We start from the raw sequence: 55,546 nt of genomic DNA, 5'->3' as shown, positions 1-55,546 counted from the left end.
CGGCCAGCTCGCGGCGCTCCGCGAAGCGGTCGCGCTTGGGAAAGGCGTAGATGGTGGCCGTCGGCCGATGATCCGTTGCTGCCATGGAGGGTCTCCCGAAAGGCGCCTCGCGCTCTTCTTGCCTGCATCTCTTCTGCACTAAATATAGGCGAACTGCAAATTTTCTAGTCATCGGCGGGGCGATTGGGGCCGGCGCCAGCGCGGCTCGCCAGCCCCTAACGCCCAGCATGCGGGAAAAGCGTTGCGGCAAACTGACCCGCCAGCCGCCCATTTTTCTGAGCCCTTTGCCCTGTCGGCCCCGGGAGCACAGGCGGCACTCTAGCATCGCTCAGCCTGGCCCGCCCCGTCGGTCGAACGCGACCACGGCCCTTCCCGCGGGCCGAGGCATTTGGCACGCGGCATGCATGGGGAGTGACGACCGCGCGTGCCTGGCATCCTCACCGGAGGCCAGCGTACGGACCGGGGTTCACCGGATGCATCACCACTGACGAGAGTTTGCGATGACCAAGTACAAGCTGGAGTATATTTGGCTCGACGGGTACACGCCCGTTCCGAACCTGCGCGGCAAGACGCAGATCAAGGAATTCGACGCCTTCCCAGAACTGGAGCAGCTGCCGCTGTGGGGCTTTGACGGCTCGTCGACCATGCAGGCGGAAGGCAGCAATTCCGATTGCGTGCTGAAGCCCGTCGCCATCTTCCCGGACGCGGCCCGCACCAACGGCGCGCTGGTGATGTGCGAAGTGATGATGCCGGACGGCAAGACGCCGCATCCCTCGAACAGCCGCGCCACCATCCTCGACGACGAGGGCGCCTGGTTCGGCTTCGAGCAGGAATATTTCTTCTATCAGGACGGCCGTCCGCTCGGCTTCCCCGAGAGCGGCTATCCCGCCCCGCAGGGCCCCTACTACACCGGCGTCGGCTACAAGAATGTCGGCGCGATCGCCCGCGAGATCGTCGAGGAGCATCTCGACCTGTGCCTCGCCGCCGGCATCAACCACGAGGGCATCAACGCGGAAGTCGCCAAGGGCCAGTGGGAATTCCAGATCTTCGGCAAGGGCTCCAAGCGCGCCGCCGACGAAATGTGGATCGCCCGTTACCTCTTGCAGCGCCTGACCGAGCAGTACGGCATCGACATCGAGTACCACTGCAAGCCGCTCGGCGACACCGACTGGAACGGCTCGGGCATGCACGCCAACTTCTCCACCGCCTTCATGCGCGAGACCGGCGGCAAGGATTATTTCGAGGCCCTGATGAAGGCCTTCGACGAGAACTTGGAAGACCACATCGCGGTCTATGGCCCGGACAACCATCTGCGTCTCACCGGCAAGCACGAGACCGCGCCGTGGAACAAGTTCAGCTACGGCATCGCCGATCGCGGCGCCTCGATCCGCGTGCCGCACTCCTTCATCAAGAACGACTACAAGGGCTATCTGGAAGATCGCCGGCCGAACTCGCAGGGCTGCCCCTACCAGATCGCCTCGCAGATCCTGAAGACCATCGCCCTGGTGCCGACCAGCGCCGAAGCCCGCGTCTCCGCCGCGGCCTGATCCCCAAAGCGGCGCCGACCTTCCCGGCCGGCGCCGCCCCTCCATCGACAGATCATCGCCGGGCCGCATCCCGCGGGGCGATCCGGTGGCGGTCGGGACTGTATCGGAGATTTGCAGGGTCGATCTTGCGAAGCGCGACCTGGCGTTCCGGCGTCACGGAACTGATCCTGTCGCGGGACGAAGAACGTCACACACAGCACGACACGGAAAAGGCCCGCCTCGATCACGAGACGGGCCTTTTGCATGTCGGACGGATTATGCCGGTCGATCAGCCGCCGAAGAGCGTCTCCAGAATGTTCTGACCCGAGGCGGCCAGGCCCGCCTCGCGGTAGATGCGGTCGCGGCCCCGACCGTCCGGACCGATGACGATGACCTTGGTGCCGGTGCCGGTCTTGGCGTAGAGCGCCTGCACGTCCTCGTTCATCATCCGGATGCAGCCCGACGACATGTTCTGGCCGATGGTCCAGGGCTGGTTGGTGCCGTGGATGCGGAAGATCGAATCGCGGCCGTTGCGATAGAGATAGAGTGCCGCCGCGCCGAGCGGATTGTTCGGACCGCCTTCCATGTAGGGGGGAATGATGCGGCCAGCCGCCTTTTCCCGCGCGATCATCTCCTTCGGCGGCGTCCAGCCCGGCCATTCCGCCTTGCGCCCGACCTTCATGTCGCCCGACCAGCCAAAGCCTTCGCGGCCGACGCCGACGCCGTAGCGGGTCGCTCGGCCCCGGCCCTCGACATGGTAGAGGAACTTGCGCTGGCTATCGACGATGATGGTGCCCGGCGCCTCGTTCGTGTCGATGGAGACGGAGGTGCGCATGAACTGACGCGCGGGTTTGCGCATCGATTGCGACATGCGCCGCGACGGCGCGGCCGAGGCATCGCGCCAGCTGTTGCTGGCGTGGTCGTAGTAGCGCTGCTCGGCGTGCGCCGGATCGGGCGTGAGGCCGGCCGCGCCGACCAGCGCGGCAGCGGCGATCAAGGCGATGCGCATGTTTCTCTGCATGAGGCGATCCTTCCAGGGACGATGCGGCATCGCGGCGCGCCCCGGCGGCAGGCGGGGCAGGCAAACACCAAGCTCTCGAATTCATTGCGGACGGGGCCGACCCTGGCAAGCCCGCGGGCCGCCGGGTCGGCGTGGCCTCCGCGAGCTGTGATCGCGGAGAAATCTTTATCGGACCGGTGTGGCCGTCAGAGCACGATCACCCGCGTGCCGACCGGGACGCGGCCGTAAAGGTCGGTCACGTCCTCGTTGCGCATGCGGATGCAGCCGGAGGACATGGCCTTGCCGATGGTCCAGGGCTGGTTGGTGCCGTGGATGCGGTAGAGCGTCGAGCCGAGATACATGGCGCGGGCGCCGAGCGGGTTCTGCGGTCCGCCCGCCATCTGCGCCGGCAGGATCTTGCCCTTGGCGCGTTCGCGGGCCCGCATCTGCGAGGGCGGCGTCCAGGTCGGCCATTCCTTCTTCTGGGTGACCTTGTGCACGCCGGCCCATTCGAAGCCGGGCTTGCCGACGCCGACGCCGTAGCGGTGCGCCTTGCCGCCCTGATCGACCAGATAGAGAAACTTCGCCGTGGTATCGATGACGATCGTGCCGGGCTTCTCCTTCGTCGGGTAGTCGACGACCTGGGGCAGGAAGACGGGATCGACCTCCCGCTTGTTCATCGCCCGGGGGACGGCAGTGGAGGCGCCGGCGCGCACGGAACCGGTGTAGCCGTCATAGCCGGGCTCGCGGGAACGGTCGACGGCGATCGGCGCACGCCCTGCCGGGGCGCGGCCTTCGAGAACGACGCCGTCATAGGCACGCGCCGGACGGGCCAGATTCGGGCGGTGGTAGCCGGGCACGACGCCGCTGCCGGGCGAAAGCTGCAGCAGCCATTCGTTGGCAAGGTCCGGCGCGACGCGGACGGCGGGCTGGCCGCGATCGCGCGCGACGGCCGGCGCGGCGAGGCAGAGGCCCGCGAGCGCTGCGGCCAAGACGAAGCGGCCGCCATGCGGCCGCGGAGAACGCAAGAACATCCTGTTCGACACCGATCGATCCTTCGTCGCGAGACAATACCGATGGCCCTGATCTTTCGCCCAGCGCCTGGTTCACGACGAACTCTCGTTGAAAATGGCAAGCGAAAGATGAATGCGGCGGCAATCAGGCGGCCGCCGGCCGGTTCCATTTCGTTATGCTTAACGCTTAACGATGAATCGTGGTTAACGCGACGCTAACGGACGCGGCGACGGGTGCTGCGCGCGATCTCCGGCAACAGCGCGCGCGCCGCCTCGAGGTTCATCCCGGGCGACAGCCGGCCGTCATACAGCATGTTCAGCATGATCTTGTCGTAGCGGGTGAACACCGTCAGGTCGGACCCATCGTTGAACACGCTGTCCGGGGCGGCGGGATTGTCGTCGAGCGGCCCGAGCCCCTGCAGCACTTCCTCGATCAGGCAGCGCTGGAACAGTCCCTCCCCCTCGTCCGACACGATCAGCGCATCGGACCGGACGATGCCGCTGCGGCCGAACTGCACCCGCACCACGCATTCGCCGGGCACGCGGGCGAAGGGGCTGCCATAGATCCGCCGGCCGACGGCCTGGTAGTCGGCCCGATCGACGACATGGACGAAAAAATTGGCGTCGCGCTCACGACGGGCAAAGCCCGTCTTCAGGCCGGCGATTTCCCGGCCGAGCGACCGGATGAAGCGGCGCACGGCCGGAATGCGCGGCTTGCTGGCCCTGTCCTCGATGTAAAAGCGCACCGGCTCGCTGAACTTGCGGACATAGCGTCCACTGCCGAAGAAGCCGCCGATCTCCGTGCCGAAGACGATGGTCTCGAAACCCGCAATCAGCGCAGCATCATCCGGCAGGGGCCGCGCGGCGGCCGGGTGCAGGGCCAGCATTCCCAGGACCAGACCAGCCAGGGCATTCGTCGGGAACCGGGATGGCGACATGGCGGCGTGTCCAGAACAGGGGCTTCACCACTGTGGCGGGCGGGACCGGCTGCCGGCAACCCGCCGGGATCGGTAAAGCCATGCTGCGGCAGCGAAGCCACACTCAGAAAGCATCACACAGATTTTATTGTGCACCGCAACATCGCCGTGTTTTCCTGAGGAACGGACGAAGGGAAGATGACGATACCATCGCCCCGCTCCGGGCAAGACGGGCATAGCGGCCTTCGATGTAATTCCTATGGCAGTCGAACTATAGCGCCGCCAGCTCGGCGCGATCTTCAGCATCTATCGTAACAGCAGACATCCGGGCAGGCGGGAGACCTGTCTGATTTCTTGACATGGGGAGGAATCGACGCCGCGACGGCGCGGCCAGCAACGGCTGGCGCCGCGATGGGCTGGACTTCACCGCCGCCAGGATTGCGCGGCCCGACGGAGACACTGCCATGATCGCCCTGACACTCTATGTCTGCCTGCACACTCTCCCGAATCACTGCCGCCCGGAAAACGTGTCCTTCGAGGGCTCGCTGATGAGCTGCACCCTGTTCGGCCAGGCCGTCGCCGCCGACTGGATCGCCACGCACCCTAAATACCGGCTGCAGAAATTCACCTGCGACCCGCGGCCCCTGCCCGAAGCCTGATGTCTCGACCATCGCCGACATCCGCCCCACCGGACTCCTTGCTCCTTCCGGCCGGGTTGGGCATGAAGAGGCATGGAAAAAGATGCGACGGATAGCGCGACGGGCCTGACCGATCGCCCCGACGGCCAGCACCGCTGCCGCTGGCATGGCGGCGTGCCGGAATATCTGCGCTATCACGACGAGGAATGGGGCCGCCCGGTCGGCGACGACGCCAGGCTCTACGAAAAGCTCTGCCTCGAAGGCTTTCAGGCGGGCCTTTCCTGGCTGACCATCCTGCGCAAGCGGCCGGCCTTTCGCGCGGGCTTTGCCGGCTTCGCCATCGATCGCGTCGCCGCCTTCGACGAGGGCGATGTCGAGCGCCTGGTCCTCGACGCCGGCATCGTGCGCCACCGCGCCAAAATCCTCTCCGCCATCAACAATGCCCGGCGCGTCCAGGCGATGCGGGATGAGGGCGAGTCGTTCGCCGCCTTCCTGTGGTCCTTCGAGCCGCCGGAAAGCGAGCGGCCGCCGCGGGTCGACGCGGCCTATCTCGGCGCCAACCCGGTGACGCCGGCCTCGACCCGCCTGTCCAAGGCGCTGAAGGCCCGGGGCTTCAGCTTCGTCGGGCCGATCACGGTCTACGCCTTCATGCAGTCGATGGGCTTCGTCAACGACCACATGGAAGGCTGCATCTGCCGTGACGCTTGCGAGACCGAGCGCCGGGCGTTCCGCCGTCCCGCCTGACGCCGCGGCGCTGTGGTCCCGGACCGCCGGCGCGCGCGGCGCCCTTGTCCGCGCCGCGCAAATCCATCACACCGGGGCATGCACAGAGACGTCGCCTCGCCCGGTTCCGGACGGCGACTCGACAGCCGAGGAGCCGCCTTGCCCGATCACGACTTCAAAAGCCCGCGCCTCTTCGTCGAGCCGGATCTGGCCGAGGGCGTCGGCATCGAGGCCGATGCCGACCAGCTCAACTATCTCGTCAACGTCCTGCGCATCGGCGAGGCCGGCACCGTACTCCTGTTCAATGGCCGCGACGGCGAGTGGCGGGCCCGCCTGCAGCGCCTATCGAAGAAGCGGCTCGTGCTGGTGCCCGAGCGCTGCCTGCGCGCGCAGACGGCGGCCGGGGCGCTGCACTATCTGTTCGCGCCGCTGAAGTCGGCCCGGCTCGACTACATGGTGCAGAAGGCGGTGGAGATGGGCGCCGGCGTGCTGCAGCCGGTGATGACGCAGCACGTCCAGGCGCCGAGGCTGAACCTCGCCCGGATGCGCGCCAACGCCGTCGAGGCCGCCGAGCAGTGCGGCATTCTGACCCTTCCCGAGTGCCGCGAGATGATCCGGCTTTCCGACCTCCTTGCCGGCTTCGACCCGGCGCGGCGGCTGGTCTTCTGCGATGAGCGCCAGAACGCCGCCAGCCCGATCGAGGTGCTGCGGGCCGATCCTTCGCGCCCGGTCTCGCTGCTGATCGGCCCGGAAGGCGGCTTTTCCGCCGACGAGCGGGCCTCCCTCATGGAATGCGCCTTCGTCACGCCGATCTCGCTCGGGCCGCGGATCCTGCGCGCCGACACGGCGGCGGTGGCGGCGATGGCGGTGGTGCAGGCAGCCGTCGGCGACTGGTGAGAGAGGGCGGGGCGGCGACCGTCGCGCGCCGGCCGCGTCGCTGTTCAACGGATTTGTCTTGCGCGAGGCGGCGAAAGATTTCAGGAAGCGCCGGAAAGAACCATTCGAACCGATCGGTCGGAAATTGCGACCGCCAGGCACATGCAGGGACGCACCATGGCGCGCGACACCACCGATCTGACCCCGATCGCCTCCATGGACGATCTCGTCGGCCATCTCCGGAGCGGCGAGAAGCCGGAAGAAGCCTTCCGCATCGGGACCGAGCACGAGAAGTTCGGCTTCTACCCGGAAGATCTGTCGCCGGTGCCCTATGAGGGCGAGCGCGGGATCCTTGCGCTCCTCGACGGCATGCAGAAACTGTCCGGCTGGGAGCCGATCATCGACGACGGCAAGCTGATTGGCCTCGCGGGCAGCAATGGCAGCGGCGCGATCTCGCTGGAGCCCGGCGGCCAGTTCGAGCTGTCCGGCGCGCCGCTGAAGACCATCCACGACACCTGCCGCGAATCGAACAAGCATCTGGCCGACGTCCGCCAGGTGGCCAAGGGCCTCGGCATCGAATTCCTCGGCCTCGGCTCGAGCCCGATCTGGACGCTGGCCGAAACGCCGGTGATGCCGAAATCGCGATACGACATCATGCGCGCCTACATGCCGAAGGTCGGCACGCGCGGCCTCGACATGATGTACCGCACCACGACCATCCAGGTGAATCTCGACTTCTCCTCGGAGAGAGACATGCGCCGCAAGATGCAGGTCGGCATGCGCCTGCAGCCGATCGCCTCGGCGCTGTTCGCCAACTCCCCCTTCACCGAGGGCAAGCCGAACGGCCTCGTCTCCTGGCGCTGCGACGTCTGGTCGGATGTCGACAACCAGCGCTCGGGCCTTCTGCCCTTCGTCTTCGAGCCCGGCTTCACCTATGCCGACTATGCCGAATGGGCGCTCGACGTGCCGATGTATTTCGTCATGCGCGACGGCCGCTACAACGACGCCACCGACGTCACCTTCCGCCAGTTCCTCGACGGCGCCTTCAAGGACCGGGTGTCCGACCCCGAGCCGAACATGGGCGACTGGACGAACCATCTCTCGACGCTGTTTCCGGACGTCCGGCTCAAAACCTTCCTGGAAATGCGCGGTGCCGACGGCGGCCCCTGGCGGCGGATCTGTGCCCTCCCGGCCTATTGGGTGGGCCTGCTCTACGACGCAGAGGCGCTCGACGCGGCCGAGACACTCACCGCCGACTGGAGCTTCGAGGAGGTCTCCAAGCTCCGCGCGGAAGTGCCGAAGAGCGGTTTTGCCACGCCCTTCCGCGGTGGCACGGTGCTCGACCTCGCCCGCGAGAGCCTCGCCATCGCCAAGGGCGGGCTGAAGCGCCGCAACCGTCTCAACGACGAGGGCAATGACGAAAGCGTCTTCCTCGCCCCGCTCGAGGAGGTCACCGCGCGCGGCACGACCTCGGCCGAGGAACTCCTGCGGCTCTACCAGACGGAATGGCAGGAAGACATGGCGCGCGTGTTCAAGCACCTGACCTACTGACTCCCTGTCCGGCGGCGCCCCCGGAGCGGCGGGCGCCGCTTGGCAGCGGCGCCAAAGCCGTTCATGCTGACCGTTCGCGCCGGCGGGATCAGTCCTTCGCCAGGGCGCGAAGGGAGAGCGGGATGGCAAGCTTCGATGACTGGCTGACGGCGAGCGACCCGAAACTCTTCGCCGAAAGCCTCGCCGCCCAGTTCCGCCTGACCCAGACGGAGCTTGAGAAGGCACAGGAGGCAATGCAGCCCGCCTTCGCGCTCGGCCTGCAGCGTGCTCTGGCCAATCCCGCCGCCTGGGGGGACCTCGCAAAGACCTATGCCGCGATGATGCCGGCCGGTGCGGCTTTCGGCCTGCCGCAGGCCCAACCCGCCGAGGCCTTCATGCAGGCCATGTTCGGCTCCGATGCGCTGACCGGCGCGATCGCGCGGCAGGCCTCGACCTTTGCCGGCATCGCCCCGGCGACGATGCAGCAGATGATGCCGGGACTGGCGATGCTGACCATGGAGACGCTGGTGCGCTCGACGCTGGCCGGCCTCGCCCGCAACCAGCCCCCTGGCCTTGCCACCGGCGACTATGGCAGCGCGACCGCGGAGATGATGCGACGCGGCGCCAATGCTGTGGAAGCCCTGACGCATCCCTCCGACCAGGGTGCCGCGCGGCGCGGGACGAGTTTCGATCCCTGGTCGCCTTCCGCCTATTCCCAGACCTTCGCCGAGGCGGTGAAGGCCGGACAGGCCTGGATGCCGCCGGCGCCCAGCCCGCCCCGCCCGGCCGCCGCTGCCGACATGCCGAAGCCCTTCGATCCGATCCAGGCCTTCGCGGCCCTCTTCGACGCCTTCAGCAAGGGGATGGGCGCGCCGACCGAAGCCGCCCCGACGCCGCCGGCCCCTGCGCCAGCCGCGGCAACGCCCCCGCCCCCGGAACCAGCCGGAGATGTCGACGCGCCACCGACGGAGACGCTCGTCGACGATCTTTTCCGTTCGGGGCAGAAATTTCAGGCGGAGTATGCCAAGGAGATGGCCAACCTGTTCGAACGCTATCAGGGGACGGCGAAGGCGGGCTGACGTCCCTTGCCGCTCGCCCTCGAGCGGGCGTCGCCGCAACTGGCGGGGGCGTTGCGGACGCAAACAGAGGCGGCGTGAGCTGCAATGTCGGCTGCAGCGGTTGGCTTGCGGCGACAGAGTCCTATCTCGAACGATGTGAAACGCCGGGAACGGCAGGAGACCGGTGTCGAAATGCTTCTGATCAACGCGTTGATCATCCTCTTCCTGATCCTTCTCAACGGATTTTTCGCGATGTCGGAGCTGGCGATGGTCTCCGCCAAGCGCTCCCGGCTTCAACAACTGGCAGACGACGGCAGCCGCAGCGCCGCCCGGGCGCTCCGTCTGGTCGAGGATCCGACCGGCTTTCTCTCCACCGTTCAGGTCGGCATCACCCTCGTCGGCATTTTTGCCGGCGCCTACGGCGGGTCGGTCTTTGCCGAGCCTTTGGCCGACATCCTCGAGCCCACGCTCGGCTCCTCCGCCGACACCACGGCCTTCGTCATCGTCGTCGTCATCATCACCTATCTCTCGCTGATCTTCGGCGAACTGGTGCCCAAGCGCTTCGCCCTGACCCGGGCGGAATCGATCGCGGTGGCCGTCGCCCCGGTGATGCAGGGCCTCGCCACCGTCGGCGCCCCGATCGTCTGGCTCCTGCGCATGTCGACCATGGCCGTCTCGAAGCTTGTCGGCGCGAGCGCCGAGGATTCCAGCATGGTGACGGAAGAGGACGTCAAGGCGATGATCGCCGAGGGCACGCAGACCGGCGTGTTCGAGGAGAAGGAGCGCGAGATGCTGGAGGGGGTCCTTCGGATCGCCGACCGCTCGGTGCGCTCGATCATGGTCCCGCGCCCGGACACCGTCTGGCTCTCGGTCTCCGACAGCCCGGCTGAGATCCTCGACGAGATCCATTCCTCCGGCCACTCGCGCTTTCCGGTGATGGGCAGCGACGCCGAGGACATCATCGGCGTCGTCCAGGCCAAGGACCTCCTGGAACAGCAGCGCGACGGCGGCGTCCTCGACATCGCCAAGGCCGTGCGCGATCCGCTCTTCGTCAACGAGACCATGCCGGTCCTGAAACTGCTCGACCGGTTCCGGGCGGTGAATCTGCACATGGCCATCGTGCTCGACGAGTACGGGTCCTTCGAGGGCATTGTGACCCCGACCGACATTCTCGTCGCCATTGCCGGATCGCTGCCCGAGGGCCAGCATGACGAATACAGCGTGGTGAAACGCGGCGACGGCTCCTGGCTGCTCGACGGCGGCATGCCGATCGACGACGTGGAGCGCGCGATCAGCTGGCTGAAACTGCCGAAGGACCGCGACTACGAGACGCTGGCCGGTTTCGTGCTGGAGGAATTCGGGCACATCCCGAATGTCGGGGAAAGCTTCGATTGGGGCGATTGGCGCTTCGAGGTCGTCGATCTCGACGGCCGCCGCATCGACAAGGTGCTGGCCATGCGGATCGACCAGGTGGTCGACGAAGGCGAGGGCACGTCGTTCTGACTTCCGCCGTGACGGACACGCTGCGTTATCCCCAAAATGCAAACGGCCCGCACATCGCGGGCCGTTCAGTGTCGAGAGGGGAAAGCAGGTCGTCTCATAGGCCGCGACGGCGCCTCGATGCCTTGATGGCGAGCTGGAAGGTCGGGTCTTCCTGCCAGCCGCGGTTCAGCGCCTCATGCACGTCGTCGCGCCGAAGGCCGATGTCGTTCAGCAGGTAGTCGGGCAGTTCGGCGAGCCGGTAGGCGGCGCGGCGGTTACGCAGGCCGCGGAGCATCGCGGCAGCGCCGGCGAAAACGATGCGGGGCGAAGGGATGCGCGTGCGCCAGCCGCCCGCAAGCGGGGTGCGCGGAAAGGTCGTCATGGCCATGTCTCCAATGTTCAGCCGTTGCAGGCGTCGGACAAGGCGTTGCCGTTCCCGCCAAGGCATGGGCCTTGCGGGTTGGCTGGGTCGCCGGTTCTGTCTGACAAGAGCGTTATAACCAAGCACCATTGATCAAACCAACGAATGTTGGTTATATGAAGCATCAGTCCCGATGATGGATAAAGCCATGGCCTCTCCTCTCGACCTGGACCAGTTGCGCACCTTCGTCGCCATCGTCGATTCCGGCAGCTTCACCCGCGCCGCCGACGAGGTGTTCAAGACCCAGTCGGCCGTCTCGATGCAGATGCGGCGGCTGGAGGAACGCCTCGGTGTGACCTTGTTCGAACGCGCGGGACGGGCGACCAAGCTCAGCGACGACGGCGCGCGGCTTCTCACCTATGCCCGCCAGATGCTCGCGCTCAGCCAGGAGACGCTCTCGGCCTTCGACGAGGATTCGATCGAGGGTTTCGTGCGCATCGGCCTGCCGGACGATTACGCCGAGCGGCTGCTGCCGGAGATCATGGCGCGCTTCTCGCGCTCCAATCCCCGCGTCGAATTGCAGATCGCCTGCGAGACGACGACGAGCCTGATCGAGCATATCGAGAAGGGCCAGCTCGACGTCGCCCTCGTCTGCCCGACGCGCACCCTGCAGTCCGAGACGATCCGGCGCGAACCGCTGCACTTCGTCACCTCCGCCTCGCATTCGGTGCATCTCGAGCCAGTGCTGCCGCTGGCGATCGGCCGCAACGACTGCCACTGGCGCAAGCTCTGCATCGACGGGCTGAACGCAATCGAGCGCCCCTACCGCATCCTCTTCACCTCCTGGTCGGCGACGATCGTCTCTTCGGCCGTGCTCGCGGGGCTCGCCGTCAGCGTCCTGCCGGAATGCGCGCTGCGCTCGGGCATGCGGGTGCTCGGCGAGGCCGACGGATTTCCGCATCTGGAGGATGCCGAGATCAGCATCATGCGGGCGAAGAATTCCGACCGGCCGGTGGTCAACGCCCTCATCGCCCATATCCGCGACAGCCTGCAGAACCGGACGCCGTCGGCCAACGACGCCGCGCTCGTCCGGCTGCCGGAGAGCCGCGCCGTGCGCGCGCCGAAATCCATGCCCGGCATCGTCGCCGCCGGCTGGTAGAGGCAAGCGGCCGGGGCCGCATGGCTTGACCCGGCGCCGCGGGTCGTCAGAGTGGACCGCATGAGCATCGCCGACGAATCCGCTGCCTCCAATCTCGCCGAATACTCCGTCTCGGAAATTTCCGGAGCGCTGAAGCGCACGGTCGAGGAGGCCTTCGACCATGTCCGGGTGCGCGGCGAGATTTCCGGCTATCGCGGCCCGCACTCCTCGGGACACGCCTATTTCAGCCTGAAGGACGACCGGGCCCGGCTGGAAGCGGTGATCTGGCGCACCGCCTTCACCAAGCTCGCCTTCAAGCCGGAGGAAGGGCTGGAGGTCATCGCGACGGGCAAGCTCACCACCTTCCCCGGCTCGTCGAAATACCAGATCGTCATCGAGCAGATCGAACCGGCGGGCGCCGGCGCGCTGATGGCGCTCTTGAACGAGCGGCGGCTGCGGCTGGAGGCCGAAGGCCTGTTCGTCGCCGCGCGCAAGCGGCCTTTGCCCTACATGCCCCGTGTCATCGGCGTCGTGACGTCACCCACCGGCGCCGTCATCCGCGACATCCGCCACCGCATCGCCGACCGCTTTCCCGTGCATGTGATCGTCTGGCCGGTGCGGGTGCAGGGCGAGACCTCGGCCGCCGAGGTTGCGGCCGGCATCGCCGGGCTGAACGCCCTCGACGGCTCCAACGGCCTGCCGCGGCCGGACGTGATCATCGTCGCGCGCGGCGGCGGCAGCCTGGAGGATTTCTGGAGCTTCAACGACGAGGCGGTGGTGCGGGCCGCGGCGGCCTCGGCCATTCCGCTGATTTCGGCCGTCGGCCACGAGACCGACTGGTCGCTGCTCGACCATGTCGCCGATGTCAGGGCGCCGACGCCGACGGGCGCGGCCGAAATGGCAGTGCCGGTGCGCGCGGACCTCGTCGCGACGCTGGCCGCCCTCCACGCCCGCCATGGCAATGCCGTGTCGCGCCGGCTCGGCGAAAGCCGCCGCCATGTCGCCGCCTCGGCCAGAGCGCTGCCGACGCCGGACATGCTTCTCGCTCTGCCGCGGCGCCGGCTCGACGAGGCCGCGACGGCCATCCGCCGCTGCCTTTCCATGGCCGTCGGCGAAAAGCGCCGGGCCTATGGCGACGTTGGATCGAAACTGTCGCCGGGGAGCCTCGAATCGCTCCTGCGCGAGAAGCGCGCCGATCTGCGCCATGCCGACAGCGCTGCCGCGCACGCCTTCGAAGGCCTCGTCGGCCGCCGTCGGCAGCGGTTCGAGCGCCTGCAGTCGGACCTGCGCCCGCATGTCGTCGCCGCGCACAGCCTGCAGGCGCGCCACCGCCTTGACGGCCTCGCCGCGCGCTTCGAACAGGCGTTCGGCGCCCGCCAGGACCGGCGCCGGCAAGCGCTGTCGGCCGCGATCCGCGTCGCCGCCAGCCTCGACCCGCGAAAAATCCTGCAGCGTGGCTATGCCATCATCCGCGGCGCGGACGACGTGCCGATCACCCGCGCCGAGGGGCTGCTTCCCGGCATGGCTTTTGCGGTGGAATTTGCCGGCAACGAGCGGCGCGATGCGGTGGCGGTCGAGGGGGCGCCGGGGGAATTCAAAACGTCCCTCCGCCCGAAGCGCGCGGCGCGGGCCAAGATCGTCGTCGAGGGGCAGGGAAAGCTCTTTTGACGAGACACTTCCGCGACGTAGCGCGACGCTAAGCGGGCGGCCTGTTGGGCGGACGGCACTTCCTGCCAGCCCGCCCCCGCTCCCGTCGTTCCGCTTAGGCGGCGGCGATCGCCTTCTGGATGTCGTCGCTTGTGTGGCCGGTCAGGTCCTTCGACAGTTCGCCGACGAGGACGTCCTTCAGCTTCTGGTGATAGTGCTTGCGCAGCTCGCCCAGCGCCCGCGGCGCGGCGACCACGATGAGATCCTTCAGCTTGCCCTCGATGGCCCGCTTGTTCAGCACGTCGGCGATCCCGGCGGTAAAACCGTCCTCGTCCTGCTGGCTGTCGGCGGGATTGGCCGAACTGCTGGGATGCCCGACGCCGCCACTCTTGTTGTCGGTGTCGATCGCGGGGGTAGGCGCGGCCGTCAGCGAGGGGTTGGCTTCGTCGCCCGTGTTGTGGAACAGGCTGAGCTTCTGGCCGTCGAGAACGGCAACGGTGGCTCCCTTGGGGATCTGCATGATGTTTCTCCGGAAATGCACGACCATGAATGGCCAATCAATCGCACGGGGCCCCGACGGGCCCGTCACGTTTGCTAACGCCCGCCCGGGGGATTGGATGCATCCGGGCGCAAGGGCGTCCCTGTGGATCGGCGTCCTGACGCGGCTCGATCGTCTTCCCGCGATCAGGGGCATTGCCCGAGCATCATGGAAATCCCAGGCCAGCCGTTGAGGCTTCGACGGCGACAAGCCGCGGCTCCCCTGCCGTGGGAGGCTGGTCCCGCCCCGCGCCAGGTGAGCGCCATGGCCATTTGAACGGATGGCGCCGAGCGGCGTTGTCGGGTGCCGTGCCAGGATGGGCGGCGCACCCGGGAGAACACGATGACCGAGCCGATGATGAAGCAGTGGGAGGCCGAGGCGACGCATATGCGGGGCCGCGATCTGACGAAAGAGGAAAAGGCGGCGATCGGCGAGGAGATCCTGAAGGGCCACCTGCAACCGACCTTGGCCAAACGCCCCCGGAAAAACGCCATCCGCCGCGCCATCGACAGCGTCCGCCCGGGCCCATCTGGCCGCCAGAACTAGGTCAGCGGCAGCAGGACGTCACCGTGGCGGCCTCATCCGCGCTGCGGCGTTCAGCTCTTGATTTTACTCTGAAATCGAATGGTACGGTTGGGCGGGTTCGAACCGCCGACCTCTGGAGCCACAATCCAACGCTCTAACCAACTGAGCTACAACCGCATGCAGGGCACATCGAGGCGCCCAGGCGAGGCAATAAATTCTTTCGGCCTCCGGCGCAAGGGCAAACCGTGGCGCAGGCGATACGAGCCGCGCGGGATGGCCGCTTCGGCTCCAAACAAAATCCCGGACCGCGCGGTGTGGCGCGGCCCGGGATAAAAGGGAGGCGTCCTAGCCCCGCCGTCAGGATCAGTGCTTGGCGGCGTCGGCGGCCTTCTGGAAGGCCTCGCGGCCCGGCTTCATCATTTCCTGAGCGACCTGCTGCGACAGCGCCTGCATGTCCTTGGACTGGTCGGTCGCGGTCTCGATCTGCTTGCGCACGTAGCCGGTCTGCATCTCGATGACCTCGGCGAAGGATTTGGCGCCCATCAGCTTCTCCAGGTGCGAGAAGGCCTGCTCGGCATTCGAGCGCATGGCTTCGATCGCCTTCTTGGAAAGCGAGAGCGAACCCTGGTGGGCGTGCTCCATCGTCGATTCCAGGGCGCGCGTCGCCTCGTCGGCGGCCGTCTTCATCCGGGAATAGGCTTCCTTCGACTGCTCCATCGACTTCTGCGTCAGGGCGCGAAAGGTCTCGGTCGCTTTCGACGGATCCATGCCCATCATCGACTGCGCGCTGTTCATCATGTCCTGGGTGGCCTTCTGGGCGTTGTTCATCATGTCCTGAGCCGTCTTCTGACCGGCGGCCATCATGTCCTCGGTGGCGCCCTTGGCTTCCGCCGCGTTCGCCTTGGCCGATTCAGCCGCCTTGCTGCTGGTTGTATTGGACATTTCCTGTCTCCCTTGCGGTCTCGATTTCTTCTCCGTCGTCTCTCGAGTGGCGCTGGACCGCTCAGTCCGCCTGCCTCTTCTGTTAGCACATTCTATTGTGCAATGCAACATAAACACCCGGGTGGCGGGTGAAGGCAGGCTCCTGTTAACCCTCATTCGACTGCCACCCGCACGGGGAGACGAAGATTCTGGATATGTTCGCTGACGCCCTTTATTAAGGAGCTGTTAAGCACTCGCCATCCCGTAAATGGGCTGGCCCCTCTGTATCGGATCGGTCCCCTATGAGCACAGCGAGAGGATTCTCACCGCTCGACATCATGACGCTCGGGGATTTTCGTGGCGCCAACGAAGCCGGCGATGGGCTCGTCGTGCTGGCACCGGAACTCGACAGCGTCCTGTGGGCCAACCAGGCCGGGCGCGTTCTGCTCGGCCTTTCCGACGATCGCCCGAGTCTGTCGCCGACCTCCGGCCTCAGCCGCCAGATCAGGGCGACGGCGCGGCTGATCGAGACGCGCGGCGAGGCCCGGCTGCTGCTGCGGCCGGCCACGGGCCTCGCCGCCCAGCCGGTGGTGGCGGACCTTCGGCGCGTGGCGACGCGAGCAGGCGTTGAAGTGGTGATCCTCGCTGCCGCCGCCGTGCGCCCGGTGGCGGCCTCGCTCGGCGTGCTGGCCGACCGGCTGCTGCGGGAAAGCGGCCTGGAAGACGCGGCGATCTACGGCCGGGACGGCACGCGGATTTCGAGCGCCGCAGCCAATTCGGTCGACGACCTGCCGGCCGAGATCGCCGCGCTCCTCGACTCCGACCTGCCACAGCGGGTGGTCGACAGGGCCGATGCCCGGCTGACCCTCGCCCGGGTGGCGCGGGACCTGGTGCTCGTCTGGCAGGACCAGCCCGGCGCGCCCGAACCGGCTGCCGAGCGCTCCGATGCGCCCGTCGAAACACCGGTCGACGCGCCGGCACCCGGCCCTACCGCCGCTGCCGTTGCCGATGAAGGGGACCTGCCCAGCGAGCCGACGCCGAGCGCGCCAGCCTTGGAAAGCCTCGAGGCGACCAGCATGAGCGCGATCGTGCGCCGCTGGCACAGCCGCGGCACGCCGACCGGTCTGGCCCCCGCCTGGCGCCCGGCCGGAACGCCGGACTCGCCGGAAGCGGGCGCGGCCGGTGCGGACTCTTCCACCCCGGCGGAGGCCGGTGCGGACGCGGCGGAGGCAGGCACGGACGCAGCGGCTGACGTCCCTCGCTCGGACCTGCTGGCGTTCGAACAGACCGACACCGGGCCAGCGGACACGGTCGCGGCGGACTCCGGGCCGGCAGACGCCGGATGGATGAGCACCAGGCCGACGCCCCCCGAGCCATCGGCCGCTCTGCCGCAGGACGATGAGGTCCGGGAGGACGGAATAAGCGATGGGCCTCCCGAAGCCGTCCCGGCGCCGGCGGAGCCGACGCGCCAGCGCTCGATTTGGGCAGTTCCCGCCGCCGATGGCGACGCGGCGCTGGACCTCGGTGCCGATCCCTTCCCGGCTTCCGTCGAAACGGCGGAGCCGGAACCGGCTGGCGGCGAGGCGGAGCAGACGGATGCTGACGGACTCGCGCCGATCCTGGCGCAGGCCGAGGCGGACAAGGCGGACCGGCCGAGCCCGCCCGCCCCGATGCGCCCACTGCGCTCGGCCTGGGGCGCCCCTGTGGAGTCAGCCGCCCCGCCCCTCCCGGCAGCACCCGAAAGCGATGCTGGCGATCGCCCGCGGTCGGAGGACGACAGGCCGATGCCGGAGACCCTGGGCGACCGCGACCGGACGGTGCCGAACGACGCCCCGGTCTGGGGCGACGGCGAAAGCGCGCCCTCCGTCGAAAAGCCGATACCGGCCGTGCCCCCGGACACGGTCCCCGAGACGCCCGCCGATCTCGACGAGACGATCGACGAGGATTTGGAGGTACCGGCCGAGGAGGATCTCTGCCCGGGCGGCGAGGAGCGGAGCCGGCCGGAAGGGCTGGCGCCGACGACCATGCCGGAGGAAGCCTCTCCTGCAGCCATGATGCCCGTCGCCGCCCCCGAAGCCGTTCGGACAGCCGAAGAGCCCCGTCTGGATGAAGCGCACAGCGATGCCGCCGTGGCGACGGCGCCAGCGCCAACGACCGAGCCCCCCGCGGGGCGGCAGCCCTTTGTTCCGAGCTTTTCCGGCGCCCCCGTGCGCTTCGTCTGGCAGATCGACCGCGACGGGAAATTCCGCTCGCTGACGCCGGAGTTCTCGGCCGCTGTCGGCGCCAAGGCCGCCGACGTCGCCGGCCGCAGTTTCCGCGAGGTCGCCGACGTCTTCGGCTTCGACACCTCGGGCGAGATCTCGCGCCTTCTGGAGCGCCGCGACACCTGGTCGGGCCGGAGCATTCTCTGGCCGGTCGAGGCCAGCGACCGCAAGGTGCCGGTCGATCTGGCGGCCCTGCCGGTCTATGCCCGCGACCGCAGCTTCGACGGCTTCCGCGGCTTCGGCATCGTGCGCATGAACGAGTCGGTCCCCGATCCCGACGCGATCGGCATGATCCTGGCCGATTTCGGCGCCTTCACGCCGGACGTGTCCGATGCCCCTCTCGTGGAGATTTCGGAGACGCTCGCGCCGGACGCCGGGGCGCCAAACAACGGGACGCCGGAGGCCGGCGCGGCGCAGGCTCCAGGGTCCAACCTCCCAGAGGCCCCCGGTCGCCCGCTGCTGACCACATTCGAGGCAGCGACGCCGCCGGCATCCTTCGGCCGTCGGCCGGAGCCGCCGCTGGTGCCCGCCGCGTCCCCGGACGCGCGGCCGGACGAGGACGCCGGCGAACCGAAGGTCATCCGTCTGGAAGAACGGCGCAGGCCGCGGGACGCCGGACTTTCGCTTGCCGAAGAAGCCGCCTTCCGCGCCATCGGCGCGACGCTCGGCCGGGATCGGGCGAAGGCGCCCCGCGACGAGCGCGGCGGGCCCGCAGAGGAGCCGGCCGCCGAGGCGGCGGAAGCCCGTGCGGCCGGCGCTCCGGCGCAAGACGCCTCGCCGGCGACGGTCGAGGACATGCCGGCGCCCGCCCTCGGCGGGACCGAGAGCTTCGTGCCGTCGACGACCGAGCCGGCTGAGCCGGCCGAGCCCGCCAGGCCGGCCGACATGGTCGCCCTGCCCGCACCGGCGCAGCAGAACGACGTGCTGCCGGGCGTGGACGGCGGCCCGTCGCACGATGCAGAAGGATTTGGGGACGACGCGCTGACCGCCGGCGCGAAAGCGGATGCGGCAGGATCAAGCAACCCGACGCACGACGCGACGACGGTTTCGGCGCCGGCGTCAGAGACCGCGGTCGAAGAGACCGCGAGTACAGACTTCGGCGCGGACGAGACCGACGAAGCTGCGGAAGCTCCCAGCAGCCCGCTGCCGGCCGAAATCGCCGCCGAGATCGAGGCGATCTTCGCCACCCTGCCGCTGCCCATGCTCGTCCAGATGAACGAGAAGCTGATCTATGCCAATCGCGAGTTCCAGGATCTCAGCGGCTATGCGGACCTCGCCGCGCTGGAAGCGGCTGGGGGGCTCGACGCGCTGTTCGCCGAACCGGCCGACGGCGTTCGCCAGGGCGAGCTCGCCATCCGCCGCTCCAATGGCCAGATCGCCGACGTGCGCGTCCACATGCAGCGGGCGACCTTCGGCGGCCGCTCCTGCCTGATGATGTCGTTCTCGCCCTCGCCGCGCGAGATCGCCGCGGTGGCCGCAACCCCGTCCGAGCCCGGCGGGCCGGCCGTGGAAGCCGATCTGCGCCAGCAGGTCGAAGAGTTGCAGGCGGTGCTGGATACCGCCACGGACGGCATCGTCCTCCTGGATCCGGCCGGCATCATCCGCGCCATGAACGGCTCGGCCCATGCCCTCTTCGGCCTTGGCCCGGACGCCCACAGCGGCCTGCACCTCTCCAGCCTGTTCGCGCCCGAGAGCCAGCAGGCGACGCTGGACTATCTCGAAATGCTGCGCGAGGAGGGCCTCGCCGGCATTTTGAACGACGGCCGCGAGGTGATCGGCCAGGTCGCGCAGGGCGGCGCCATCCCGCTCTTCATCACCATCGGCCGACTCTCGGGCGAGCGTGGCTGGTGCGTCGTCATCCGCGACATCGCACACTGGAAGCGGATCGAGGAAGATCTCGTCAACGCCCGCCGCCAGGCGGAAGCGGCGAGCCTGCACAAGAGCCGGTTCCTCGCCAATATCAGCCACGAGCTGCGCACGCCGCTGAACGCCATCATCGGCTTCGCCGACGTCATGGCCTCGGAGTGCTTCGGGCCGATCGGCAACGAGCGCTACATCGAGTATCTCGGCGACATCAAGCGTTCCGGCCACCACGTGCTCGACCTCGTCAACGACCTCCTCGACATCTCCAAGATCGAGGCGGGCAAGCTCGATCTCGCCTTCGAGGCGGTGTCGCTGAACGAGGTGATCGCCGAGGTCGTGTCGCTGATGCAGCCGCAGGCCAACCGCGAGCGGGTGATCGTGCGCTCGAACCTGCCTTCCTCGGTGCCGCCGGTGGTGGCCGACCGACGGACCATGCGGCAGATCGCGCTGAACCTCATCGCCAACGCCATCCGCTTCACCCCGGCGGGCGGCCAGATCATCGCCTCGACCACCTATACCGCCGATGGCGAAGTGCTGCTGCGCTTCCGCGATTCGGGGATCGGCATGTCCGAGCGCGAGATCGACATCGCCCTCACGCCCTTCCAGCAGGTGCATCCGCCCGGCGCCACCCGCGGCGAGGGCACGGGGCTCGGCCTGCCTCTGACCAAGGCCATGGTCGAGGCGAACCGGGCGAATTTCGCCATCAGCTCGGCCCCCGGCGAAGGCACGCTGGTGGAGATTGCCTTCCCGTCTCAGCGCGTTCTCGCCGACTGAGCCACACGCCCGGCGCACCGCGCCGGCGCGGTGGGCGGCCGGTCCCAGGAAAAGGTCGAGCCCGGCGACGGGCCGCGCGTCTGCGGGACACTCCGCGGGCGCTTCGGCACCTGCAGGTTCAGGCTCGACCTTGCGTCACGAGCCGCGGGTCAGTTCGCGACGGCGACGAATGTCGGCGATCGCCTGCTTCACGGTCTCGATCTCGTCGCGGAGCGTCGCGACCGTCGGGTCGAGGGGCGGCGCCGCGGCGTCGCGTCGTTCGGCGTCTTTGGCATCGGCCGCGGCGATGGCCCGCACCCGGTCGCGCAGCGAAGCCCGCTGGCGGACCTCCGGGGCGCTGGTCCGGCCGGCATCGGCCAGCGTCAGGCCGGTGCCTTCGAGCCGATTCCCGGCATGGAAGGCCGACGCATAGTCGAGCGAGGGAGCGTCGGTGAGGCGGGAGGCCGGCAACTCCCGGCCCGGCGCTCCGGCATGGTCGCTGCGACGCGTCGCGGACTCGTCTGACGGGGTCGGTGCGGACGGAGCGATGGCATCGGCGATCCGGGGCTCCTCGACCCCGGCTGGGATCGGGTCGGCGACGTCCGCAGTGTCGGCCGGGCTGCGCGGTTCCGCGGCGTCGGCGCGCGTGCCGGGTACGACAGTCGTCGGCGGCATCACGGTCGTCGCCAGCCCGTCGGCGTGAATTGCGGCCGCAGGCATCGGGGCAGCGGCCGGAACCGGCACCGCGGCGACCGGCGTCTCGGAAGCGGGGATCACGGCAGCAGGCGTTGGGACAGCAGGCACCGGGGCAGCGGGCATCACGGCGGCGTTCACCGGGGCGGCGGGCACGGGGGCCCGCATCGCGGCGCCCGGCGCGTCGGTCCCTTCGCCCCAGCGCGACGTGCGCTGGCGGCGGCGGTCGGCGAACACTGCGCGCAGGAGCCGGAACATCGCGGCAAGACCGGCGATGCCGATCCCGGCGAGGAAACCCAGCAGGCCGCCGGCGACCACCACGGTCTTGCGCGACAGGCTGCTCGGCAGAAGCGGCGGGGTCGCTTCGGAGATGACGCGGACATTGGCGGTGTTCAGGCTCTCCTGCTCGCCGGTCTCGCGCGCCCTCAGGAGAAAGGCCTCGTAGACCGCGCGCGAGGCATCGACCTCGCGCTCCAGTTCCCGCAGCTTGACGAAGGCGCCGCTGGTGGTGACCTGCTTGTCCTTGAGTTCGTCGAGCTGGGCGGTCAGGTCGCGCTCGGTCGCCTCGGCCCGCGCCAGTTCCGTCTGGGCCGCCGCGACGATGCGCTGCAGTTCGCCGGCAATCGCCTGGCGCGAGGCGGTGAGCGCGCCCTCGCTGGCGATGCGCTGCGGATGCCGGGGACCAAGCTTGGTGCCGAGGACCGCCTGCTGCTGGGCGAGCTCGGCATAGGTCTGGCGCAGCCGCACCAGGGCTTCCGACGCCAGTTCCTCCGGCAGGGTGCCTCGTACCACGTCCTCGACGCTGGCCGAGCGCATCGAGTCGGCCTTGACGCGCAGCGCGGTGATGTCGCCGCGCGCCCGGGCGAGCCGGTCGTTGGTGCGGGTGATGTATTCGTCGTCGACCAGCCGGCCGCCGACGCCGATCAGCGCGTTCTGGCTCTTGTAGTCCTCGACGGCGCTCTCGGCCCGCACCACGCTCTGGCGTAGTTCGGCGAGGCGCGAGGACAGGGAGTCGGTGGCGCGGCGCGCGGTGTCGGACTGCACGCGGCCCTGCTCGGCGATGAAGACTTCCGAGGTAAGATTGGCGATGCGGGCCGCCTTTTCCGGATCCGTCGATTCGACCGAGAGGTTGATGACGAAGCTCTTGGCCTCGCGACTGACGGTCATCGCGCGCCGCAGCCGCTCGAGCGTCCGGTATTCGCGGTCGCCCTGCGCGGCGTCGGTGCCAGCGAACAGGCTCGTCAGCGCCGGCGGCAGCCATCCGGACAGGCCGCCGACCGAGGTGCCGTTGAATTCGGGATCGGCCTCGAGATCGGCCTTGGCGATGACCCGCGACAGGATGTTGCTCGACATGATCACCGCGGTCTGGCTCTCGACGAGGGCCAGCGTGCCTTCGGACGGCAGGCCGTTCGGCGTGATCTCGTTGGCGACGACCTTGAGGTCGCGCGGGTCCATCAGGATCTGCGTCGTCGCGGTGTAGCGCTTAGGGGTCGATATGGCGAGGGCGACGGCGAGGCCGAGGCCGAGGATCGTCGTGGCGACGATCAGGAGCTTGCTGTTCCAGACGGCCTTGGCGACGTAGACCGGATCGATCACCGGGCCGCGCGGGGATCGCCGGCGTTCCTCCCCGACAGCCATGGCAGGGCCCGGCGCCGGCAGCGCCTTCGCGCCCGCGGCATTCCCGGCCCTTGCTGATGTTTCGTCGGAATTGAACATGACACCGGACGGTAATAAGTTTCCAAGCATAATGCGGCCTGGATGGACAAGAAAGCATTAACGGCGATCCCGGGATCGCCGGCGACGTCGGGCCGCGCCCGGTCAGGCGAGCCGTCGGCGGATCAGGTCAAACCAGGGTTTGGGCCGGTAGTCGGCGTCGAGCGGCAGCGGCCGCGAGGGCTTGCCGTCGCGGCGCGGCATGACGTCGGGAATCCAGCTGTAGCGGTCGGTCATCCCCCAGGTGATGACGGCATCGGGACGGCCTGCGGCGAACACGCCTTCGAGCAGGTCGCCGACGACGACGAGGGCCGCCGCATCCTGCTCCTCGGGCCCGCCGTCGATGTTCCAGTCGATGACGTCGAGCTCGCTGATCTGCAGGAAGACGCCGAGCGACTTCAGTTCCCTGCCGAACCTTGCGAGCGCCGGGATGTCGATCGCCTGGTCGGCGTAGAGATGGCCCTGGATCCCGATGCCGTCGATGCGGATGCCGGCGTCCTGCAGCTGCCGCACGATGTCGAGCACGATGGCTCGACGGCGGTCGTAGCGGTCGCCGGCAAATTCCAGGTCGTAGTCGTTCAGGATCAGCCGCGCCGAGGGATCGGCCCGCGCCGCGGCGGCGAAGGCGATGGGAACGTGGCGCGCGCCGAGGACCCGCATCCAGTAGCTGTCGCGCAGCACGCCCTCGTTCGCCGGATCGTGCGCGATCACCTCGTTGACGACATCCCAGGTCTCCACCCGGCCGCGATAGCGGTCCATCACCGCCTCGATGTGCTCGGTGAGGACCCGTTCCGCTTCGTCCGCCGCCGAGATCCTCTCCACCCAACCCGGCAGGGCGTTCCACCAGACATGGGTATGGCCGTGCGACCGCCGGCCGTTTTTCTGCGCCAGGTCGACGAGCCGGTCCGCCGACGCGAAGTCGAAGGCGTCCCGCGTCGGCCGCAGGGCTTCCCATTTCAGCTCGTTCATCGGCACGATGATGTCGCAGTGGTCGAGAAAAGCCTGGGTATAGGCGGGATCGCTGTCGAGATATTCGATCTGGATGGCGGCACCGAAGGGAACGGCGCTGCCTGCCGCGCGGGCGGATCCGAAGGGGGAGGCTGCGGCCAGGGCCGCCGCGCCGCGCAGCAGCGAACGGCGCGTTAATCCCGCCTCGCCTATGCTGCCTGCCGACGGCGAGGATGTCGGGGACGCGACGGGCGACCCGCGGTCGCTGCTTCTGTTGGTCAGACCCATGTTCTTCTCGCTCGAGGACCGATGATGCTGCAGGCCGGAACGCTGATGGCCAAGCTTAAAGGCAATATCGGCCTTGTCACGGCCTATGCGCATCTGATGGGCGGGTCGCTCGGCCGGCTGGTCTTGTCGCTCGGCTATTTCGTCTGCGTCGCCAATGCCCTGTCGCTGGCGGACTTCGGCCGCTTCGCGACGGCTTCGGCGACCGGCGTCGTCCTGTCCCGGATCGCCGCCTTCGGCTTCGTCTCGCCGCTCTACCGGGTCGCGACCGGCCGGCCGAGGCTGGTCGGCGTCTATACCGCCGGCTTTCTGGCCGCGCTCCTCGCCTCCCTGCCCCTCGTCGCGCTCGTGGCCGCCGGCTTCTACGCGGTCTTCTTCCAGGGAGAGATGAGCATCCTGGCCTTTGCCGCCATCGTCGCGGCGGAAGTCCTGTGCTGGCGGGTCCTGGAAGTCGTCTGCATCGTCAACAACGGCCTCGGCCGTTTCGGCCGCGCCGCCATCCTGGCGATTTCAGGCTCCGCCGTCCGCACGCTGGCGGCCCTGGCCTTCGCCCTGTTCTCGGACCATTCGCTGATCGCCTGGGCCAGCGCCTATCTTCTCGCCAATGCGCTCGCCATGCTGGGGGCGATCCTCTTCTTCTATCCCCGGATCCGGCTGCGCTTTGCGCCGTCGCTCTATCTCGCGCGCTGGCGCGACAGCGTCTCCGTCGCCAGCGCCGAGATCATCTTCTATCTGCAGTCCGAACTCGACAAGCTCTTGGTGCTGTCGCTCGGCGGGCCGCACATCGCCGGCCTCTACGCCATCCTGATGCGCCTCGTCGACCTCACCGCAATTCCGGTGCGCGCCTTCAACACCATGCTCGTGCAGAAGCTGATGAAGGCGCCGCAGACGCTGGCCTCCTGGCGCCTTCGCGTCTCGCTGGAGGCCGGCATCGCGGCCGTGTCGATCGCGGGCCTCGCCTTCCTCGGCGGGTTCCTGGCGATCTTTCCGACCGCTCTCGGCGACAACGTCGCCGATGCCGCGCCGCTGGTCCTCCTGGCGCTGCTCGTCCCGGCCTTCCGCAATCTCGTGGAATTCCAAAGCGAGCTTCTCTACGCCCGCGGCAAGACGACGGTTCGGGCGCTGATCCTGGCTCTGGTCGGGGTGATCAAAGCGGGGCTCCTGGCGCTCCTGCTCGGCCATTTCGACGATCGCGGCACCGCCTGGATCGCGGGCATGAACGGCCTGTTCGCGGCGCTCTGGCTGGTTTCGGCCGTCGCCACCTACACCGCCTTCGACTGGCACGGACGGGGCCGCCCGGCCGCGCCGGTCACGCCAGCCCCGCAGCCCGGCGAATGAGCCCGATGCCGGTGCCGGTGAAGGACTGGATGCCGACCGCGACCTGATCCGGCGCCATGGTTTCGGCAAAGCCCTCGATCTCGGCCCCGCTCATCGCGCCGCCGCTCCAGTAGATCCGGCAGAGGCGGCGCTCGGAGGCGACATGCCGGTCCGGCCGCGCCTCGACCTCGTCGACGAAGCGGCCGTAGATCGTGCATTCCGACAGGAGCCGCGTGGCGGAAAGGCTCGCCACGGCCGGGCGCTCCCCGACCGCCTCGATGCGCGCCACCATCTCGCGCGCGGTATCGGTGCGCCAGGCGATCAGGGTGGCGATATAGCCGGTTTCATTGACCACGGTCCGGGGAAGGCCGAGCAGGTCGCCCGCCTTCCGCGACCAGGCGCGGTGTTCGCCGAGCGCCGGTTCGGGCAGATCTGAAAAGGCGTGGGCGATCCGGTGGAACTCGACGGCGCCGTCGTGCTGGAGGCTGCCGGCGTCGAAAGGCTTGAGGAAGACGACGTCGGAATCGCAGGAGATCAGCACGGCTTCCGGCATGGTCGCGGCCATGGCGATGCGCCGCAGCTGCTGCACGTGCCAGCCCCGCAGCGGCGGCCCTTTCGGAGACAGCCAGATGCGGCGGCGGCCCAGACTCATGGGATCGGGAAACGGCCGCAGCCAGAAGGGCAGAAGGTCGCGCTCGCAGACGATCTCGCGCCGCGGACCGGCCAAGGTCCCGAACAGCGCCATGTCGGCGGCCTCGACGAGGATGACGTGCCGGGTGATGCCGGTGACGCGGGCGTCGATGCTGTCGCACAAAAGCCGGCAGCGCTCGAAGTCGCCGCGATAGCTGGACGTGACGATGGCGGAGGGGAGGATCGCGCGTTCCAGGGGTCTTGTTCCGGCGGAGAGGGTCAGAGCGCGTCGGCTGCGGAACGCCGCCGCCTCTCGCGCAGGATATGGGTGAGGAATCTCGGATTGCCTAAGACATAGCGGCGCCAGAGACGGCGCGGCTCGGCGCAGAGCCGGAACAGCCATTCCGCGCGCAGATGCCGCACGACCGCCGGCGCCCGGGGGACTATTCCTGCCTTGAAGTCGAACAGGGCGCCGACGGCGATGGCCACGGTCGTCTCGGCAGCGGTCAGGTGCTGCGCGATGAAGAGTTCCTGGCGGGGCACGCCGAGCGCGACGAGGACGATATCGACCTCGGCGTCGCGGGTTCGGGCGAGCACCGCCTCGGTCTCCGCTCCCTCGGCATAGAAGCCGTCCGAGATCGGCAGGAAGTCATGCTGCGGCAAGTCCGCGGCGAACTTTGCCGCGGCGGCCTCGGCAACGCCCGGCCGCGCCCCGATCAGGCCGACCCGCGCCCCCCCGGGCAGCCGGCCGAGAAGAAAGGGGACGAAATCGGTGCCGTTGAGATTTTCCGGGAACGGCCTGCCGAAGAGCAGGCGCGAGGCGAGGTCGACGCCGACGCCGTCCGGCAGCACCGTGAAATCGGCCAGGGCGCGCCGGTACTCGCCCCGCTCATAGGCGAGGTTGATGCAATGCGCGTTGACGAAGGCGACCTTGGTGAAGGTCCCCGTCTTCAGCCGCCCGGCGATGTCGCGCGCGACGGCCTCGCCCCGGGCCGCCGTGACGCGAACGCCGCCGATCAGCCGGGTCTCCCCGGGAGCCGCCTCGGGCAAGGCGTTCGGCGCCAAAGCGCGGCGGGCGAGATCGGTCATCGACGCATCATCCCGGCCGGCACCGACCCGTCCGTGTCGGCCCCGACATCGTCCGTCCTGGCGGGCGGCAATGGCCGGCCGGCCGGTTCGAGCAAGGCGGTGAGGTCGGCCAGGCCGCGACGCACAGCGGCCGACAAGGCATGCCGCTGGCCGAGCATGAAGGCAAAGCCGTTGCCGCGCCGGACCGTTCCCGCCCGCGCGCCCGCCACCATCGCCACCAGCGCCGCGGCAAAGTCCTTTGCCTCGTCGGCGACGCGGACATTGTCGGGCGTGTGGTCGACGCCGCGCAGCGCGGCCCGCGTCGCCACGGCCGGCATCCCCTCCTCGAACGTCTCGATCGTCTTCAGCTGGACGCCGGTGCCGCCGCGCGTCGCCAATGCAACGACGTGCGAGGCCTTGATGAAGGCCTGCGCGTCCTCCACGCGGCCGACGAAGCGGACATTGGCGGGGGCCGGCGGCGGCGGACCGTCGAAGCGGCCGGCGATGGCGATCCGGAGATCGGCCGGCAGGAGCTTCACCACCTCCTCGACGAACCAGTCGAGGCCCCTTCGGTTCGGGGCCCAGCTCCAGGTGCCGATGAGACCGATGTCCTGGGTCCGGCGGCCGGTATCGGGCAAGGTCGACCGGCCGATCGAAAGGGCCAGGGGATGGCAGGCCGGATGCTGGCCGAGGCCCAGCAGGCGCTGGTCGTCACGGCTCAGCGGGTGAATGACCGCGGCCCGGCCGCAGATGCGGCGCTCGCTGATCGCCAAGAGCCGCGCCTCGCGCCGGTAGAGCAGGCGCGCAGCCCAAGAACGGGCATCGCGCGCGTTTTCCTCGGCGGAGAGATGCTCGACATTGTGCGCGATGAAGACCGAGGGCCGGTCGGCCAGGAGAAACGGATAGGCGATCGGCATCTGGACGGAATTCAAGACATAGCCGTCGAACGGCCCCGCCGCGGCCAGTCTCCGGCGCAGGATGCGCGGATCGAGGACGGCGAGCTTGGCCGCGGAGATGGGCAGGCCGGCCCAGAGGGCGTGCGCCAGCCAGGCGAGCTTCCGCCCGCGGCCGACGGCGGCGTTCTCGATCGCCAGTTCTCCCAGATCGATGTCGCCGGGCGCCGCCGCCGCCGATCCGGGTCGACGGAAGCCGGCCAGGGTCAGCCGCACCCCCTGTCGACGGTACTCCTCGACGATTGCGCGGTTGGCCAGCTCGAATCCCGACGCCGCATTGCCATCGGGCAGGAGGGAACTGATGAAAAGAAGGTGCATTCGCTCCGACCGACGCCGCTTCGACAGCCAGGAGCTTGGCAGAGACCGGTTTCAAATACGCTAAGCCGCCCATGAAAACGCGAGACGTCCAGCGGTTTTCGCCGCCCGTTCAGCCGCTCTTCATGATTATGCGGTGCAATGCGCGCGGGCAGAAGCAGGGCGCTTCGAGGCTGGGGCGGGCATGGACGATTCCATCACGATCGAAATCGTCTCTCCCGATCTCCTGCGGGATGGGGCGCCGGCGCACGAGATCGTGGTGACGCTGCCGACCTTCCGCCGGCCCGAACATCTCCTGAAGACCCTGGATTCGCTGGCGGCCCAGAAGACGGCGCGGCGCTTCGCGGTGATCGTCATGGAGAACGACGCGGCGGGGCGCGAGGGTCTTGGTGCCGCCGGGCCGCTGTTTTCAGCCGGGACGATAGAGGGCCTCGTCCTCGTCGCACACGAACGCGGCAACTGCGCCGCCTACAATGCCGGCTGGCAGACGGCCCTCGCCCGGTTTCCGGCCATGCAGCACCTTCTCGTGATCGACGACGACGAATGGGCAGGCGCGGACTGGATCGATCGCCTCGTCGCGACGGCGGAAAGGGAAGACGCCGATTTCGTCGGCGCGCCGCAATGCCCGGTGTTCGAGGCCGGCGCGACCGAGAGCGTCCGCCGCCATCCCGTCTTCACCGCGCCCTATACCCGAACCGGCCCCGTCCCGATCCTCTATTCCTCGGGCAATGTGCTGATCCGGCGCCGGGTGCTGGAGGCGATGGGGCCGCCCTTTCTCGACACCGCCTTCAACTTCATCGGCGGCGGCGACAGCGATTTCTACGCCCGCTGCCGGCGCCGCGGCTTCCGCTTCGCCTGGTGCCAGGAGGCCCCCGTCTGCGAGACGACGCCGGCGCGGCGCACCGAATTTTCCTGGCTGCAGGCGAGGAGCCTGCGCAATGGCGCGATTTCCGCGCTGATCGAGCGGCGCGCCGATGCGAGCCCGTCGGGCCGGCTGAAAATCCTCGCCAAAAGCCTCGGTCTTCTCGCTCTGTCGCCCTGGCGCTTTCTCAAACTCGCCGCCCGGACCCGTTCGCCGATGATCGGGCTCTATCCCATCCATGTCGCCATCGGACGCCTGATGGCCGAGTTCGGGAAGGTCAATGAACAGTATCGCCGCCCCGAACAGAACTGACGCCTCGCCGCAGGAGCAGGCCGTCCATGCCGTGCAGACGGCCCTGGCGGCGGGTATCTTCACGGCGCTCTTGGTCTCCTTCACGCCCTTCGTCTCGGAATCCGAGACGGCGGGCGGTACGGGAAACCTCGTCAATCAGCTCGGCTTCGGCAGCCTCGGCCTCTTGGCCCTCATCGGTCACGCCATGTTCTCCACGCAGCGCGTCGTCTTCGCCCTGCTGCGGCCGACCTGGCTGGTGATGGTCGCCTGGATGGTGTTTTCCGTCACCCAGTCGGCGACGCCGGACGCGGCCTTCCGCGCCGTGCTGTTCTCCCTGTTCGCCATGCTGGCGGCGACGGCTGTCGTGTCCTTCCCGCCGAGCGAGCGCGCCTTCCGCCAGGTGCTGACAATCGCGGCGCTGGCCGTCCTCGGCCTGTCCTATGTCGGCATCGTCCTTTGGCCGGATCTGGCCATCCACGGCGCGGGCGGCGACGAGCCGCAGCATGCAGGCCTCTGGCGCGGCATCTACGCGCACAAGAACATCGCCGGCCCGGTCATGGCCGCCCTGTTCTTCGGCGGCGTCTATCTCGTGCGCGGCGGCGATCGCTGGCGCGGCTGGCTGATCGCCATTCTCGCCGGTCTCTTCGTCTACAAGACCGGCTCGAAGACGACGGCGGCGCTGGTGCCGATGGTCGCCGTCCTCGTCATCGGCGCGCGCGTCTTCGGCGGCCGGGTGCTGCCGATCCTGATCCTGTCGATCACCATGGTCGCGATGGCTCTGCTGACCATCGGAACCGTTCTCTCGCCCTTTCTCGACGGCATCCTGCAGGCCGTCCTGCCGGGCACGACCTTCACCGGCCGCACCGACCTCTGGCGCTTCGCCCTCGATGAGATGCAGGCGCAGCAATGGACCGGCTGGGGCTTCGAATCCTTCTGGCTGAGCGACCATATCCTGCGGGCCGAAGCGCCGTTCGAACTCTCCTGGGATCCGCGCGGCATCGTAAACTCGCATTCGGGCTATCTCGACATCGCCATCGCCTTCGGTTGGCCGGCGCTGCTACCGGCGGTCGCGATGCTCATCGTCCTGCCGTTCAAGGACTATGTGAACAGCCGCCCCTCGCCGGAGAACGAGCGGCTGGCGGACTTCCTCCTGATGGTGCTGGCCTTCTGCCTCCTGACCTCCTTTCTCGAGAGCTTCCTGTTCAAGCGGGCCGATCCGGTTTGGATGATGACCTGGATCGCGATCGTCGGCTTGCGGCTGCTGGCGAAATTCCGCATCACGCCGTGACCGCGGCGGCAGGCGCCTTGGCAAGCGACGCCGGACGCCTAGTTCCGAGCCCACAACCCTCGCTGATCGGAAAGCTTCCCATGGACCTCCTGCGCCTCGACGCGGTCGACGCGGACGACCTCGCCATCCTCGCGGCGCACTGCCAGGACGCGGTCCTGCGCATCGACGATCTGCAATATCTGCCGGCGGAGCAGCGCTTCGTCCTGGCGATGAACCGCTTCGTCTGGGAAAAGGCCGGCGGCCATTCGCGTTTCAGCCTCTTCCGGCGCCAGGAATACGAGCGGCGACAGGCGGTTCTCAGCTTTGCCCGGGTCAGGGCCGTGCAGCGGCACGGCATCGATCCCGCCGCGACCGACCAGGTTCTCTCGCTGCTCACCATGCAGTTCGCGCCCGGCGATGCCCCCTCCGGCTGGATCGAGCTTGTGTTTGCCGGCGGGTCCGCGATAAGGCTCGACGTCGAATGCGTCGAGGCGCGTCTCGCCGACCTCGGCCCGGCCTGGTCGACCGCGGCACGCCCCGACCACGACAAGCCGGACAGGTGATCGTCCTCGCGCCGCCACGGCGCTGACGATCCGCCCGTATCAGGCCCATGCCGCGGGGAGAATGCAGGTGCCGGTCAGGCTGAATGTCGCCACAGGGGATTTCGAGGACCACTTCGAGGCGCTGCTGGCGGCCAAACGCGAAGTCTCGGCCGATGTCGATGCCGTCGTGCGCGACATCATCGACCAAGTTCGCCGGTCCGGAGACGAGGCGCTGGTCGCGCTGACGAACCGCTTCGATGGACTGGCGCTGACGCCGGAGACGCTGCGCGTCGGCACGGACGAGATCGAGGCCGCCTACCGGGCCACGGCGCGGCCGACGCTCGAGGCGCTGGAACTCGCTTACCGGCGCATCACCAGCCACCATGAGCGCCAGCGCCCCAGCGACGACCGCTACACCGACGCGATCGGCGTCGAGCTCGGCAGTCGCTGGACGGCGGTCGAATCGGTCGGCCTCTACGTTCCCGGTGGCGCGGCGAGCTACCCCTCCTCGGTGCTGATGAACGCCGTGCCGGCCAAGGTCGCCGGCGTCGAGCGCATCGCCATGGTGGTGCCGGCGCAGAAGGGCGAACTCAACCCGCTGGTGCTGGCCGCGGCACGCATCGCCGGCGTCGACGAGATCTACCGCGTCGGCGGCGCCCAGGCGATCGCGGCGCTGGCTTATGGCACCGCGACCATCCGGCCCGTGGCGAAAATCGTCGGGCCGGGCAATGCCTATGTCGCGGCGGCCAAGCGCCGGGTCTTCGGCACCGTCGGCATCGACATGATCGCCGGTCCCTCGGAAGTCCTCGTCATCGCAGACGGCGGCAACGATCCCGACTGGATCGCCGCCGACCTCCTGGCGCAGGCCGAGCACGACGCCGCGGCGCAGTCGATCCTGATCACCGACGATGCCGCCTTCGCCGATGCGGTGGAGCAAGCCGTCGAGCGCCAGCTGACCCGCCTGTCGCGGCGCGCGACGGCGGAGGCCAGCTGGCGCGATTTCGGCGCGGTGATCGTCGTCGGCGATCTCGCTCAGTCGGCCGCTCTGGCCGACCGCATCGCCGCCGAGCACCTGGAGCTCGCCGTCGAGGACCCCGAGGCGCTGTTCGCCGGGATCCGCAATGCCGGCGCGGTCTTCCTCGGCCGGCACACGCCGGAGGTCATCGGCGACTATGTCGGCGGCTCCAACCACGTGCTGCCGACGGCGCGCTCGGCGCGCTTCTCCTCGGGCCTGTCGGTGCTCGACTTCGTCAAGCGTACCTCGATCCTGAAGCTCGGGCCCGAGCAGTTGCGGGCGCTGGGCCCGGCGGCGATCGAGCTGGCCCGCGTCGAGGGCCTCGACGCGCACGGCCGCTCCGTCGCCATCCGCCTGAACCTGTGAGGGCGGCATGACGGAGACTCCGACCTCGCGGCTGATCGCCATCGATCTCGACGAGACCATCGGGCGGGCGACGCCCGATATCGAGCACGAGCGCGCGGTGGCGATCTTCGACCTCATCGAGGAGAACCGGTTCCAGCCAAGCGGCCTGCCCGAGGGACGCTTCCGACTGAAGCTGTCCCTGATCGACAAGCGCCTGGTCTTCGACATCCGCGACGAGGCGAATGCCGCCGTCGTCACGCACATCCTGTCGCTGACGCCGCTGAAGCGCATCATCCGCGACTATTTCCTGATCTGCGACAGCTATTACGAGGCCATCCGCTCGGCGACGCCCTCGCAGATCGAGGCGATCGACATGGGACGGCGCGGCATCCACAACGACGGCTCCGAAACCCTGCGCGACCGTCTCGCCGGCAAGATCGACCTCGATCTCGACACCGCCCGCCGGCTGTTCACCCTGATCTGCGTCCTGCACTGGCGGAACTGACGATGGACGGAGGTGCCGGTCCCCTTCCCCTCGAGGCGGCCGCCAGCCGGACGGCGTGCCTTGCCACGGGCCGCCCGGGATGAGCGGCGATCGCGCCCCGCCCGCCGATGGAACCGACAAGGCGCCGGTCACCTCGGTGCTGTTCGTCTGCGGCATGAATGCCATCCGCTCGCCGATGGCCGAGGCCATCGCCCGCTCGCTCCTGCCGCGCGGCACCTATATCGTCTCGGCCGGCGTTCGCACCGGCAACCGCGATCCCTTCGTCGACACGGTCCTCACCGAACGCCAGCTCAGCCTCGGCGACCGGCGGCCGCAGGGGTTTGCCGATCTCGCCGACAGCTATTTCGACCTGATCGTCACCATGGCGCCCGAGGCCCACCACACCGTCCTCGATGCCACGGGCTCGCAGGCGGTGGCCGTGGAATTCTGGCCGATGCCCGATCCGTCGGTGGTGACCGGCAGCCGCGAACAGATCCTCGACGCCTATCGCGACGTGCGCGAGCGCATCGAGGCGCGGATCCGGCAGCGGTTCCTGCCGGCGCCTGGATAGGCTCCGCGGGGCGTCTGGCACCAGGCCGAATGCCTGTCAGTGCGCCTCGACCTTGACGCCGGCGGCCGGCTTCTGGATGAAAACCGAGAGCAGAACGAGCGCGCCGAACAGCACCGTCAGGAACAGGAAGACGTCGGAAAACGACATCACCATGGCCTCGCGCCGGACGATCTGGGACATCTGGCTGACCGCCGTCAGGCTGCCGTCGAGGCCGTTGGCGTTCATCGAGGCGGCCATATTGGCCATCCGCTCCTCGACCACGCCGCGGCCCCAGCGCACCGATTCCGCCAACCGCTCGTAGTGCAATACCTCGCGGTTGGTGAGGAGCGTGTTGATGATGGCGAGGCCCACCGCGCCGCCGAGATTGCGCGTCAGGTTGTAGAGGCCCGACCCGCCCTTCATCTTCGCCGGCGAGAGCGTGCCGAGCGCGATGTTGTTGATCGGGATCATCGCCATCATCAGCCCGACGCCGCGCAGGATCTGCGGGATGAACAGGTTCCCAAAATCCCAGTCGTGCGTCAGCCCGGTCATCATGTAGGTGCCGAGGCCGAAGGCGGAAAAGCCGATCGCCATCATGATCCGCGGGTCCATCTTGCCCGACAGGATGCCCGAGACCGGCGCCATCAGGAACATGGCGAGGCCAGAGACGAACATGGTCTGGCCGATGGCGAGCGAATCATAGCCGCGGATGCGGGCGAGATAGACCGGGTAGAGATAGGTCAGGCCGTAGAGGCCGATGCCCATGACGAAGGAGAACAGCGAGCCGAAGGCAAAATTGCGGTTGGCGAAGGCCGAGAGGTCGACGATCGGCTCCTTGGCGGTGAAGGCGCGGTAGAAGAACAGCAGCGCGCCGACGACCATCACGAGGGTCGCGAGAGTGATCGAGGTATCCTCGTACCAGTCGTTCAGCGGTCCCTCTTCCAGCACGTATTCGAGCGAGCCGAGGAAGGAGGCCATGCCGGCGAGGCCCCACCAGTCGAACTTCGAGAACAGCGAATGGTCAGGCTCGTCGAAATCGACGAGGTTCCACACCGCGATGGCCACGATGATGCCGGGCGGCACGTTGACGAGGAACAGCCAGTGCCAGGAAAAGGCGTGACTGAGATAGCCGCCGACCGTCGGCCCGATCGTCGGGGCGAGCGTCGCCACGAGGCCGATCATCGGCGAGACGATCGAGCGCTTGGACGGCGGGAAGACGGTGAAGGCGGCGGCGAAGACGCTCGGGATCATGCCGCCGCCGATGAAACCCTGGATCGCCCGGTAGACGATCATCTGGTCGATGTTCGTCGCGGTGGCGCAGAGCGCCGAGGCCAGCGTGAAGCCGGCGGCCGACACGGTGAACAGCACGCGGGTCGACAGCATCCGCCCGAGAAAGCCCGACAGCGGGATCATGATCACTTCGGCGATCAGATAGGCCGTCTGCACCCAGGGAATCTCGTCCGACGAGGCGGACAGGCCGGCCTGGATCTCCGACAGCGAGGCCGAGACGATCTGGATGTCAAGGATCGCCATGAACATGCCGAAGACCATGGCGATGAAGGCCAGCATCTTGCGCAGGGGAATGGCGTCGCTGGCGGGCGCCGCGGGGGGAGTGGCTGAAGCGGTGGTGGACGACATGGCGCGGCTTTCGGCCTTTGACAGGGACGCGCCATTTACGGCGCGGTCGTCGCGGCTCTGTCGTCGCGGCGCGGTGGGCGGTGGATCAGTTCGAGTCGGTGGCGTCCGCGGTCTTCGTCGGCCCGGTGCGGATGTCGACCGAAACGACGGCCGACAGGCCCGGCCGGAACATGCCGGAAAACTCGGCAGTGTCGTCGAGGGAGATGCGCACCGGCACGCGTTGCACCACCTTGGTGAAATTGCCCGTGGCGTTGTCCGACGGCAGCAGCGAGAACACCGAGCCGGAGGCCGGCGACAGACTCGTCACCGTGCCCTCGAACTCCCGGCCGGGCGCGGCGTCGATCTCGATCCGGACCTTCTGGCCGGGGACGAGATCGCCGAGCTGGGTCTCCTTGAAGTTCGCGTCGATATAGACCTTGGTCATGGGCACGACGGCGGCGAGACGCTTGCCGGAGGAGACGAGATCCCCGGGCTCGACCGACAGATTGCCGACGACGCCGTCATAGGGGGCGTTGATGGTGGTGAAGGTCAGGTCCCGCGCTGCCTGGTCGCGGGCGATCTCGAGCTCGCGCACGGTGCGCTCGGCTTCCTGGCGCTGCGCGTCGAGCACGGCGACATTGGCCCGTGCCGCGGCGATCGAGGCATTGGCGCCGGCGATATTGGCCGCGGCCGAATCGCGGGCGCTCTGGGCGGTGTCGCGCCCGGCCTTGGTGCCGGCGCCCGACTTGACGAGATCGGACGCGCGCGACAGGTCGAGCTCGGCCTTGTCGAGCGCGACCGAAAGCCCTGCTTTGGCGGCATCGGCCTCGCCGAGCTGGGCCTCGGCGGCGTCGCGCTGGGCGGCGATGCGGTCGATCGAGGCGTGCTGGGTGGCGATCTTGGCCTCGGCCGTCTCCAGCGCCAGGCGGAAATCGCCGTCGTCGATGACGACCAGAGGCTGCCCGGCGACGACCTGCTGGTTTTCCTGCACCGGGACCGACTGCACGTAGCCGGTGATCTTCGGCGAGACGATCGACATGTCGGCACCGACATAGGCGTCGTCGGTGCTGACGAGAAAGCGCCCCTCGGTCCAGTAGGCGTGGCCGAAATAGCCGCCGGCGCCGATGGCGGCCAACAGCACCAGCGACAGGATGACCTTCTTCCGTCCGGATTTGGGCGGCTTGGCCACAACGGCGGCCTTCGCATCCTCTGTGGGAGCGACGGCTGTCGCCGGCGGAAGCGTGCCCGGCTTTTCGGCGACGCGTGCGATGGGCGCGGCGCCACTGTCCTGCCGGATTTCGGCATCGACCGTGCTTGCCTCGTCCCGACCCTTGCCTGCACTCTCCAACATCGCAGCCACCCTCAATCGAACCGAACCGTTCGGTTCGATGTTGACGTAGCGTCCTCTTTGACGCATTGCAAGATGGACAAACGAATTCCCTCCGCAATCGCTCCCGGTGCCGCCGATCGTGATGAACAACCCCTTCCCCCGCCCCGAGGACAAGGACCCTCTCGTCGCCGCGGGCACGGCAGCCCGGCAGGCCAAGCCGGCGACCGCGGAAGCCGGCGGCCGCAAGGGTGCCGGCGAGGATCCGCAGAAGCGCGAGCAGATCATGGCCGGCGCGCGCGAGGTTTTCGGTGCGCTCGGCTTCGACACCGCCAGCATGAGCGACGTGACGCGCGCCGCGGGCGTTTCCAAGAGCACGCTCTACGTCTATTTCCGCAGCAAGGAAGAGCTGTTCACGGCGCTCATCGCCGACGAGCGGGAGCGCTATTTCGCGCGGATCGAGAAGATCTTCAGCGACACGCTTCACCCCGAAGAGACACTGCGGACCTACGGCATCCTGCTGGCGACCAAGCTGACGTCGGAAAAGGTCGTGCGCGCCAGCCGCACGGTCATCGCCGTCGCCGACCGGATGCCCGATGTCGGGCGCGATTTCTACGAGGAGGGGCCGCAACGCGGCGTCCTTCTGCTGGCCCACTATCTCTCGGCAGCGCACGACGCAGGCACCCTCACCGTCGCCGATCCGCACCGGGCGGCCATCCAGTTCATCGAACTGTCCATGGCCGGTCTCTACCGGCCCCGGCTCTTCAACCATGTCGCGAGCGACCCGGTCCCGGCCGAGATCGAGGCCGTCGTGGACAGCGCCCTCGCTCTGTTCATGGCAGGCTACGGTCCGCGGGGCCGCTGACCGCCAAGAGCGGGCGCCGGTCCGAAGGCCGGCTCTCGAGCCAAGATGCTTGACGCTGGCAGCCGACTTCCGTCTAGCGGGTGCCGTCGGCGAAGAAGGTGATCGCCTGCTTCAGCTCGGAGAGGCCGAGGCCCTTTTCCGACGAGGTGGTGATGATCTCGGGGAAGGCCGCCGCGCGCTTGACGATCGCCTTGGCGGTGGCCTCGGCGAGCTTCGGCACGGCCTGCGGGCTGATCTTGTCCGACTTGGTGAGGACGATCTGGTAGGACACCGCCGCCTTGTCGAGGAGGCCCAGCACTTCCAGATCGTTCGCCTTCAGCCCGTGACGGGAATCGATGAGCAGGAACACCCGCTTCAGCGTCGCCCGTCCCCGGAGATAGTCGAAGACGAGCCGCGTCCAGGCGTCGACCTGTTCCTTCGGCGCCTCGGCATAGCCGTAGCCCGGCATGTCTACGAGGGCGAGCGGCGGCAGGTCGAGACCCTCGCCGGTATAGCCGCCGGGCACGAAATAGTTGAGCTCCTGCGTGCGCCCCGGCGTGTTGGACGTCCGGGCGAGCCCCTTCTGTCCCACCAGCGCGTTGATCAGCGACGACTTGCCGACATTCGAGCGGCCGGCGAAGGCGACCTCCGGCGGGCCTTCCGGCGGCAAAAACTTCATCGCCGGCACGCCGCGGATGAACACCCACGGCTTGGCGAAGAACAGCCGCGCCTCGTTTGCTGCGTCAAGGCCCGGTTCGGTCTCGGGGGTCTCATTCATCGGGCCGTCTCCAGTAGGTTTCGGCGCCGCGGATCGCACCCAAATTGCGTATTCTCCGCCGGGTCGCCGCCCAAGCCGTGCGCCACGCCTTGCGGCGCTGCGTCCTTGCCCTGGCGGAGGGCAAGTCGGCCCGCCCGCGAGCAGGATGCGCCAAAAGCGAAGAGCCGGAAAGCGAGGCTTCCGGCTCCTGGCAGTGCATGAAAGGCCTGGATCAGGCTTCCTTGTTCTTCCGCTTGAACATGTCGCGCAGATTGTCGAGCAGCTCGATCTTGGTGCCGTTGCGCTTCATGATCACCGACTGCTGGATGATCGACAGGAAGTTGTTCCAGGTCCAGTAGATGATCAGACCCGACGGGAAGGTGTGCATCATGTAGGTGAAGATCACCGGCATCCAGGTGAAGATCATCTTCTGCGTCGGATCCGGCGGCGTCGGATTGAGCTTCATCTGGATGAACATGGTGATGCCCATCAACAGCGGCCAGACGCCGATCGCGAGGTAGATCGGGACGTCGTAGGGCAGGAGGCCGAACAGGTTGAACAGGCTGGTCGGATCCGGCGCCGCCAGATCCTGGATCCAGCCGAAGAACGGCGCATGCCGCATTTCGATGGTGACGTACAGCACCTTGTAGAGCGCGAAGAACACCGGGATCTGCACCAGCATCGGCCAGCAGCCGGCGGCCGGGTTGATCTTCTCGGTCTTGTAGATCTCCATCATCGCCTGCTGCTGCTTCGCCTTGTCGTCGGCGTAGCGCTCGCGCATTTCGAGGATCTTGGGCTGGATGTCCTTCATCTTCGCCATCGACTTGTACGACTTGGAGGCGAGCGGGAAGAAGACGAGCTTCAGGGCGACGGTGACGATCAGGATCGCTGCGCCGAAATTGCCGGTGAAGTTGAACAGCCAGTCGATGACATGGAAGAGCGGCCGGGTGATGAAGAAGAACCAGCCCCAGTCGATCAGCTGGCCGAACTGCTGGATCCCGGCGTTCTCCTCATAGCCGTCGATCAGATCGACGACCTTCGGCCCGGCGAAGGTGCGCGAGACGATCTCGGTCGACTGGCCGGGCGCCACCGTCACGGCATCGCCGAGATAGGACGAGTGGTATTGCGGCCGGCCCGTCGCCTGGTAGAGGAATTCGGCCTGGAAGGGCTGGCCGGCCTGCGGCACCAGGGCCGTCGCCCAATACTTGTCGGTGATGCCGAGCCAGCCGCTGGAAGCCTTGACCGGCTGGATGCGGCCCTCGTCCTCGATCTTCGAGAAGGTCGCCTCGCTGACGCCCTCTTCGCCGAAGACGCCGAGGAGGCCCTCGAACACCACCCAGGCCGAGGCGATCTCCGGTTTGGTGAAGCGCACGACGCGGCCGTACGGCGCAACGGCCACCGGCGCCGTGCCGGCGTTCTCGACCGTGTCGGTCATGGTGAACATGTAGTTCTGATCGATCGCCACCTGGCGGCGGAACGTCACATTGCTGTCATTGGTATAGGTCAGCGTGACCGGTGTCGCCGGCGTCAGCGTGGCGCCGGTTTCGGCCTGCCAAACCGTGGTCGGTCCCGGCAGCGTGCCGGCATTCTGGCCGGCATAGCCGAATTCGGCATAATAGGCGGCGGCCGTGGCTTCCGGGGACAGGAGGACGATATCGGGCGAGGAATCGTCGACGGTCTCGTGATAGTTCTTGAAGCGGAGATCATCGAGCCGTGCGCCGCGCAGGCTGATCGAGCCGACGAGCGTCGGCGTGTCGATGGCGATGCGCGGGGTTTCGGCGAGCGCCGCTTCGCGCGTGGCGGTGCCGGGAAGCGCGGCATTGCCGGAGGGAACGAGGCTCTCGCGCCCCGACGGGATCGGCGCAGTGGTCTGGGCCGAGCCGGCCGGGACCTGGGGCGTCTGCAGGGAACCGGGGTTCTGGGCCTGCGCCGACTGCTGGGCTTCGATCTGCGCCTGTCGCTGGGCTTCCAGACGCGGACTGACCACGAGGAACTGCCAGCCCACCAGCACCGCGATCGACAGCGCCATGGCGATCAGGAAGTTCTTGTTCTTTTCCATCAATCCGTCCCCGATGGGTGTCCGTCGCCGCCGGGCTTCGGCCGATCCGGCCGCGCCCGCGCCAGGCGCCGGGAAAGCTCGCTCTTGAGCGTCGCAAAGGGGACGCCGAGCAGATCGCGGCGGGCGACGACGACGAAGTCGAACCCCTCGGCCATCGCGGCCCCGCATTCCAGCCGCACGGCTTCGCGCAGCCGCCGTCGGATGCGGTTGCGCTCGACGGCATTGCCGACCTTGCGCGTCACCGTCAGACCAAGGCGGGCCTCGGCACCATCCTGGCGATCCCGCGCCTCGATGAAAAAGAGCGGCCCGTTCAGCCGGCGGCCGCGGCGGGCCGCCAGAAACTCGGCACGAGTCCGCATGCGGCCCACAGGCCGCGCCTTTCCGTCATCCGCCGAGAGATCGCCGATGGCTCCGGCCGATCTTAGGCGGAGAGGCGCTTGCGGCCCTTGGCCCGGCGGGAGGCGATGACGCGGCGACCGCCGACCGTCTCCATGCGGGAGCGGAAGCCGTGGCGACGTTTGCGGACGAGCCGGCTCGGCTGATAAGTGCGCTTCATTGTTCAATCCCCGCAGCCATGCCGCAGGCCTCTATCGTGCAAGATGAAACCGAGAACTCGAATGAGCGTCGAGGCGCGCACGCGAAAAATCGCGCGAAATGCCGTCCGCTCGGATGGCGCTTCTTGAAACAGGCGCGGGCAAAAGTCAATCGCCGCGCGGCAGCCGGGCCTGGCGATCCCGCCAGAGGGCGGCCCCGCGCCTGCGGCCTCCCTGCCTGGCGGCGAGCGCGGCCGATCGTCATTGCGGCCCCGCCCCTCCCGGCGCGGTCCGACGGTAAAGTCAGAGCCGGCGCGGGAAATTGGCAAACCGGGCGCCGTCGTCTAATTTGCTCACTACGCCCAACGCCGATTCGTCCGTCGGCGAGGTGGAAGAAGCGGGCGCTTTCGGCCAGCGCTGCCGCCGCTTCCGTCGCAGACAAGAAATAGCATGAGGAACAAGGCGGGATTATCAGGTAATCTTAGCGCCGTGCCTCTAAAGGATGACTGTGCCTTCACGGATTTCTGCACTGGCCAAGCAGGCCCATCGAGAGACGGCTGCCGCTTCGGGTCCCGTCGCCTATCGGCACCGCTTGTCGGCGCGCCTGTGGCGGCTGACCATCCTGGCGGTGATGCTGGCCGAGGTGCTGATCTTCGTGCCGTCGATCGCCAACTACCGCAAGGAATGGCTGCGGCAGAAGATCGAAACGGCGGCCGTGGCCGGGCTGACGGCCGAACGCGCCGGCAGCAACGGCGAGGCCGTCCTCGGGCCGCAGGAACAGGCCAATCTCCTCAGGGCGCTCGATGCCCGGCTGATCGCGACCTCCAACGGCACCGTCTCGCGCCTCCTGGCCCGCGACGAAACGCTGGGCAGCGTCGACGCGCAGGTCGACATCGGCAATGACGACTGGCTGTCCCTGATCGCCGGCGCCTTCGACACGCTGCTCCTCGGCGAGGATCGCATGCTGCGCACCCGTGGCCCGGTCGGCGAGGCGGGCATGGTCGCCGAGGTGGTGATCGCGGAAAGCCAGCTGCGCCGGGCGATGCTGATCTATTCACGCAACATTTTCGTGCTGTCGCTGGTGATCGCCTTCTTCGCCGCGCTGCTGGTCTATCTCGCCATCAGCTATCTCCTCATCCGGCCGATCCTGGCGATGACGCGCTCGATGGTGCAGTTCGGCGAAAATCCCGCCGATTCGGAGCAGATCATCAGGCCGAGCGGCCGGCCGGACGAGATCGGGCTGGCCGAGCTGGAACTGGCCGCCATGCAGACGACCCTCTCCCAGACGCTGCGCGAGCAGCGCCACCTCGCCGATCTCGGCCTCGCCGTCTCGAAGATCAACCACGACCTGCGCAACGTGCTGGCCTCGGCGCAGATCGTCTCGGACCGGCTATCGGATCTGGAGGATCCGCGCGTCCAGCGCTTTGCGCCGCAGCTGATCCGCAGCCTCGACCGCGCCCTCGCCTACACCCAGTCGGTGCTGGCCTACGGCCGCGCCGTCGAGCGCGCGCCGGTGCGCCGCAAGGTCCGGCTGCACCGGCTTGTCGCGGAAGTGTTCGAAACCGCCGTCGTCAGCCCGCAGGTCGGAATCGAGCTGATCAACGATGTCGCCGAGGCCTGCGAGGTCGATGTCGACCCCGACCAGTTCTTCCGCGTTCTCAGCAATCTGTGCCGCAATGCCGTGCAGGCGCTGGAAAGCGAGGACAGCGAGGCGGTGGTCCGGCGGATCACCGTCAGCGCCCGGCGTCTCGCCGACGGCCAGGTGCTGATCGCCGTGGAGGATACCGGGCCCGGCCTGCCGATGCGGGCTCGTGAGCACCTGTTCGAGGCCTTTCGCGGCTCGACCCGGGCCGGCGGGACGGGACTGGGCCTGGCCATCGCCGCCGAGATCGTCGAGGCCCATGGCGGCCGGATCGCGCTCGGCCGCAATACCGCATCCGGCGCCCGGTTCGAAATCCACCTTCCGGCGCGGCCGTCCAACGACGCCCAGGTGCCCGCCCCCGGCGGCAACGAGAGCCGCGAACCCAACCCGCCGCCGCAAGGCTAGCCGCCGCCCGCCCAACCGCCGCCGCGCCGATGCGCCGCCGGCGACGAAGCAGCGGGAGCCGGGCCCGGAAACACGGACTGCCTCGTCCCTGGCGCCCCCCTTCCGGGCGCCCTCAGCTTTATCGCCGGAACCGCTTGCAATTCCCCCGTCCAGCCGTTAGTACCCCCTTCACCGCCAGACGAGGGGTCTCACCCCCCGCCGGCCGGATGCGCCCGTAGCTCAGCTGGATAGAGCACCAGACTACGAATCTGGGGGTCAGGGGTTCGAATCCCTTCGGGCGCACCATTTCATTTCTCAGCGCATCGGCGCTCAAAAAATCCAACGGATAGACTGTCGCGGGGCTCGAAATCCGTGCCCTCGGTCACGCGACAATCGTTGCGAAAAGGCGTGTTCCGCCTGCGTCAGCGTGCCGGTGCGCATGCAGCTTCCATCTTGCCCGCAGACCGCATCCGCCTGTCGGATCGAATGTCCAAGCCCCGGGACACGGTTTTGCCGACGGCAGGGGCTGGTCGCCCGCGGGAAACTTACCAGCGCAGGACTTTGCGGCCGAGCGACATGCCGGCGGCGACGAGCATGCTGGCGGCCAACGGGTACCAGGTGGCCACGAAGAGCGGCGAATCGTCGATGCAGTGGGCCGCGTAGAAGAAACCGGAGACGGCCGCGGCCGCGAGGCCGCAGAGCCCGCCCGCCAACAATGGCCTTGTCGTCGCGCCCCTGCGGAGCGCCCAGAGCAGGATGGCGAGCGGAACGGCGCCCATGGCCGGGATGGCGATGAGGCAGACGAGGTTGTTGGTGCCGACGAGCCGCGCGCCCCACAGGTTTCCCGGCACCGCGAGCAGTTCGCCGACCACCGCCAGGCCGAGAAGCGAAGCCGGCAGAGCGAGCCACGGCAGCCAGCGCCGCCCCGACAGCCCGGGATGGCGAAGGTCGCGCAAAGCGAGCAGCGCGGTGAGCGCCGTCAGGCCCGTCAGGATGAATTTCAGGTCGAACCGCAGGCTGGCCAGCGAGGCGACGAAACCCGGCCGCACGCCCAGCGCCGCGAACAGGGTGATGGCCGCAGCGCCGACGGCGAGGACCACCACCATCGGCCAGGGCGGCAAAGCGGGGCGCGGCGATCGGCGCGCGTCCGCCTCGAGGGTCTCGATCAGGGTTTCGGTCTGCATTCTACTGGCTCCCGAACCTTGCGGCGATCGCCGCCAGGCCGCGATGGAAGGCGACCCGGACGGCCCCTTCGGTGATTTTCAGCTTCTCGGCGGTCTCACCGATGGAGCGCCCCTCGACCGAGATCGACGCGACGACGGCGCGTTGACGCCCGTCGAGGCTGTCGACCGCCCGCGCCACGTCCTTCGGCGTCGGGACCGCCTCCGCCGCGGGAGAGGCGAGAATCTCGGCGAATTCGGCGATGTCGATCTCCAGCCGGCGTCCGTGGCGGCGATAGGCGTCGACGGCCTTGTGGCGCGCGATGGCGAAGAGCCAGGGCGCGACGGGCTCTTCCTGTCGCCAGGTATGGCGCTTGGCGTGGACGGCCATCAGGATTTCCTGCACGAGGTCTTCCGGGTCGAAACCGGGAGCCGCGGGCGCGCGACGGGCGGCGAACGCGCGCAGGGCTCTGGCGGCCTCCCGAAGGAAGGCCCCATAGGCCCTGTCGTCTCCCCGCAGGGCCGCTCGCAAGAGAGCGTCGAGCCCTTCGGGCGGAGGCGGGAAGGCAGGCATCATCTCCCCCTCTTCGGTGTGGGCGGGCCTTTTGTTACGGGACGCGGCGTCGGCCCCGGCGTCGAACAACACGTCCGGAAAAATCCCCGTGGGGAAGGTAACAGATTTTCGGGCGGGCTCGAATGAGGGAAAGCGAGGCCGATGACCGGCCCGCTTCCGCCGTCTCGAGGAGAACCACCATGGATCGACGTTCCTTCAGCCTCGCTCTCGCAGGCTCGCTCGCCGCTGCCCTCGCCACCGCCGCCACGCCCGCCTCGGCGGAGGATGCCAAGATGGAGAAGTGCTACGGCGTCGCCCTCGCCGGGCAGAACGACTGCGCCGCGGGCGCCGGCACCACCTGCGCCGGCACTTCCAAGGTCGACTACCAGGGCAATTCCTTCAAGGCCGTCCCGGCCGGCACCTGCACCACGATGAAGCTTCCCGGCGATCGTGTCGGCTCGCTCGAGCCGCTGACGCGCGACATCCCCTCCTGAGGGCTTCGGCCCTCCCCGGGAGCGGCGGGATCGTCGCTCCCGGTCCCTGCCCCGGCGCCAGCCCCAGCCCTTCGAGGGATCGATGCAACCAGCTCCGTCGACGACACCCGGCCTGCCCCCGTCGGCGGGCCTCGGGCTGAAGCCCGAGCACTATGGCGAAATCCTCAGAACGCGGCCCGCCCTCGGCTTCTTCGAGGTGCATGCCGAGAACTACATGGGCGACGGCGGCCCGCCGCACCGCTGGCTTGAGGCGATCCGAGAGGTCTACGCGCTGTCTCTGCACGGTGTCGGGCTGTCGATCGGTGGACCGGCGCCGCTCGACCGGGACCACCTGCACCGGCTCCGGCGGCTCGTCGACCGCTACCGCCCGGAAAGCTTCTCGGAGCACCTAGCCTGGTCGACGCATGCCGGCGCCTTCCACAGCGACCTTCTCCCTTTGCCCTACACGCCCGCCACCCTCGCGACGGTCGCGGACCATGTCGCCGAGACGCAGGACATGCTGGGGGTCCGCATGCTCCTGGAGAATCCCTCGACCTATGTCGTCTTCGCCGAGTCCACCATCGAAGAGACGGATTTCCTGCGCGAGGTCGTGCGGCGCACGGGCTGCGGTCTGCTCCTCGACGTCAACAATGTGATGGTCTCCGCCGTCAACCACGGCCAGGATCCCGGTGCCTATCTCGCCCGCTTCCCGGTCGAGAGCGTCGGCGAGATCCATCTCGGCGGCTATGACGAGACGCAAGACGACGACGGCGAGCGGCTGCTGATCGACGCGCACGGCTCCGCCGTGTCGCCGGACGTCTTCGCGCTCTACGAACGCACCCTGGCCCTGACGGGCCCCGTCCCCACGCTCGTCGAGTGGGACAACGACGTGCCGCCGCTCGCGACGCTCCTGGCAGAGGCCACGCGCGTCGAGGCCGCGCTGGCGGCCGCGCGCCCCCGCTCGCCCCGGGCCTTCGCGGGAAGAGCGGCATGAGCGCGTGCCCGGACACCGGGGCCGCCCCCGATTTCGCCATGAGTTTCGCGTCGGCGCTCGCCGGGTCCGGGGCGCCGGTGGGGCTCGGCAAACGCGGCGGTCGACCGGATGCCGGCCGCTTCCGGATCTACCGCAACAATGTCGGCGTGGCGCTTGCCGGCGCCCTCGCAAGCCGTTTCCCGGTGGTGCGCCGGCTGGTGGGCGAGACGTGCTTCGCCGCCCTGGCGAAAGCCTACGGCAGGGCGCGGCGGCCAACGTCCCCGGTGATGCATGGCTATGGCGACGATCTGCCTGCCTTCATCGAATGCGACGGATTTCCCCCGGTGTCGGGGCTCGACTATCTCGCTGACGTCGCCCGGCTCGAAGAGGCGATCTCGGCAGCCTATCACGCCGCCGAGGCGCCCGTCGCCGACCTTGCCGTGCTGGCCGCTCTCGCCACGCCCGCGCTCGACCGCGCCCGCCTCCACGCGCATCCGGCCGTGCGCGTGCTGGCCTCGGAGCACCCCATCGGCACCATCTGGTCCGTGCACCAGGCGCAGACCGTGTGCCCCGTCGTGAACTGGAGGGGCGAGACCGTCCTCGTGACGCGGCCGCAGGCCGAGGTCCGGCTGACGATCCTGCCGGCCGGGGATGCGCCCTTCGCCCTGGCCGTGCTGAACGCCGTCCCGATCGGCATCGCGGCCGAAACCCATCCAACGACGCCCGACATCGGCGCGGCGCTGGTCGCGCTCTTCCAGCTCGGCGCCGTCGAGACCGTGTCCCTTTCGGAGGCCCAGAAATGACACGTTTCCTTCGTCGCGCTGACGACCTCTTCGGTGCCGTCCCGCCCTCGATCCCGCTTCTGGCCCTCCGGCTCGCCCTTGCAGTCCCGTTCTACCGCTCGGGCCTGACGAAGTGGGACGGCTTTCTCCAGCTTTCCGGCGGCGCCCGATATCTCTTCACGACCGAATTCCAGCTCCATCTCTTCGGCGCAGCCTTCGCCTATCCCGCACCGATCCTCGCCGCCCATCTCGCCGGGATCGCCGAGATCGTGCTTCCCATCCTCCTCGTCCTCGGTCTTTGCACGCGCCTGTCCGCCCTCGGCCTCCTCGCCATGACGGCCGTGATCCAGATCACGATCCCCGACGGCTGGGCGAATTTCCATCTGGCCTGGGCCGCGATGGCGCTGACGCTCGTGACCTTCGGCGGCGGAAAAATCGCGCTGGATGCGTTTCTGTCCGCCCGTTCCGGAAGGCCGGGCCCGACGCGGTCGCCGGGGCCGACAGGGGCAGGCCCCACGCCCCGCGCCGATGCGCGCTGACGGCCGGCTTTCCGGATGCGGCTGCCTTCAGCCGGCGGATCCGGCGCGATCCCCGGCCTCCGGCAGGATGATCAGCCGGCGCAACGGGAAGGCCGGGAACGCCGGACGCGAAAAATCGGGGCCTGCCCTTGCGGAGCCGCCTGCGCTTTGCAAACAGTCTGGGATGGACCATCGATTGTCGTGCCCTCCTCCCTGTGCAAGACCGGCAAGGCCATGCCAGCCGTGACGGGCGTGCGGCAGAGTCTTCCTGCCCATCAGGACGATGAGTCCGGAGCCATGCCGGCGGCCGGCCGATGACGTCGGCAGGACGAGGCACCGTCGCGCATCGGAACGACGCCAGCTCTCCCGCACCGAGAACAGGAAAGCGCCCGTGACAGCACGGATCATCCCCATCATCATGGCCGGCGGGTCGGGAACGCGGCTCTGGCCGTTATCGCGCGACTCGCGGCCCAAACAGTTCATCTCGTTGCTCGGCAGCGGCCTCTCGACCTTTCAGGAGACGCTGCGCCGGGTCGCGGGCGCCACCTTCGACAGGCCGATCGTCGTCACCAGCCAGGATTTCCGCTTCGTCTGCGCCGAGCAGTTGCAGGCGCTGGGCATCGAGGCGGAGATCGTGCTCGAGCCGGAGCGCCGCGATTCGGCCGCGGCCGTCGCCGTGGGGACGCTGCTCGCCCGTCGCCGGAACGAGCAGGCCTTGTGTGTCGTGCTCGCCGCTGACCATGCGATCAGCAATGCCGACGCCTTCGTCGCGGACTGCCTGCGGGCGGCGCAGGCCGCTGCGGCCGGCATGATCATGACCCTCGGCATCCGGCCGACCGCGCCCTCCACGGCCTATGGCTATCTATCCGTCGGCAGCCAAGATCTCGGCCATGGCGCGCGCCGGCTCGCCGGCTTCGTCGAAAAGCCGGATGTCGAGACCGCCCGCCGCTATATCGAGGCCGGGCATCTCTGGAACAGCGGCAACTTCATCTTTTCCGCCGAGCGGATGCTGACCGAGTTGCGCAGCTTCGCACCGGAGGTCCTGGATGGCGCGACCGCGGCGCTCGACGGGGCGCTCCGCGATCTCGATTTCCTGCGCCTCGACGCCGACGCTTTCGCCCGGGTGCCCAAAATCTCCATCGACTATGCGGTCATGGAGCGCACGGGCCATGCCGGCGTCGTCGAGGCGAGCTTCGACTGGTCGGACATCGGTTCCTGGGACGCGGTGCACGAGTTGAAGGAGAAGGACGGGCAGGGCAATGTGCTCGAAGGCTCCGTCTCGGTGATCGACACCACGGACAGTCTGGTGATCAGCGACGAGGTGCTGACGACCGTCATCGGGCTCAGCGATGTCATCGTCGTCAGCACCCGCGACGCGGTTCTCGTCGCCGACAAAAGCGCCGCGCCGAAGGTGAAGGAGCTCGTTGCCCAGCTGACCCGCGACGGCCATGCCGAGGCGACGGCGCATCTCAGGATCTATCGCCCCTGGGGCTGGTACCAGCGGATCGACATCGGTCCGCGCTTCCAGGTCAAGCACATCTGCGTCAAGCCGGGTGGCCTGCTCAGCCTGCAGCGCCACCATCACCGGGCCGAGCACTGGGTGGTCGTGCACGGCACGGCGGAGGTGACGATCGACGACAAGGTCAGCCTGTTCCACGAGAACGAGGCGGCGTACCTGCCCATCGGCTGCACGCACCGCCTGCGCAATCCCGGCAAGATCGACCTGAAGATCATCGAGATCCAGGTCGGCAGCTATACCGGCGAGGACGACATCGTGCGCATCGAGGACGTCTATGCCCGTTCCTGAAGCGCCCGTCCTTCAGCCAACGCGCCTGCGCGGCCCGTCTTGAGGGACCATCGATGAGCGGGGCCGAGCGATACGATCTGTGCGTCGTCGGCGCGGGTTCGGCGGGACTGTCGGTCGCCGCCGGCGCCGCCCAGCTCGGGCTGCGGACGGTGCTGGTCGAGGCCGGGCGGATGGGCGGCGACTGCCTGAACACCGGCTGCGTGCCGTCGAAGGCGCTGCTGGCGGCCGCCAAGCTCATGCACGCCCACCGCCATCCGCATCTCGGCGGCGTTCCGCCGCACGAATTCGAGACGCGGCGCGGCGCCGTCAACGCGCATGTGCAGGCCACGATCGCGGCGCTTGCCCCGCACGATTCGGTCGCCCGCTTCGAGGGTCTCGGCGTGCGCGTCGTCCGGGGCCGCGCGAGCTTCATCGGCACAGACAGCCTGACCGTCGCCGGCGAGACGATCCGGGCCCGCGACATCGTGCTGGCGGTCGGATCGCGCCCGGCGATGCCGGAGATCCCGGGTCTCGATCCGCGCGAGGTGCTGACGAACGAAAGCCTGTTCGATGTCGAGACCGTGCCCGAGCACCTCGTCGTCATCGGCGGCGGGCCGATCGGCATCGAGATGGCCCAGGCCCATCGCCGCCTCGGCGCTGGTGTCACCGTCCTGCAGCGCGGCACCATCCTGCCCAGGGACGAGCCCGAACTCGTCGACGGGGTCCGGCAAGACCTTCGCGCCGAAGGCATAGAGATCATCGAAGAGGCCGAGATCCTCTCGGTCCGCCACGCGGCCGGACGGCACGAAGTCGAGATCGCGGGAAGCGAGGGTCCGCGGGTGATCGTGGGGTCGCACATCCTCGTCGCGACCGGTCGCCGGCCGAATCTCGAGGGACTGGACCTTTCGCGGGCCGGCGTGGACGTCAACGCCGCGGGCATCGTCGTCGACACCGGACTGCGCACCAGCAACCGCCACGTCCATGCCATCGGCGACTGCACCGGCGGACCGCGGTTCACGCATGTGGCCGGCTATCACGCCGGCATCGTCATCCGCCGTCTCGCCTTCCGGCTGCCGGCGAAGGTGGACTACGCCGCGCTGCCCTGGGTCACTTATGCCGATCCGGAACTCGCCCATGTCGGCCTGACGCTGGCCGAAGCGAAGGCGCGGCACGGCGACCGGGCGAGGAGCCTGATCAAGCCGCTCAGCGGCCTCGATCGGGCCGTGGCGGAGGGGCGCACGGACGGCATGCTGAAACTCGTGGCCCTCCCGAACGGCCGCATCCTCGGCTGCTCCATCCTCGCCCCGGCCGCGGGCGAGATGATCGGCCTCTGGTGCCTGGCGATCACCCAGAAGATGACCCTGCGCGACCTGACCTCGCTGGTCCTGCCCTATCCGACCCTGTCCGAAATCTCCAAGCAGGCCGCCGGCGAATGGTACCGTCCGACCCTGTTCGGCGCGCGGACGAGACGGCTGGTCAAGATCCTGCGCAAGCTGCCGAACTGGTGAACAGCAGGGTGCCGCGAAGCCTCCCCGCCAACCGAAAGGTGCCTTTCATGCCGCGTCGCGGATGGATCATCCTTGCCGTCCTCCTCGCGCTGATGGCTGCGGCCTACGGATTCGGCGCGGCCGATCTTTTCAAGTTCGAGGCGGTGAAGGCGCACCGGACCGAGCTGCTGGCGGCGGTCGAGGCGCGGCCCATGCTGTCGGCCGCCGTGTTCCTCGGGGTCTACGCCCTCGTCGTCGCCCTGTCGCTGCCGGCGGCCTCGATCATGACGCTGCTGGGCGGGTTCCTGTTCGGGACGCTTTGGGGCGGAACGCTGGCGGTCGTCGCCGCGACGATCGGGGCGACGCTGGTCTTCCTGGTGGCGGGGTCCTCCTTCGGCGGCGCCCTGCGCGAACGGGCAGGGCCGCTGGCCAGCCGCGTTTCGCAGAACATCCGCGGCAATGCGTTCGAGTATCTGCTCGTACTCAGGATCGTCCCGGCCTTTCCCTTCTTTCTCGTCAACATCCTTCCGGCGCTCTTCGGAGTCGGCCTGAAGACCTTCGTCTCGGCGACGCTGATCGGCATCATTCCCGGCACTTTCGTCTATGCCCATCTCGGTCGGGAACTCGGGACGATCTCCAGTCTCGACGAGCTGCTTTCCACCAAGATCCTCGTCGCCTTCGGCCTTCTCGGCCTCGTCGCCCTGCTGCCGGTGGGCTATCGCAAATGGAAGGGGGCGCGGTCGCGCCCGCTCGTGCCTGTCGCCCTCCTCTTTCTCGCCGCGGCGTCCTGTCTCGGCCCGGCCACCGGCCGGCAGGACGCGGCGATCGCCGGCGTCGACGCCGCAAGCTCGACCGGACGCGCTGCCTGACGCGGCGGACGGCGTGTTGCGCGGGAGGCTCGGCCTGTGGAAGAACCGGGCCGAGGCGTCGTCCCCGGGGAGAAGCGGCATGAGCGAGACATTCACCATCGGCACTGCCGGGATCACCGCCACCATCACGGCGCACGGGGCGGAACTCGCCAGCCTGCGCGATGCGGCGGGCGCGGAACTGCTCTGGCAGGCCGGACCGGAATGGCCGCGGCACGCCCCGGTGCTGTTTCCGATCGTCGGCCGGCTCGCCGACGACACGTTGCACCACGGCGGCCAGAAATACACCATGGCCCAGCACGGCCTGGCCCGCGACAGCCTGTTCACGCTCGTCGAGGAAGGTCCGGAAAGGCTCGTGCTGCGGCTGACCGACAGTCCCGCCAGCCGGACGCAGTATCCCTTCGGCTTCGTCCTCGACATGATCTATGCCGTCGCCGGCAGCAGCCTCGGCGTCACCGCGCGCGTTTCCAATCCCAGCGAGACCGTGCTGCCCTGCGGCATCGGCGCCCATCCCGGCTTTCGCTGGCCGCTGGTCGACGGCATCGCCAAGGACGCTCACGTCATCGAATTCGAGGCCAAGGAGACCGGAAAGGCGCTGTCGGTCGAGGGCGGGCTCCTCGGCGCGGAAAAGCCCCTGCCCTTCGACGGCCAGACGCTGCCTTTGTCCGAAGCGCTGTTTGCCCGCGACGCGCTGGTCATGCCGGACGTCGCCAGCCGCTCGGTGCGCTTCGTCGCCAGGGGCGCAGAAGGCGAGACGATCCGGGCGATCACCGTGGACTGGGAAGGCTATCGCGATCTCGGCCTCTGGTCGAAGCCGACGGGCGCGCCGTTCCTGTGCATCGAACCCTGGCTCAGCATGGCGAGCCCCGTCGGCTGGGACGGCGATTTTTCCGACAAGCCGAGGCTGATGCATCTGGCGCCGGGCGAGAGCCGGGAGGTCGTCTGGCGGGTGACGCTGTAGGGCGGGGGCTGGCTTCGAGGGGATTGAGTCACGGGTCTTAAAGTCCCGCGGGCGCTCCCCTCTCCCCGCTGCCGCGACCCTCTCCCCGGAGGGGAGAGGAAGGCCTGTCGCCGACGGCCATGAAGCTCGGGATTACGAGAAACCGGCGACGGCGTGCGGGACGTAGGGGGCTTCGAGCGCCGCCACGTCCTCGGCGGTCAGCTCGACCTTCAGGGCGGCGACGGCATCGGCGAGGTGATGCGGCTTGGTCGCGCCGACGATCGGCGCGGTGACACCCGGCTTCTGCAGGAGCCAGGCCAGCGCCACCTGGGCGCGCGGGATGCCGCGGGACGCGGCGATCTCGGCCACCGCCGCGACCACCTGGCGGTCCGCGTCGACATGGCCGGCATAGAGCGTCTTGCCGAACTCGTCGGTCTCCGTGCGCGCCGTCGTCTCGTCGAAGGCGCGGGTCAGCTTGCCCCGGGCGAGCGGGCTCCAGGGAATGATGCCGATGCCCTCGGCGCGGCACAGCGGCAGCATCTCGCGCTCCTCCTCGCGGTAGAGGAGGTTCAGATGGTTCTGCATCGTCACGAAACGGGTCCAGCCATGCCGCTCCGACAGCGCCAGCGCCTGCGCGAACTGCCAGGCATACATCGACGACGCGCCGATATAGCGGGCCTTGCCGGCCTTCACCACGTCGTGCAGCGCTTCCAGCGTCTCGGCGAGCGGCGTCTGCGGATCGAAGCGGTGGATCTGATAGAGGTCGACATAGTCGGTGCCGAGGCGGGTCAGGCTGGCATCGATCTCGGCAAAGATCGCCTTGCGTGACAGGCCCGCGCCGTTCGGCCCGGGATGCATGCGGCCATGCACCTTCGTCGCCAGCACCACCGCGTCGCGGCGGGTGAACTCCTTCAGCGCCCGGCCGACGATCTCCTCGCTGGAGCCGTCGGAATAGACATTGGCGGTGTCGAAGAAGTTGATGCCGAGCTCCACCGCCTGGCGCAGCAACGGCCGGCTGTCGGCCTCCGCCAGCGTCCAGGCGTGGTTGCCGCGCAAGGGCTCGCCATAGCTCATGCAGCCGAGGCAGATGCGCGAGACGTCGAGGCCGGTGCGGCCGAGCTTGATGCTGTCCATGGATCGGGTCCCGTTGCCGGGCGCAGGGCGCCCCTGCCCCCTGACATGGGGCAAGGGGAAAGCCGGGCAAGCGCTTCATCGGCATGGCGGTGCGCCCAAGGGGGGCCGGCCGGAGCACATCTGTAAGGCCGGCACGGGCGCCGGCGCTTGCCGGAACGCCGCGTCCGTCTTAGCTCCTGGCGACGGCCAGCACCCCGGCCGTGCCGCAGCCGGCGCTACCCTCCGGCGCCGGACTTCTATACCAGCACGGGCGGGAGGGGCGCGAGGGTGGCGCTCCGGCAAGCCTCAAGGAGATGATCATGACTTCGAAGTCCGCGGATATCGGCGTGCTCGGCCTCGGCACGATGGGCGCCAATCTGGCGCTGAACATCGCCGAGGAGGGATTTCGCGTCGCCCTGCACAACCGCACGACGAAGAAGGCGTTCGACCTGCGCGACGACAATGGCGAACTGGCCGCAAACCTCCTGCCGACCGAGACCATGGAAGACTTCGTCGCGGCGCTGAAGAGCCCGCGCGTGGTGCTGTTCATGGTCAATGCCGGCGCCCCGGTGGACGAGCAGATCGACCTCGTCCTGCCGCTGCTTTCGCCCGGCGACATCATGATCGACGCCGGCAATGCCGATTTCAACGACACCGTGCGCCGCACGAAGCGCGTCCAGGGCACCGGCATCCACTTCGTCGGCATGGGCGTCTCGGGCGGCGAGCTCGGCGCCCGGCACGGTCCCTCGATCATGGTCGGCGGCGAAGAGAGCGTCTGGCAGCACCTGAAGCCCATCCTCCAGCCCGTCGCAGCCCAGTACCATGGCGAACCCTGCGTCGCCTGGCTCGGCACCGACGGCGCCGGCCACTTCGTCAAGACGATCCACAACGGCATCGAGTACGCCGACATGCAGATGATCGCCGAGATCTACGGTATCCTGCGCGACGGCCTCGGTCTTCAGGCCTCGGCGATGGCCGCCATCTTCGCCGACTGGAACGCGCGGGGCCTCTCCTCCTATCTCGTCGAGATCACCGCCGCGGTGCTCGCCGAGACCGATCCCGGCACGGACAAGCCGATGGTCGACGTCATCCTCGACGAGGCCGGCCAGAAAGGCACTGGCCGCTGGGCGGTGATCGAAGCGCAGAAGCTCGGCATCGGCGCGACGACGCTGGAGGCGGCCGTCTCGGCCCGCGGCGTCTCCTCCCGCCGCGCCGAGCGGCAGAGCGCGGCCGCGCTCTACGACGGCGTGACGCTGCCGGCCGCCGGCTTCGGCGGTGACACCGCGAGCCTTGCCGAACTCGAGGACGCGCTGGAGACCGCAAAAATCATCGCCTATGCGCAGGGCTATGCCACCATGGCCGAGGCTTCGGCGAACTTCGGCTGGAACCTGCCGCTCGGCGAGATCGCCCGCATCTGGCGCGCTGGCTGCATCATCCGCTCGCGCTTCCTGGACGACATCGCCAAGGTCTACGACACCGGCGAGACCGTGGTGAACCTCCTGCAGGCGCCGAGCTTCGTCGAGCGCGTCGCCAGGGGCCAGGCGGCATTGCGCCAGGTGGTCGCCAAGGCGGCGCTCGCCGGAATCCCAACTCCGGCCCTGTCGGCGGCGCTCGCCTATTTCGACGACTACCGCCGCGCCCGCGGCACCGCCAACCTCATCCAGGGCCAGCGCGACCTCTT

50 protein-coding genes and 2 tRNA genes (2 of these 52 running past the window's edge) are annotated in these 55,546 nt (G+C 68.6%); 30 read left to right on the top strand and 22 right to left on the bottom strand.

All coding sequences use genetic code 11. The annotated features are described in order from the left end of the window. Positions 1 to 85, bottom strand: partial view of a DUF2735 domain-containing protein gene (locus IEX88_RS03365; protein WP_188849121.1) — the 5' end (the start) only. It extends 98 nt beyond the left edge of the window; the window shows 85 of its 183 coding nt (coding positions 1-85); the start codon lies at positions 83 to 85; its stop codon lies off the left edge, out of view. 415 nt (positions 86 to 500) lie between these two features. Between IEX88_RS03365 and IEX88_RS03360 the strand changes: the two genes are divergently transcribed. Further along, complete coding sequence (locus IEX88_RS03360; RefSeq protein ID WP_188849120.1) at positions 501 to 1,547, top strand: glutamine synthetase beta-grasp domain-containing protein; 1,047 nt, start codon at positions 501 to 503, stop codon at positions 1,545 to 1,547. Between the two features lie 268 nt (positions 1,548 to 1,815). On the opposite strand, the gene IEX88_RS03355 is transcribed toward IEX88_RS03360, so the two are convergent. The 3 genes from IEX88_RS03355 to IEX88_RS03345 all read right to left on the bottom strand — a co-directional run bounded on the left by IEX88_RS03355 (position 1,816) and on the right by IEX88_RS03345 (position 4,477). After that, positions 1,816 to 2,397: a L,D-transpeptidase gene (locus IEX88_RS03355; RefSeq protein WP_373289546.1), complete on the bottom strand. Its 582-nt coding sequence runs from the start codon at positions 2,395 to 2,397 to the stop codon at positions 1,816 to 1,818. A gap of 335 nt (positions 2,398 to 2,732) precedes the next feature. Then, a complete protein-coding gene (locus IEX88_RS03350; protein WP_188849300.1) occupies positions 2,733 to 3,560 on the bottom strand; it encodes a L,D-transpeptidase in 828 nt (275 codons plus the stop codon). A 194-nt stretch (positions 3,561 to 3,754) separates the two neighbouring features. After that, on the bottom strand, positions 3,755 to 4,477 hold the full coding sequence (locus IEX88_RS03345; protein ID WP_188849119.1) for a DUF2927 domain-containing protein: 723 nt from the start codon (positions 4,475 to 4,477) through the stop codon (positions 3,755 to 3,757). A gap of 443 nt (positions 4,478 to 4,920) precedes the next feature. On the opposite strand from IEX88_RS03345, the gene IEX88_RS03340 reads away from it, so the two are divergent. From IEX88_RS03340 to IEX88_RS03315, 6 genes are all read left to right on the top strand, one after another. Continuing rightward, positions 4,921 to 5,115: a hypothetical protein gene (locus IEX88_RS03340; protein ID WP_188849118.1), complete on the top strand. Its 195-nt coding sequence runs from the start codon at positions 4,921 to 4,923 to the stop codon at positions 5,113 to 5,115. Between the two features lie 72 nt (positions 5,116 to 5,187). Next, positions 5,188 to 5,838: a DNA-3-methyladenine glycosylase I gene (locus IEX88_RS03335; protein ID WP_188849117.1), complete on the top strand. Its 651-nt coding sequence runs from the start codon at positions 5,188 to 5,190 to the stop codon at positions 5,836 to 5,838. A gap of 138 nt (positions 5,839 to 5,976) precedes the next feature. Further along, positions 5,977 to 6,714: a 16S rRNA (uracil(1498)-N(3))-methyltransferase gene (locus tag IEX88_RS03330; RefSeq protein WP_244639783.1), complete on the top strand. Its 738-nt coding sequence runs from the start codon at positions 5,977 to 5,979 to the stop codon at positions 6,712 to 6,714. A 156-nt stretch (positions 6,715 to 6,870) separates the two neighbouring features. After that, the gene (locus tag IEX88_RS03325) at positions 6,871 to 8,244 is read left to right on the top strand and encodes a glutamate--cysteine ligase (RefSeq protein WP_188849115.1); all 1,374 of its coding nucleotides are present in this window, start codon (positions 6,871 to 6,873) and stop codon (positions 8,242 to 8,244) included. 122 nt (positions 8,245 to 8,366) lie between these two features. Next, a complete protein-coding gene (locus IEX88_RS03320) occupies positions 8,367 to 9,302 on the top strand; it encodes a hypothetical protein (protein WP_188849114.1) in 936 nt (311 codons plus the stop codon). 171 nt (positions 9,303 to 9,473) lie between these two features. Next, positions 9,474 to 10,784, top strand: a complete 1,311-nt coding sequence (locus IEX88_RS03315; RefSeq protein WP_188849113.1) for a hemolysin family protein — start codon at positions 9,474 to 9,476, stop codon at positions 10,782 to 10,784. Between the two features lie 94 nt (positions 10,785 to 10,878). On the opposite strand, the gene IEX88_RS03310 is transcribed toward IEX88_RS03315, so the two are convergent. Next, the gene (locus IEX88_RS03310) at positions 10,879 to 11,145 is read right to left on the bottom strand and encodes a YjiS-like domain-containing protein (RefSeq protein ID WP_188849112.1); all 267 of its coding nucleotides are present in this window, start codon (positions 11,143 to 11,145) and stop codon (positions 10,879 to 10,881) included. A gap of 187 nt (positions 11,146 to 11,332) precedes the next feature. Between IEX88_RS03310 and IEX88_RS03305 the strand changes: the two genes are divergently transcribed. Together IEX88_RS03305 and xseA are read left to right on the top strand one after the other, a co-directional pair. Continuing rightward, positions 11,333 to 12,283, top strand: coding sequence for a LysR family transcriptional regulator (locus tag IEX88_RS03305; protein ID WP_188849111.1), 951 nt, complete (start codon positions 11,333 to 11,335; stop codon positions 12,281 to 12,283). Positions 12,284 to 12,343: 60 nt separating this feature from the next. Next, on the top strand, positions 12,344 to 13,930 hold the full coding sequence (gene xseA / locus IEX88_RS03300) for an exodeoxyribonuclease VII large subunit (protein ID WP_188849110.1): 1,587 nt from the start codon (positions 12,344 to 12,346) through the stop codon (positions 13,928 to 13,930). A gap of 94 nt (positions 13,931 to 14,024) precedes the next feature. Here xseA and IEX88_RS03295 read toward each other — a convergent pair whose 3' ends face one another. Next, positions 14,025 to 14,429, bottom strand: a complete 405-nt coding sequence (locus IEX88_RS03295; RefSeq protein ID WP_188849109.1) for a host attachment family protein — start codon at positions 14,427 to 14,429, stop codon at positions 14,025 to 14,027. A gap of 360 nt (positions 14,430 to 14,789) precedes the next feature. Here IEX88_RS03295 and IEX88_RS03290 point away from each other — a divergent pair, with 360 nt between their 5' ends. Beyond that, positions 14,790 to 14,993, top strand: a complete 204-nt coding sequence (locus IEX88_RS03290; protein WP_188849108.1) for a hypothetical protein — start codon at positions 14,790 to 14,792, stop codon at positions 14,991 to 14,993. Between the two features lie 79 nt (positions 14,994 to 15,072). Here the strand turns inward: IEX88_RS03290 and IEX88_RS03285 are convergent. After that, positions 15,073 to 15,149, bottom strand: a tRNA-His gene (locus IEX88_RS03285). A gap of 186 nt (positions 15,150 to 15,335) precedes the next feature. After that, positions 15,336 to 15,914: a phasin gene (locus IEX88_RS03280; RefSeq protein ID WP_244639781.1), complete on the bottom strand. Its 579-nt coding sequence runs from the start codon at positions 15,912 to 15,914 to the stop codon at positions 15,336 to 15,338. A 281-nt stretch (positions 15,915 to 16,195) separates the two neighbouring features. Here IEX88_RS03280 and IEX88_RS03275 point away from each other — a divergent pair, with 281 nt between their 5' ends. Next, complete coding sequence (locus IEX88_RS03275) at positions 16,196 to 20,794, top strand: histidine kinase dimerization/phospho-acceptor domain-containing protein (RefSeq protein WP_188849107.1); 4,599 nt, start codon at positions 16,196 to 16,198, stop codon at positions 20,792 to 20,794. Positions 20,795 to 20,929: 135 nt separating this feature from the next. Here the strand turns inward: IEX88_RS03275 and IEX88_RS03270 are convergent, their stop codons facing one another. Next, positions 20,930 to 23,104 (bottom strand): GumC family protein, encoded by a 2,175-nt coding sequence (locus IEX88_RS03270; protein ID WP_188849106.1) that lies wholly within the window; start codon positions 23,102 to 23,104, stop codon positions 20,930 to 20,932. A gap of 180 nt (positions 23,105 to 23,284) precedes the next feature. Further along, the gene (locus IEX88_RS03265; RefSeq protein ID WP_188849105.1) at positions 23,285 to 24,415 is read right to left on the bottom strand and encodes an endo-1,4-beta-xylanase; all 1,131 of its coding nucleotides are present in this window, start codon (positions 24,413 to 24,415) and stop codon (positions 23,285 to 23,287) included. Between the two features lie 45 nt (positions 24,416 to 24,460). On the opposite strand from IEX88_RS03265, the gene IEX88_RS03260 reads away from it, so the two are divergent. Beyond that, positions 24,461 to 25,750, top strand: a complete 1,290-nt coding sequence (locus tag IEX88_RS03260; RefSeq protein WP_188849104.1) for a lipopolysaccharide biosynthesis protein — start codon at positions 24,461 to 24,463, stop codon at positions 25,748 to 25,750. Here the strand turns inward: IEX88_RS03260 and IEX88_RS03255 are convergent. The 3 genes from IEX88_RS03255 to IEX88_RS03245 are packed head-to-tail and all read right to left on the bottom strand — an operon-like array spanning position 25,722 to position 28,698. Then, the gene (locus IEX88_RS03255; RefSeq protein WP_188849298.1) at positions 25,722 to 26,588 is read right to left on the bottom strand and encodes a DUF6492 family protein; all 867 of its coding nucleotides are present in this window, start codon (positions 26,586 to 26,588) and stop codon (positions 25,722 to 25,724) included. The two genes, IEX88_RS03260 and IEX88_RS03255, sit on opposite strands and share 29 nt — an antisense overlap. A 50-nt stretch (positions 26,589 to 26,638) precedes the next feature. Further along, positions 26,639 to 27,448, bottom strand: coding sequence for a WecB/TagA/CpsF family glycosyltransferase (locus IEX88_RS03250; protein ID WP_188849103.1), 810 nt, complete (start codon positions 27,446 to 27,448; stop codon positions 26,639 to 26,641). Then, on the bottom strand, positions 27,445 to 28,698 hold the full coding sequence (locus tag IEX88_RS03245; RefSeq protein ID WP_188849102.1) for a glycosyltransferase: 1,254 nt from the start codon (positions 28,696 to 28,698) through the stop codon (positions 27,445 to 27,447). The genes IEX88_RS03250 and IEX88_RS03245 overlap by 4 nt, the downstream gene beginning before the upstream one ends. Positions 28,699 to 28,879: 181 nt before the next feature. Here IEX88_RS03245 and IEX88_RS03240 point away from each other — a divergent pair, with 181 nt between their 5' ends. From IEX88_RS03240 to IEX88_RS03215, 6 genes are all read left to right on the top strand, one after another. Then, positions 28,880 to 29,869, top strand: coding sequence for a glycosyltransferase family 2 protein (locus IEX88_RS03240; RefSeq protein ID WP_188849101.1), 990 nt, complete (start codon positions 28,880 to 28,882; stop codon positions 29,867 to 29,869). After that, the gene (locus IEX88_RS03235; RefSeq protein ID WP_188849100.1) at positions 29,838 to 31,136 is read left to right on the top strand and encodes an O-antigen ligase family protein; all 1,299 of its coding nucleotides are present in this window, start codon (positions 29,838 to 29,840) and stop codon (positions 31,134 to 31,136) included. The genes IEX88_RS03240 and IEX88_RS03235 overlap by 32 nt, the downstream gene beginning before the upstream one ends. Positions 31,137 to 31,216: 80 nt before the next feature. After that, complete coding sequence (locus IEX88_RS03230) at positions 31,217 to 31,678, top strand: DUF2948 family protein (RefSeq protein ID WP_188849099.1); 462 nt, start codon at positions 31,217 to 31,219, stop codon at positions 31,676 to 31,678. 67 nt (positions 31,679 to 31,745) lie between these two features. Beyond that, entirely contained in the window at positions 31,746 to 33,038 is a 1,293-nt protein-coding gene (gene hisD / locus IEX88_RS03225; RefSeq protein WP_373289537.1) for a histidinol dehydrogenase, read from the top strand. Positions 33,039 to 33,045: 7 nt separating this feature from the next. After that, positions 33,046 to 33,522 (top strand): UPF0262 family protein, encoded by a 477-nt coding sequence (locus tag IEX88_RS03220; protein WP_188849097.1) that lies wholly within the window; start codon positions 33,046 to 33,048, stop codon positions 33,520 to 33,522. Positions 33,523 to 33,601: 79 nt separating this feature from the next. Then, complete coding sequence (locus IEX88_RS03215) at positions 33,602 to 34,072, top strand: arsenate-mycothiol transferase ArsC (RefSeq protein WP_188849096.1); 471 nt, start codon at positions 33,602 to 33,604, stop codon at positions 34,070 to 34,072. A gap of 36 nt (positions 34,073 to 34,108) precedes the next feature. Here IEX88_RS03215 and IEX88_RS03210 read toward each other — a convergent pair whose 3' ends face one another. Beyond that, positions 34,109 to 35,689: a DHA2 family efflux MFS transporter permease subunit gene (locus tag IEX88_RS03210; RefSeq protein ID WP_188849095.1), complete on the bottom strand. Its 1,581-nt coding sequence runs from the start codon at positions 35,687 to 35,689 to the stop codon at positions 34,109 to 34,111. Between the two features lie 85 nt (positions 35,690 to 35,774). Then, positions 35,775 to 37,019, bottom strand: coding sequence for an HlyD family secretion protein (locus IEX88_RS03205; protein ID WP_188849094.1), 1,245 nt, complete (start codon positions 37,017 to 37,019; stop codon positions 35,775 to 35,777). Between the two features lie 121 nt (positions 37,020 to 37,140). On the opposite strand from IEX88_RS03205, the gene IEX88_RS03200 reads away from it, so the two are divergent. Then, on the top strand, positions 37,141 to 37,860 hold the full coding sequence (locus IEX88_RS03200; protein WP_188849093.1) for a TetR/AcrR family transcriptional regulator: 720 nt from the start codon (positions 37,141 to 37,143) through the stop codon (positions 37,858 to 37,860). A gap of 73 nt (positions 37,861 to 37,933) precedes the next feature. Here IEX88_RS03200 and yihA read toward each other — a convergent pair whose 3' ends face one another. The 4 genes from yihA to rpmH all read right to left on the bottom strand — a co-directional run bounded on the left by yihA (position 37,934) and on the right by rpmH (position 41,211). Continuing rightward, positions 37,934 to 38,617, bottom strand: a complete 684-nt coding sequence (gene yihA / locus IEX88_RS03195) for a ribosome biogenesis GTP-binding protein YihA/YsxC (protein ID WP_188849092.1) — start codon at positions 38,615 to 38,617, stop codon at positions 37,934 to 37,936. 211 nt (positions 38,618 to 38,828) lie between these two features. Next, positions 38,829 to 40,655 (bottom strand): membrane protein insertase YidC, encoded by a 1,827-nt coding sequence (gene yidC / locus IEX88_RS03190; protein ID WP_188849091.1) that lies wholly within the window; start codon positions 40,653 to 40,655, stop codon positions 38,829 to 38,831. Continuing rightward, complete coding sequence (rnpA, locus tag IEX88_RS03185; RefSeq protein ID WP_188849090.1) at positions 40,655 to 41,014, bottom strand: ribonuclease P protein component; 360 nt, start codon at positions 41,012 to 41,014, stop codon at positions 40,655 to 40,657. The genes yidC and rnpA overlap by 1 nt, the downstream gene beginning before the upstream one ends. A 62-nt stretch (positions 41,015 to 41,076) precedes the next feature. Further along, positions 41,077 to 41,211: a 50S ribosomal protein L34 gene (gene rpmH / locus IEX88_RS03180; protein WP_188849089.1), complete on the bottom strand. Its 135-nt coding sequence runs from the start codon at positions 41,209 to 41,211 to the stop codon at positions 41,077 to 41,079. A 485-nt stretch (positions 41,212 to 41,696) separates the two neighbouring features. Here rpmH and IEX88_RS03175 point away from each other — a divergent pair, with 485 nt between their 5' ends. Continuing rightward, entirely contained in the window at positions 41,697 to 43,235 is a 1,539-nt protein-coding gene (locus tag IEX88_RS03175) for a sensor histidine kinase (protein ID WP_244639780.1), read from the top strand. 208 nt (positions 43,236 to 43,443) lie between these two features. Continuing rightward, a tRNA-Arg gene (locus tag IEX88_RS03170) sits at positions 43,444 to 43,520 on the top strand. 239 nt (positions 43,521 to 43,759) lie between these two features. Here the strand turns inward: IEX88_RS03170 and IEX88_RS03165 are convergent. Further along, complete coding sequence (locus tag IEX88_RS03165; protein ID WP_188849087.1) at positions 43,760 to 44,398, bottom strand: NrsF family protein; 639 nt, start codon at positions 44,396 to 44,398, stop codon at positions 43,760 to 43,762. Between the two features lies 1 nt (position 44,399). Continuing rightward, positions 44,400 to 44,951: a sigma-70 family RNA polymerase sigma factor gene (locus IEX88_RS03160; RefSeq protein WP_188849086.1), complete on the bottom strand. Its 552-nt coding sequence runs from the start codon at positions 44,949 to 44,951 to the stop codon at positions 44,400 to 44,402. 176 nt (positions 44,952 to 45,127) lie between these two features. On the opposite strand from IEX88_RS03160, the gene IEX88_RS03155 reads away from it, so the two are divergent. The 8 genes from IEX88_RS03155 (at position 45,128) to IEX88_RS03120 (ending at position 52,773) form a co-directional block, all read left to right on the top strand. Then, entirely contained in the window at positions 45,128 to 45,421 is a 294-nt protein-coding gene (locus IEX88_RS03155; protein ID WP_188849085.1) for a BufA1 family periplasmic bufferin-type metallophore, read from the top strand. Positions 45,422 to 45,503: 82 nt separating this feature from the next. Continuing rightward, positions 45,504 to 46,394 (top strand): MNIO family bufferin maturase, encoded by an 891-nt coding sequence (bufB, locus tag IEX88_RS03150; RefSeq protein WP_188849084.1) that lies wholly within the window; start codon positions 45,504 to 45,506, stop codon positions 46,392 to 46,394. Continuing rightward, complete coding sequence (locus IEX88_RS03145) at positions 46,391 to 47,176, top strand: HvfC/BufC N-terminal domain-containing protein (RefSeq protein WP_188849083.1); 786 nt, start codon at positions 46,391 to 46,393, stop codon at positions 47,174 to 47,176. Before bufB ends, IEX88_RS03145 begins: the two co-directional genes overlap by 4 nt. Continuing rightward, complete coding sequence (locus IEX88_RS03140) at positions 47,173 to 47,694, top strand: DoxX family protein (RefSeq protein WP_188849082.1); 522 nt, start codon at positions 47,173 to 47,175, stop codon at positions 47,692 to 47,694. The genes IEX88_RS03145 and IEX88_RS03140 overlap by 4 nt, the downstream gene beginning before the upstream one ends. A gap of 370 nt (positions 47,695 to 48,064) precedes the next feature. Further along, positions 48,065 to 49,480: a mannose-1-phosphate guanylyltransferase/mannose-6-phosphate isomerase gene (locus tag IEX88_RS03135; RefSeq protein WP_274604570.1), complete on the top strand. Its 1,416-nt coding sequence runs from the start codon at positions 48,065 to 48,067 to the stop codon at positions 49,478 to 49,480. A gap of 53 nt (positions 49,481 to 49,533) precedes the next feature. After that, complete coding sequence (locus tag IEX88_RS03130) at positions 49,534 to 50,967, top strand: dihydrolipoyl dehydrogenase family protein (RefSeq protein WP_188849080.1); 1,434 nt, start codon at positions 49,534 to 49,536, stop codon at positions 50,965 to 50,967. Between the two features lie 47 nt (positions 50,968 to 51,014). Continuing rightward, complete coding sequence (locus IEX88_RS03125) at positions 51,015 to 51,815, top strand: TVP38/TMEM64 family protein (protein WP_188849079.1); 801 nt, start codon at positions 51,015 to 51,017, stop codon at positions 51,813 to 51,815. A 79-nt stretch (positions 51,816 to 51,894) separates the two neighbouring features. Beyond that, on the top strand, positions 51,895 to 52,773 hold the full coding sequence (locus IEX88_RS03120) for an aldose 1-epimerase family protein (protein WP_188849078.1): 879 nt from the start codon (positions 51,895 to 51,897) through the stop codon (positions 52,771 to 52,773). Between the two features lie 132 nt (positions 52,774 to 52,905). Here the strand turns inward: IEX88_RS03120 and IEX88_RS03115 are convergent, their stop codons facing one another. Beyond that, complete coding sequence (locus tag IEX88_RS03115) at positions 52,906 to 53,886, bottom strand: aldo/keto reductase (protein WP_188849077.1); 981 nt, start codon at positions 53,884 to 53,886, stop codon at positions 52,906 to 52,908. 299 nt (positions 53,887 to 54,185) lie between these two features. On the opposite strand from IEX88_RS03115, the gene gnd reads away from it, so the two are divergent. Next, on the top strand, positions 54,186 to 55,546 hold the 5' portion of the coding sequence (gnd, locus tag IEX88_RS03110; protein ID WP_188849076.1) for an NADP-dependent phosphogluconate dehydrogenase. The gene runs 76 nt beyond the window's last position; 1,361 of the gene's 1,437 nt are visible here — the first part of the coding sequence; it begins with the start codon at positions 54,186 to 54,188; the stop codon falls past the right edge of the window.

It is taken from the genome of Aureimonas glaciei (genome assembly GCF_014643375.1).
Lineage (GTDB): Bacteria > Pseudomonadota > Alphaproteobacteria > Rhizobiales > Rhizobiaceae > Plantimonas > Plantimonas glaciei.
The sequence above is the reverse complement of the archived record's forward strand: the minus strand, read 5'-3'. Positions and strand labels throughout refer to the sequence as shown.

What these genes read in the sequence shown, in the direction of transcription:
- IEX88_RS03200 (WP_188849093.1), top strand. Translation starts at nt 37,141, where the DNA reads ATGAACAACCCCTTCCCCCGCCCCGAGGACAAGGACCCTCTCGTCGCC.
- IEX88_RS03270 (WP_188849106.1), bottom strand. Translation starts at nt 23,104, where the DNA reads ATGGCTGTCGGGGAGGAACGCCGGCGATCCCCGCGCGGCCCGGTGATC.
- IEX88_RS03215 (WP_188849096.1), top strand. Translation starts at nt 33,602, where the DNA reads ATGAGCGGCGATCGCGCCCCGCCCGCCGATGGAACCGACAAGGCGCCG.
- IEX88_RS03145 (WP_188849083.1), top strand. Translation starts at nt 46,391, where the DNA reads ATGAGCGCGTGCCCGGACACCGGGGCCGCCCCCGATTTCGCCATGAGT.
- rpmH (WP_188849089.1), bottom strand. Translation starts at nt 41,211, where the DNA reads ATGAAGCGCACTTATCAGCCGAGCCGGCTCGTCCGCAAACGTCGCCAC.
- IEX88_RS03340 (WP_188849118.1), top strand. Translation starts at nt 4,921, where the DNA reads ATGATCGCCCTGACACTCTATGTCTGCCTGCACACTCTCCCGAATCAC.
- IEX88_RS03230 (WP_188849099.1), top strand. Translation starts at nt 31,217, where the DNA reads ATGGACCTCCTGCGCCTCGACGCGGTCGACGCGGACGACCTCGCCATC.
- IEX88_RS03155 (WP_188849085.1), top strand. Translation starts at nt 45,128, where the DNA reads ATGGATCGACGTTCCTTCAGCCTCGCTCTCGCAGGCTCGCTCGCCGCT.
- IEX88_RS03220 (WP_188849097.1), top strand. Translation starts at nt 33,046, where the DNA reads ATGACGGAGACTCCGACCTCGCGGCTGATCGCCATCGATCTCGACGAG.
- yidC (WP_188849091.1), bottom strand. Translation starts at nt 40,655, where the DNA reads ATGGAAAAGAACAAGAACTTCCTGATCGCCATGGCGCTGTCGATCGCG.
- IEX88_RS03345 (WP_188849119.1), bottom strand. Translation starts at nt 4,477, where the DNA reads ATGTCGCCATCCCGGTTCCCGACGAATGCCCTGGCTGGTCTGGTCCTG.
- IEX88_RS03295 (WP_188849109.1), bottom strand. Translation starts at nt 14,429, where the DNA reads ATGCAGATCCCCAAGGGAGCCACCGTTGCCGTTCTCGACGGCCAGAAG.
- IEX88_RS03205 (WP_188849094.1), bottom strand. Translation starts at nt 37,019, where the DNA reads ATGTTGGAGAGTGCAGGCAAGGGTCGGGACGAGGCAAGCACGGTCGAT.
- IEX88_RS03140 (WP_188849082.1), top strand. Translation starts at nt 47,173, where the DNA reads ATGACACGTTTCCTTCGTCGCGCTGACGACCTCTTCGGTGCCGTCCCG.
- IEX88_RS03260 (WP_188849104.1), top strand. Translation starts at nt 24,461, where the DNA reads ATGGCCAAGCTTAAAGGCAATATCGGCCTTGTCACGGCCTATGCGCAT.
- bufB (WP_188849084.1), top strand. Translation starts at nt 45,504, where the DNA reads ATGCAACCAGCTCCGTCGACGACACCCGGCCTGCCCCCGTCGGCGGGC.
- IEX88_RS03360 (WP_188849120.1), top strand. Translation starts at nt 501, where the DNA reads ATGACCAAGTACAAGCTGGAGTATATTTGGCTCGACGGGTACACGCCC.
- IEX88_RS03240 (WP_188849101.1), top strand. Translation starts at nt 28,880, where the DNA reads ATGGACGATTCCATCACGATCGAAATCGTCTCTCCCGATCTCCTGCGG.
- IEX88_RS03160 (WP_188849086.1), bottom strand. Translation starts at nt 44,951, where the DNA reads ATGATGCCTGCCTTCCCGCCTCCGCCCGAAGGGCTCGACGCTCTCTTG.
- xseA (WP_188849110.1), top strand. Translation starts at nt 12,344, where the DNA reads ATGAGCATCGCCGACGAATCCGCTGCCTCCAATCTCGCCGAATACTCC.
- IEX88_RS03280 (WP_244639781.1), bottom strand. Translation starts at nt 15,914, where the DNA reads ATGTCCAATACAACCAGCAGCAAGGCGGCTGAATCGGCCAAGGCGAAC.
- IEX88_RS03335 (WP_188849117.1), top strand. Translation starts at nt 5,188, where the DNA reads ATGGAAAAAGATGCGACGGATAGCGCGACGGGCCTGACCGATCGCCCC.
- IEX88_RS03245 (WP_188849102.1), bottom strand. Translation starts at nt 28,698, where the DNA reads ATGCACCTTCTTTTCATCAGTTCCCTCCTGCCCGATGGCAATGCGGCG.
- IEX88_RS03250 (WP_188849103.1), bottom strand. Translation starts at nt 27,448, where the DNA reads ATGACCGATCTCGCCCGCCGCGCTTTGGCGCCGAACGCCTTGCCCGAG.
- yihA (WP_188849092.1), bottom strand. Translation starts at nt 38,617, where the DNA reads ATGAATGAGACCCCCGAGACCGAACCGGGCCTTGACGCAGCAAACGAG.
- IEX88_RS03165 (WP_188849087.1), bottom strand. Translation starts at nt 44,398, where the DNA reads ATGCAGACCGAAACCCTGATCGAGACCCTCGAGGCGGACGCGCGCCGA.
- IEX88_RS03115 (WP_188849077.1), bottom strand. Translation starts at nt 53,886, where the DNA reads ATGGACAGCATCAAGCTCGGCCGCACCGGCCTCGACGTCTCGCGCATC.
- rnpA (WP_188849090.1), bottom strand. Translation starts at nt 41,014, where the DNA reads ATGCGGACTCGTGCCGAGTTTCTGGCGGCCCGCCGCGGCCGCCGGCTG.
- IEX88_RS03355 (WP_373289546.1), bottom strand. Translation starts at nt 2,397, where the DNA reads ATGTCGCAATCGATGCGCAAACCCGCGCGTCAGTTCATGCGCACCTCC.
- IEX88_RS03125 (WP_188849079.1), top strand. Translation starts at nt 51,015, where the DNA reads ATGCCGCGTCGCGGATGGATCATCCTTGCCGTCCTCCTCGCGCTGATG.
- IEX88_RS03290 (WP_188849108.1), top strand. Translation starts at nt 14,790, where the DNA reads ATGACCGAGCCGATGATGAAGCAGTGGGAGGCCGAGGCGACGCATATG.
- IEX88_RS03210 (WP_188849095.1), bottom strand. Translation starts at nt 35,689, where the DNA reads ATGTCGTCCACCACCGCTTCAGCCACTCCCCCCGCGGCGCCCGCCAGC.
- IEX88_RS03315 (WP_188849113.1), top strand. Translation starts at nt 9,474, where the DNA reads ATGCTTCTGATCAACGCGTTGATCATCCTCTTCCTGATCCTTCTCAAC.
- IEX88_RS03120 (WP_188849078.1), top strand. Translation starts at nt 51,895, where the DNA reads ATGAGCGAGACATTCACCATCGGCACTGCCGGGATCACCGCCACCATC.
- IEX88_RS03265 (WP_188849105.1), bottom strand. Translation starts at nt 24,415, where the DNA reads ATGGGTCTGACCAACAGAAGCAGCGACCGCGGGTCGCCCGTCGCGTCC.
- IEX88_RS03305 (WP_188849111.1), top strand. Translation starts at nt 11,333, where the DNA reads ATGGCCTCTCCTCTCGACCTGGACCAGTTGCGCACCTTCGTCGCCATC.
- IEX88_RS03235 (WP_188849100.1), top strand. Translation starts at nt 29,838, where the DNA reads ATGAACAGTATCGCCGCCCCGAACAGAACTGACGCCTCGCCGCAGGAG.
- IEX88_RS03320 (WP_188849114.1), top strand. Translation starts at nt 8,367, where the DNA reads ATGGCAAGCTTCGATGACTGGCTGACGGCGAGCGACCCGAAACTCTTC.
- IEX88_RS03325 (WP_188849115.1), top strand. Translation starts at nt 6,871, where the DNA reads ATGGCGCGCGACACCACCGATCTGACCCCGATCGCCTCCATGGACGAT.
- IEX88_RS03350 (WP_188849300.1), bottom strand. Translation starts at nt 3,560, where the DNA reads ATGTTCTTGCGTTCTCCGCGGCCGCATGGCGGCCGCTTCGTCTTGGCC.
- IEX88_RS03310 (WP_188849112.1), bottom strand. Translation starts at nt 11,145, where the DNA reads ATGACGACCTTTCCGCGCACCCCGCTTGCGGGCGGCTGGCGCACGCGC.
- IEX88_RS03130 (WP_188849080.1), top strand. Translation starts at nt 49,534, where the DNA reads ATGAGCGGGGCCGAGCGATACGATCTGTGCGTCGTCGGCGCGGGTTCG.
- IEX88_RS03275 (WP_188849107.1), top strand. Translation starts at nt 16,196, where the DNA reads ATGAGCACAGCGAGAGGATTCTCACCGCTCGACATCATGACGCTCGGG.